57 protein-coding genes, 2 tRNA genes and 1 riboswitch (1 of these 60 only partly in view) are annotated in these 55788 nt (G+C 56.6%); of the genes, 28 read left to right on the forward strand and 31 right to left on the reverse strand.

What is annotated here, in order from left to right; translation table 11 throughout:
• Positions 1 to 438, forward strand: a 438-nt coding sequence (locus ACR0JI_RS12150) for a hypothetical protein (protein ID WP_480494912.1), incomplete at its 5' end; no start/stop codon positions are given.
• Between the two features lie 16 nt (positions 439 to 454).
• Complete coding sequence (locus ACR0JI_RS12155) at positions 455 to 2074, forward strand: GMC family oxidoreductase (protein WP_480494914.1); 1620 nt, start codon at positions 455 to 457, stop codon at positions 2072 to 2074.
• A 5-nt stretch (positions 2075 to 2079) separates the two neighbouring features.
• Here the strand turns inward: ACR0JI_RS12155 and ACR0JI_RS12160 are convergent, their stop codons facing one another.
• A complete protein-coding gene (locus ACR0JI_RS12160) occupies positions 2080 to 2925 on the reverse strand; it encodes an SDR family oxidoreductase (protein WP_480474628.1) in 846 nt (281 codons plus the stop codon).
• A gap of 87 nt (positions 2926 to 3012) precedes the next feature.
• Here ACR0JI_RS12160 and ACR0JI_RS12165 point away from each other — a divergent pair, with 87 nt between their 5' ends.
• Positions 3013 to 3645, forward strand: a complete 633-nt coding sequence (locus ACR0JI_RS12165; protein ID WP_480474626.1) for a class I SAM-dependent DNA methyltransferase — start codon at positions 3013 to 3015, stop codon at positions 3643 to 3645.
• A 22-nt stretch (positions 3646 to 3667) separates the two neighbouring features.
• Here the strand turns inward: ACR0JI_RS12165 and ACR0JI_RS12170 are convergent, their stop codons facing one another.
• Together ACR0JI_RS12170 and ACR0JI_RS12175 are read right to left on the reverse strand one after the other, a co-directional pair.
• Positions 3668 to 4678: a sterol desaturase family protein gene (locus tag ACR0JI_RS12170; protein ID WP_480494916.1), complete on the reverse strand. Its 1011-nt coding sequence runs from the start codon at positions 4676 to 4678 to the stop codon at positions 3668 to 3670.
• Complete coding sequence (locus ACR0JI_RS12175) at positions 4678 to 5433, reverse strand: class II aldolase and adducin N-terminal domain-containing protein (RefSeq protein ID WP_480474622.1); 756 nt, start codon at positions 5431 to 5433, stop codon at positions 4678 to 4680. Before ACR0JI_RS12175 ends, ACR0JI_RS12170 begins: the two co-directional genes overlap by 1 nt.
• A 114-nt stretch (positions 5434 to 5547) precedes the next feature.
• On the opposite strand from ACR0JI_RS12175, the gene ACR0JI_RS12180 reads away from it, so the two are divergent.
• The 5 genes from ACR0JI_RS12180 to ACR0JI_RS12200 all read left to right on the forward strand — a co-directional run bounded on the left by ACR0JI_RS12180 (position 5548) and on the right by ACR0JI_RS12200 (position 10915).
• A complete protein-coding gene (locus ACR0JI_RS12180; RefSeq protein WP_480474620.1) occupies positions 5548 to 6417 on the forward strand; it encodes a LysR family transcriptional regulator in 870 nt (289 codons plus the stop codon).
• A gap of 139 nt (positions 6418 to 6556) precedes the next feature.
• Entirely contained in the window at positions 6557 to 8359 is a 1803-nt protein-coding gene (gene ade / locus ACR0JI_RS12185; protein ID WP_480494918.1) for an adenine deaminase, read from the forward strand.
• On the forward strand, positions 8356 to 9819 hold the full coding sequence (locus ACR0JI_RS12190) for an AMP nucleosidase (protein WP_480474616.1): 1464 nt from the start codon (positions 8356 to 8358) through the stop codon (positions 9817 to 9819). The genes ade and ACR0JI_RS12190 overlap by 4 nt, the downstream gene beginning before the upstream one ends.
• 130 nt (positions 9820 to 9949) lie before the next feature.
• Complete coding sequence (locus tag ACR0JI_RS12195) at positions 9950 to 10237, forward strand: HU family DNA-binding protein (RefSeq protein WP_117871130.1); 288 nt, start codon at positions 9950 to 9952, stop codon at positions 10235 to 10237.
• A 204-nt stretch (positions 10238 to 10441) separates the two neighbouring features.
• On the forward strand, positions 10442 to 10915 hold the full coding sequence (locus tag ACR0JI_RS12200; protein WP_480474614.1) for a GNAT family N-acetyltransferase: 474 nt from the start codon (positions 10442 to 10444) through the stop codon (positions 10913 to 10915).
• An 80-nt stretch (positions 10916 to 10995) separates the two neighbouring features.
• Here the strand turns inward: ACR0JI_RS12200 and ACR0JI_RS12205 are convergent, their stop codons facing one another.
• The gene (locus ACR0JI_RS12205; RefSeq protein WP_480495016.1) at positions 10996 to 12192 is read right to left on the reverse strand and encodes a BCCT family transporter; all 1197 of its coding nucleotides are present in this window, start codon (positions 12190 to 12192) and stop codon (positions 10996 to 10998) included.
• Between the two features lie 182 nt (positions 12193 to 12374).
• Here ACR0JI_RS12205 and ACR0JI_RS12210 point away from each other — a divergent pair, with 182 nt between their 5' ends.
• The 3 genes from ACR0JI_RS12210 (at position 12375) to msrA (ending at position 14343) form a co-directional block, all read left to right on the forward strand.
• Positions 12375 to 13259 (forward strand): DMT family transporter, encoded by an 885-nt coding sequence (locus ACR0JI_RS12210; RefSeq protein ID WP_480474612.1) that lies wholly within the window; start codon positions 12375 to 12377, stop codon positions 13257 to 13259.
• 125 nt (positions 13260 to 13384) lie between these two features.
• Positions 13385 to 13834: a peptide-methionine (R)-S-oxide reductase MsrB gene (gene msrB / locus ACR0JI_RS12215; protein WP_480474611.1), complete on the forward strand. Its 450-nt coding sequence runs from the start codon at positions 13385 to 13387 to the stop codon at positions 13832 to 13834.
• Positions 13831 to 14343, forward strand: a complete 513-nt coding sequence (msrA, locus tag ACR0JI_RS12220; protein WP_480474609.1) for a peptide-methionine (S)-S-oxide reductase MsrA — start codon at positions 13831 to 13833, stop codon at positions 14341 to 14343. Before msrB ends, msrA begins: the two co-directional genes overlap by 4 nt.
• A gap of 39 nt (positions 14344 to 14382) precedes the next feature.
• Here msrA and ACR0JI_RS12225 read toward each other — a convergent pair whose 3' ends face one another.
• The 8 genes from ACR0JI_RS12225 to ACR0JI_RS12260 all read right to left on the reverse strand — a co-directional run bounded on the left by ACR0JI_RS12225 (position 14383) and on the right by ACR0JI_RS12260 (position 26590).
• Entirely contained in the window at positions 14383 to 16386 is a 2004-nt protein-coding gene (locus tag ACR0JI_RS12225; protein ID WP_480494920.1) for a hydantoinase/oxoprolinase family protein, read from the reverse strand.
• 72 nt (positions 16387 to 16458) lie between these two features.
• Complete coding sequence (queG, locus tag ACR0JI_RS12230) at positions 16459 to 17496, reverse strand: tRNA epoxyqueuosine(34) reductase QueG (protein WP_480494922.1); 1038 nt, start codon at positions 17494 to 17496, stop codon at positions 16459 to 16461.
• Between the two features lie 75 nt (positions 17497 to 17571).
• Positions 17572 to 18237, reverse strand: a complete 666-nt coding sequence (fzlA, locus tag ACR0JI_RS12235) for an FtsZ-binding protein FzlA (RefSeq protein WP_480474603.1) — start codon at positions 18235 to 18237, stop codon at positions 17572 to 17574.
• A 58-nt stretch (positions 18238 to 18295) separates the two neighbouring features.
• A complete protein-coding gene (gene mtgA / locus ACR0JI_RS12240; protein WP_480474601.1) occupies positions 18296 to 19030 on the reverse strand; it encodes a monofunctional biosynthetic peptidoglycan transglycosylase in 735 nt (244 codons plus the stop codon).
• A gap of 39 nt (positions 19031 to 19069) precedes the next feature.
• On the reverse strand, positions 19070 to 19984 hold the full coding sequence (locus ACR0JI_RS12245; protein ID WP_480494924.1) for a Hint domain-containing protein: 915 nt from the start codon (positions 19982 to 19984) through the stop codon (positions 19070 to 19072).
• Between the two features lie 181 nt (positions 19985 to 20165).
• Positions 20166 to 24698 carry a glutamate synthase large subunit gene (gene gltB, locus ACR0JI_RS12250; protein WP_480494926.1) on the reverse strand — a complete coding sequence of 1511 codons (4533 nt, stop codon included), beginning with the start codon at positions 24696 to 24698 and terminating at the stop codon, positions 20166 to 20168.
• Entirely contained in the window at positions 24695 to 25132 is a 438-nt protein-coding gene (locus tag ACR0JI_RS12255) for a GFA family protein (protein ID WP_480474595.1), read from the reverse strand. The genes gltB and ACR0JI_RS12255 overlap by 4 nt, the downstream gene beginning before the upstream one ends.
• Before the next feature lie 24 nt (positions 25133 to 25156).
• Positions 25157 to 26590, reverse strand: a complete 1434-nt coding sequence (locus ACR0JI_RS12260; protein WP_480474593.1) for an NAD(P)-dependent oxidoreductase — start codon at positions 26588 to 26590, stop codon at positions 25157 to 25159.
• 231 nt (positions 26591 to 26821) lie between these two features.
• Between ACR0JI_RS12260 and ACR0JI_RS12265 the strand changes: the two genes are divergently transcribed.
• A complete protein-coding gene (locus ACR0JI_RS12265; protein WP_480494928.1) occupies positions 26822 to 27625 on the forward strand; it encodes an undecaprenyl-diphosphate phosphatase in 804 nt (267 codons plus the stop codon).
• On the opposite strand, the gene ACR0JI_RS12270 is transcribed toward ACR0JI_RS12265, so the two are convergent.
• Entirely contained in the window at positions 27626 to 28609 is a 984-nt protein-coding gene (locus ACR0JI_RS12270; RefSeq protein ID WP_480474589.1) for a complex I NDUFA9 subunit family protein, read from the reverse strand.
• Positions 28610 to 28810: 201 nt separating this feature from the next.
• Between ACR0JI_RS12270 and ACR0JI_RS12275 the strand changes: the two genes are divergently transcribed.
• Positions 28811 to 28897 (forward strand) — tRNA-Leu (locus ACR0JI_RS12275).
• 229 nt (positions 28898 to 29126) lie between these two features.
• Here ACR0JI_RS12275 and dxs read toward each other — a convergent pair.
• The 6 genes from dxs to ACR0JI_RS12305 all read right to left on the reverse strand — a co-directional run bounded on the left by dxs (position 29127) and on the right by ACR0JI_RS12305 (position 34382).
• On the reverse strand, positions 29127 to 31055 hold the full coding sequence (gene dxs, locus ACR0JI_RS12280) for a 1-deoxy-D-xylulose-5-phosphate synthase (RefSeq protein ID WP_480494931.1): 1929 nt from the start codon (positions 31053 to 31055) through the stop codon (positions 29127 to 29129).
• A gap of 16 nt (positions 31056 to 31071) precedes the next feature.
• Positions 31072 to 31938, reverse strand: coding sequence for a polyprenyl synthetase family protein (locus tag ACR0JI_RS12285; protein ID WP_480474585.1), 867 nt, complete (start codon positions 31936 to 31938; stop codon positions 31072 to 31074).
• Positions 31939 to 32181, reverse strand: a complete 243-nt coding sequence (locus tag ACR0JI_RS12290) for an exodeoxyribonuclease VII small subunit (protein ID WP_120634800.1) — start codon at positions 32179 to 32181, stop codon at positions 31939 to 31941.
• On the reverse strand, positions 32178 to 33104 hold the full coding sequence (locus tag ACR0JI_RS12295) for a histone deacetylase family protein (protein WP_480474583.1): 927 nt from the start codon (positions 33102 to 33104) through the stop codon (positions 32178 to 32180). The genes ACR0JI_RS12290 and ACR0JI_RS12295 overlap by 4 nt, the downstream gene beginning before the upstream one ends.
• Positions 33105 to 33171: 67 nt before the next feature.
• Positions 33172 to 33873 (reverse strand): response regulator, encoded by a 702-nt coding sequence (locus tag ACR0JI_RS12300; protein ID WP_480474581.1) that lies wholly within the window; start codon positions 33871 to 33873, stop codon positions 33172 to 33174.
• Entirely contained in the window at positions 33870 to 34382 is a 513-nt protein-coding gene (locus ACR0JI_RS12305; protein WP_480474579.1) for a MarR family winged helix-turn-helix transcriptional regulator, read from the reverse strand. Before ACR0JI_RS12305 ends, ACR0JI_RS12300 begins: the two co-directional genes overlap by 4 nt.
• 159 nt (positions 34383 to 34541) lie before the next feature.
• On the opposite strand from ACR0JI_RS12305, the gene ACR0JI_RS12310 reads away from it, so the two are divergent.
• From ACR0JI_RS12310 to ACR0JI_RS12325, 4 genes are all read left to right on the forward strand, one after another.
• Positions 34542 to 35408, forward strand: coding sequence for a branched-chain amino acid aminotransferase (locus ACR0JI_RS12310; RefSeq protein ID WP_480474578.1), 867 nt, complete (start codon positions 34542 to 34544; stop codon positions 35406 to 35408).
• Positions 35409 to 35517: 109 nt separating this feature from the next.
• A complete protein-coding gene (locus tag ACR0JI_RS12315) occupies positions 35518 to 36468 on the forward strand; it encodes an AraC family transcriptional regulator (RefSeq protein ID WP_209598922.1) in 951 nt (316 codons plus the stop codon).
• A gap of 111 nt (positions 36469 to 36579) precedes the next feature.
• The gene (locus tag ACR0JI_RS12320) at positions 36580 to 36945 is read left to right on the forward strand and encodes an SPW repeat domain-containing protein (RefSeq protein ID WP_480474576.1); all 366 of its coding nucleotides are present in this window, start codon (positions 36580 to 36582) and stop codon (positions 36943 to 36945) included.
• Between the two features lie 172 nt (positions 36946 to 37117).
• The gene (locus ACR0JI_RS12325) at positions 37118 to 37324 is read left to right on the forward strand and encodes a hypothetical protein (protein WP_480474574.1); all 207 of its coding nucleotides are present in this window, start codon (positions 37118 to 37120) and stop codon (positions 37322 to 37324) included.
• A gap of 34 nt (positions 37325 to 37358) precedes the next feature.
• Here ACR0JI_RS12325 and cobO read toward each other — a convergent pair whose 3' ends face one another.
• From cobO to ACR0JI_RS12350, 5 genes are all read right to left on the reverse strand, one after another.
• Positions 37359 to 37958: a cob(I)yrinic acid a,c-diamide adenosyltransferase gene (gene cobO, locus ACR0JI_RS12330; RefSeq protein WP_480474573.1), complete on the reverse strand. Its 600-nt coding sequence runs from the start codon at positions 37956 to 37958 to the stop codon at positions 37359 to 37361.
• 56 nt (positions 37959 to 38014) lie between these two features.
• A complete protein-coding gene (locus ACR0JI_RS12335) occupies positions 38015 to 38950 on the reverse strand; it encodes a DMT family transporter (RefSeq protein ID WP_480474571.1) in 936 nt (311 codons plus the stop codon).
• Between the two features lie 45 nt (positions 38951 to 38995).
• Positions 38996 to 39658: an HD domain-containing protein gene (locus ACR0JI_RS12340; RefSeq protein ID WP_480494933.1), complete on the reverse strand. Its 663-nt coding sequence runs from the start codon at positions 39656 to 39658 to the stop codon at positions 38996 to 38998.
• Positions 39642 to 40742 (reverse strand): chorismate synthase, encoded by a 1101-nt coding sequence (gene aroC / locus ACR0JI_RS12345; protein WP_480474567.1) that lies wholly within the window; start codon positions 40740 to 40742, stop codon positions 39642 to 39644. The genes ACR0JI_RS12340 and aroC overlap by 17 nt, the downstream gene beginning before the upstream one ends.
• Before the next feature lie 127 nt (positions 40743 to 40869).
• Entirely contained in the window at positions 40870 to 41310 is a 441-nt protein-coding gene (locus ACR0JI_RS12350) for a 6,7-dimethyl-8-ribityllumazine synthase (RefSeq protein WP_480494934.1), read from the reverse strand.
• A gap of 128 nt (positions 41311 to 41438) precedes the next feature.
• Positions 41439 to 41586: riboswitch (FMN riboswitch) on the reverse strand.
• A gap of 54 nt (positions 41587 to 41640) precedes the next feature.
• On the opposite strand from ACR0JI_RS12350, the gene ACR0JI_RS12355 reads away from it, so the two are divergent.
• The gene (locus ACR0JI_RS12355) at positions 41641 to 42252 is read left to right on the forward strand and encodes an FMN-binding negative transcriptional regulator (protein ID WP_480494936.1); all 612 of its coding nucleotides are present in this window, start codon (positions 41641 to 41643) and stop codon (positions 42250 to 42252) included.
• Between the two features lie 19 nt (positions 42253 to 42271).
• On the opposite strand, the gene ACR0JI_RS12360 is transcribed toward ACR0JI_RS12355, so the two are convergent.
• Positions 42272 to 42718: a c-type cytochrome gene (locus tag ACR0JI_RS12360; protein ID WP_480482769.1), complete on the reverse strand. Its 447-nt coding sequence runs from the start codon at positions 42716 to 42718 to the stop codon at positions 42272 to 42274.
• Between the two features lie 461 nt (positions 42719 to 43179).
• Between ACR0JI_RS12360 and petA the strand changes: the two genes are divergently transcribed.
• From petA to ACR0JI_RS12390, 6 genes are all read left to right on the forward strand, one after another.
• Positions 43180 to 43764, forward strand: coding sequence for a ubiquinol-cytochrome c reductase iron-sulfur subunit (gene petA, locus ACR0JI_RS12365; protein WP_267363183.1), 585 nt, complete (start codon positions 43180 to 43182; stop codon positions 43762 to 43764).
• A 15-nt stretch (positions 43765 to 43779) separates the two neighbouring features.
• Positions 43780 to 45111 (forward strand): cytochrome b, encoded by a 1332-nt coding sequence (petB, locus tag ACR0JI_RS12370; RefSeq protein ID WP_267363184.1) that lies wholly within the window; start codon positions 43780 to 43782, stop codon positions 45109 to 45111.
• 17 nt (positions 45112 to 45128) lie between these two features.
• A complete protein-coding gene (locus ACR0JI_RS12375) occupies positions 45129 to 45920 on the forward strand; it encodes a cytochrome c1 (protein ID WP_480474560.1) in 792 nt (263 codons plus the stop codon).
• 200 nt (positions 45921 to 46120) lie between these two features.
• Positions 46121 to 46372: a PepSY domain-containing protein gene (locus tag ACR0JI_RS12380; protein WP_480474559.1), complete on the forward strand. Its 252-nt coding sequence runs from the start codon at positions 46121 to 46123 to the stop codon at positions 46370 to 46372.
• Between the two features lie 5 nt (positions 46373 to 46377).
• On the forward strand, positions 46378 to 46953 hold the full coding sequence (locus ACR0JI_RS12385) for a cytochrome b/b6 domain-containing protein (RefSeq protein ID WP_480474557.1): 576 nt from the start codon (positions 46378 to 46380) through the stop codon (positions 46951 to 46953).
• Positions 46950 to 47495, forward strand: coding sequence for a helix-turn-helix transcriptional regulator (locus tag ACR0JI_RS12390; protein WP_480474556.1), 546 nt, complete (start codon positions 46950 to 46952; stop codon positions 47493 to 47495). Before ACR0JI_RS12385 ends, ACR0JI_RS12390 begins: the two co-directional genes overlap by 4 nt.
• Here the strand turns inward: ACR0JI_RS12390 and mtaB are convergent.
• Both mtaB and dapF read right to left on the reverse strand, forming a co-directional pair.
• Entirely contained in the window at positions 47477 to 48733 is a 1257-nt protein-coding gene (gene mtaB / locus ACR0JI_RS12395; RefSeq protein ID WP_480474554.1) for a tRNA (N(6)-L-threonylcarbamoyladenosine(37)-C(2))-methylthiotransferase MtaB, read from the reverse strand. The two genes, ACR0JI_RS12390 and mtaB, sit on opposite strands and share 19 nt — an antisense overlap.
• Positions 48730 to 49563 (reverse strand): diaminopimelate epimerase, encoded by an 834-nt coding sequence (dapF, locus tag ACR0JI_RS12400; RefSeq protein WP_480474553.1) that lies wholly within the window; start codon positions 49561 to 49563, stop codon positions 48730 to 48732. Before dapF ends, mtaB begins: the two co-directional genes overlap by 4 nt.
• Positions 49564 to 49783: 220 nt before the next feature.
• Here dapF and ACR0JI_RS12405 point away from each other — a divergent pair.
• The 3 genes from ACR0JI_RS12405 to ACR0JI_RS12415 all read left to right on the forward strand — a co-directional run bounded on the left by ACR0JI_RS12405 (position 49784) and on the right by ACR0JI_RS12415 (position 52260).
• Positions 49784 to 49859, forward strand: a tRNA-Lys gene (locus tag ACR0JI_RS12405).
• A 548-nt stretch (positions 49860 to 50407) separates the two neighbouring features.
• The gene (locus ACR0JI_RS12410; protein ID WP_480494938.1) at positions 50408 to 51208 is read left to right on the forward strand and encodes an FRG domain-containing protein; all 801 of its coding nucleotides are present in this window, start codon (positions 50408 to 50410) and stop codon (positions 51206 to 51208) included.
• On the forward strand, positions 51205 to 52260 hold the full coding sequence (locus tag ACR0JI_RS12415; protein ID WP_480494940.1) for a DUF262 domain-containing protein: 1056 nt from the start codon (positions 51205 to 51207) through the stop codon (positions 52258 to 52260). Before ACR0JI_RS12410 ends, ACR0JI_RS12415 begins: the two co-directional genes overlap by 4 nt.
• Before the next feature lie 246 nt (positions 52261 to 52506).
• On the opposite strand, the gene ACR0JI_RS12420 is transcribed toward ACR0JI_RS12415, so the two are convergent.
• From ACR0JI_RS12420 to ACR0JI_RS12435, 4 genes are all read right to left on the reverse strand, one after another.
• The gene (locus ACR0JI_RS12420) at positions 52507 to 53658 is read right to left on the reverse strand and encodes a hypothetical protein (protein ID WP_480494942.1); all 1152 of its coding nucleotides are present in this window, start codon (positions 53656 to 53658) and stop codon (positions 52507 to 52509) included.
• A gap of 182 nt (positions 53659 to 53840) precedes the next feature.
• The gene (locus tag ACR0JI_RS12425; RefSeq protein WP_480494944.1) at positions 53841 to 54065 is read right to left on the reverse strand and encodes a hypothetical protein; all 225 of its coding nucleotides are present in this window, start codon (positions 54063 to 54065) and stop codon (positions 53841 to 53843) included.
• Positions 54066 to 54198: 133 nt separating this feature from the next.
• On the reverse strand, positions 54199 to 54423 hold the full coding sequence (locus ACR0JI_RS12430; protein ID WP_480494946.1) for a helix-turn-helix transcriptional regulator: 225 nt from the start codon (positions 54421 to 54423) through the stop codon (positions 54199 to 54201).
• 114 nt (positions 54424 to 54537) lie between these two features.
• Complete coding sequence (locus ACR0JI_RS12435; protein ID WP_480494948.1) at positions 54538 to 55230, reverse strand: hypothetical protein; 693 nt, start codon at positions 55228 to 55230, stop codon at positions 54538 to 54540.
• Between the two features lie 285 nt (positions 55231 to 55515).
• On the opposite strand from ACR0JI_RS12435, the gene ACR0JI_RS12440 reads away from it, so the two are divergent.
• A protein-coding gene (locus ACR0JI_RS12440) for a thermonuclease family protein (RefSeq protein ID WP_480494949.1) crosses the window boundary here: on the forward strand, positions 55516 to 55788 show its beginning. It continues 405 nt past the right edge of the window; 273 of the gene's 678 nt are visible here — the first part of the coding sequence; the start codon lies at positions 55516 to 55518; its stop codon lies beyond the right edge, outside the window.

Raw genomic sequence — 55788 nt, forward strand, 5'->3', positions numbered from 1 at the left:
GGTGCGTCTCAACCGTCTTTCCAGTCCGTCAGGCCAACCTCAGCTGCGCCGGTGAAGGGGTATTTACGGATTAGACTCCCCACCCGCAAGCCCCATTTTGAAAAAACTTTGCTTTTCTCACTAAATTCTAAATTAATTATTATAACTCAGATGTTTACAAGTTTATTTCGCGATTTCCGCCAGCCACTTCAGGTGCAGGCTCATCAGAAGAAGTGGGTGAAATCTGCGCTTTGGCTGGAATCGTTGGCCCCGACAGCGAACGACGACATTGATATCCGTCTTGAGTCTTTCGATCGACGCGGGCGTACCGTTTCGCTGAATGTCGAAGAACACTTGGAAACTGACTTCAGGTCACAATTGTTTTTTCACTCTATTGACGCAGTCTCAGGGAAGCCTGGCTCGGATGACGAACAGCGGACCAGCGCATTATGGTTCTGATAGTAGGGAAGCCAGCATGCAGTTCGACTATATCATCGTGGGCGGCGGGTCGGCAGGATCCGTTCTTGCAAACCGCCTCAGCGAGAACCCGGCTTCACGCGTTTGCCTGCTCGAAGCAGGTGGGAACGGAAAGGGCCTGACAGTCAGGGTGCCGGCAGCTGTCGTGGCAACCCTTCCGGGACGCCCCAAGATCAACAACTGGGCTTTTGAAACCATACCGCAACGTGGGTTGAACGGACGCCGGGGGTATCAACCCCGCGGTAAAGCACTGGGTGGTTCGAGCGCGATCAACGCGATGCTTTATGTCAGAGGTCAGCGGCAGGATTATGATGGGTGGGCCGATCTGGGCTGCGACGGCTGGGATTGGGACAGCGTATTGCCGTATTTCAAACGGTCCGAGAACAATGAGCTTGGTGCAGACAGCTGGCATGGTGACAAAGGCCCGTTACAGGTGTCACAGCAAAAAGAACCTCGCCCAATCACCCGCGCGTTCATTGAAGCCGCGCAGCAACTCCAACATCGCCACACTGAAGATTTCAACCGAGGCGATAACGAAGGTGTCGGGGTGTACCAGGTAACGCAGTATCATGACCCTTCAAAGAATGGAGAGCGGTGCTCAGCGGCTGCGGGTTACCTGTTCCCGATTGCCAACCGCCCGAACCTGACGGTCATTACACATGCCTATGCGAAAAGGCTGGTCTTTCAGGGTAAGCGCGCAACTGGCGTTGTTTTCAGGGTCAAAGGCAAAAAGGCAGACACCACCGTTACCGCCACGCGCGAGATTCTCCTGTGCGCGGGAGCATTAAAAACACCTCAACTGCTGCAAGTCTCAGGGATTGGAGCAAGCGCTGATCTTGAAACGCACGGGATCGCTGTTCTGCATGAACTGCCGGGTGTGGGGCAGAATTTGCAGGACCACCTCGACTTTACGCTGACCTACCGAACCAAAGACACGAACAACTTTGGGATCGGCGCGACAGCAGCGGTGCGACTGCTGAAGCACATCCGTCAGTGGCGCAAGACCGGTGTGTCAATGGCGGCCACACCGTTTGCCGAAGGAGCGGCGTTTCTGAAGACCTCACCCGAGTTGAAACGCCCGGATATCCAGCTGCATTTCACCATCGCAATGGTCGATGATCACGCCCGCAAGCTGCATTACGGTTACGGGTACAGCTGTCATATCTGCAAGCTTCGCCCGGAAAGTCGGGGAACTGTTGGCCTGAGCAGCGCGGACCCAATGGCAATGCCTGTCATCGATCCGGGGTTTCTTTCAGATGCACGAGATCTGGACACCATGATCAAAGGCGCGCGAATGACGCGAGACATCCTGCAAGCGCCGGCTTTGGCCAAATATCGGCACAAAGAGATGTTCGGAACGGATACGGCGAAATCCGACGCCGATTGGGAGGGGCATATCCGCGCCCGTGCCGACACGATCTATCACCCGGCTGGCACCTGTAAGATGGGCACCGACGATCTGGCGGTTGTGGATCCTGAACTACGGGTGCGGGGGATCGAGGGGCTGCGCGTGGTTGATGCGTCGGTGATGCCAACGCTGGTATCGGGAAACACAAACGCGCCAACAATAATGATCGCGGAAAAAGCCTCGGATATGATTAAAGCAGCCGCGCAGTAAAGAACCTACCGGTCCTTCATCAGCGCCTCCAACCCCACCCGGTAGTTTGGATAGATCAATTCGACACCCAACTCATCCTTGATCCGGTCGTTTCGGACGCGTTTGTTCTCGTTATAAAAACTGCGCGCCATCGGTGTCAGGTCAGCCTTGTCAAATGAAACCGCCGGGGGCAGAGGAAGCCCCTGCAATTCGGCGGCATACCCGATGACATCCTGTGGCGGGACAGGTTCATCGTCGCATACGTTGTAAACACTGCCCGGATTCGGCCTTGTCATCGAGGCTTGCAGAACCTGCGCAATGTCATCCACGTGGATACGCGAAAACACTTGCCCCGGCTTGATGATGCGCCGCAGCCCACCGCGTGTGAGCTTGGAGAACGGCCCACGACCTGGGCCGTATATCCCTGCCAGACGGAAGATGTGAACAGGCAGGCCCGGCACAGCCGCCCATTGCTCTTCAGCCAGCATGCGCCACTTTCCACGCTTGGCGGTCGGTGTTGGCGGGGTGTCTTCGTCAACCCAGCCGCCCTGATGATCGCCATAAACAGCCGTTGTCGATAAATAGCCCACCCATGTGAACTGACTTGCCCGCTTTCGGATCTCATCGCCCATTGCCGCCAGTACCGGATCGCCCGCCTCGCCCGGTGCCGTCGAGATCAGCAAATGCGTCACCCCATCCAGATTTGGGACCTCACCGGGCCAGATCAGCGGGTCCGCGCCAGAGGCACGTATCGCATCTGCGCCTTCGCCATCTCGTGTGGTGCCAAAAATCTGCCAGCCTTTCGGGGCAAGAATTCGGGAAAGGGCCTGCGCAGAATAGCCGTGGCCAAATGAGAAGAGTGTCTTGGTCATGCCCCGTTGATGGGCTTCAGCGCATCGGGATGCAAGCGCCGCATGGACGCACTTGAATCGAATCTTCTGATGCGCCTTTCTGTGGATATGAGCAAAAAGAAACCAGACCTGCATTCTGCCTACGCACTGAGCTCTCCGGACGAAAACAAACGCCTTTATGCGGAATGGGCCGGGGATTATGACGACAGCTTTGCCGCGCGTGAGGATTATCAGCTTCATATCCATACCGCGCGGGCGTTTGTGGGCGCGGGCGGTCAGGGGCCGGTTCTGGATGTCGGTGCGGGAACGGGCCTGTGCGGCGCGGTGTTGTCTGGGCTTGGCGTTGGGCCGATTGATGCCACGGATATCAGTTCGGAAATGCTGGAACAGGCTATGCGCAAGGATATCTACCGGGACGCGATCGAGGCTGACCTGACCCATGGCATCCCGGTTCCGCCTGACAGCTACTCCGGCATCGTGTCATCTGGCACGTTCACGCATGGCCATCTGGGTCCCGAAGTATTACCCGCCCTGCTTCGCGTCGCACGGTCAGGCGCGACGTTCGCCCTGTCAATAAACGCCCACCATTTCGAAAAGATGGGCTTCAAGGGCAAGCTGCACGAACTGGAACAGGATCAGATTCGCAACCTGACCCTGCCCGAGGTTCGCATCTACGGTGATCTTGCCGCGGGTCCAAACAAGGATGACACGGCCTTCATTGCATTGTTCGAACGGGTTTAGGCCCCGGACAGGTCCAGCCGCGTCAGGTGTACATCTGCTTTTTGTAGGCACGTGTGCGTGTCGTCGCCTCGGCCGAGCCATCGTGATAGGTGCCAAACCACTTGTCGAAAGGAATTTCGGATGTGCCGTAGTTGCACTCGAAATACCGGTGGTGGAGCTGGTGAAAAAAGTCGCCCGCCCGCGCGGCTTCGGTCTCACCGGCCTTTATCTTCTCGAACCCAGAATGGGACAGTATCGGGCTGACCTGCTGGAACGAGCTGTGAAACAACACATGCAGCGGATGGGATGGCACGATCAGGTGGATGAAATACGTCGTGAAATACAGCATGTTTTCATACCAGTGATTCGAAATCCCTGACCACGGCCCGGTATTGACATTGCGGTGATGGACCGCGTGCACATGTTTATAAAGCCTGGGATGATGTTCCAGCCGGTGCACCCAGTAAAAATGCAGGCCGGACCACATGGGAATGAACAGCATCCAAACCACAAACCACACCGGCGCGCTGGCCCAGGTAATCGTCGGAACCCAGCCATTTGCCATCGCCCAAAAGATGACCCACTGGTAAATGGTCGCCACCGTCATGGCGCTGCCCAGCGTCCACCAGATATTATCCCAGACCTGATTGCGGAATGTGAATGTTCCGTTGTCCCGCGTCAGGTCTCTTCGATCGAACTTTTTGTACATCCCCTGCCCTTTGCGCATGTACAGCCACCAGTGCAGGCTTCCTGCTATCAGAGTTTGCGGCACCATGTTCAGCAACCAAATCCTGAACATCCAGCCGGGTGCAAAGCTCTTCATCGTCTCTAATGCAGGGAAAAAGAACGCATAGGCGATGACGGCCAAAGTCATGCACAGGGTCAGGGCGGTGATTTGCAACCACGCTCCGCCGTACCATTTCAGCACGGCGGATGGGCGCGGCGGCCAACTGAACAGCGGATTGAGGCCTACTGGCCCGTCGGGGTGGTAATGCCAGCGTGCGGCTTCGGGGTCCTGCGCGGTATCTCGCATGTCGGTCACTCTGTCTTGCATCAGGTTGCGTAATCCGAGCCTTCTGCATCGAGTATTGCCTTGATCTCTCGCAGATGCGCTTCGGCCTGATCAGGGTAGTCGTCCAGTTCCTGCGCTGTTTTCTCGGCAATCTCATCCGACAGCACCCGCAGGGGCAGACCTGTTTGCAGTGCCCGGATGTATGTTTCGGCAGCGCGCTCGAAATAGTAGAGCCTGTTAAAGGTATCCGCCGGGTCACTGCCCGTAATCAGAACCCCGTGGTTGCCCATGATCATGACCTTCTTTTTCGGATCAGCCAGCATCCCGGCGCACCGCTCTCCTTCGCTTTCAAAAGCCAACCCGCCAAATTCTTCGTCAACAACGTAGCGATTGTAGAAGGTCGCAGTGTTCTGATCGATTGGCGGAAGCGTACTGTCGGCCAGTGAGGCCAGAACAGTTGCAAAGATCGAATGCACATGCATGACGCAGCGCGCGTGTGGGCAATGGCGATGGATCGAGCCGTGCAGGCCCCAGGCCGTGGGATCAGGTGCACCGGGCTGTGACATCACATCCGGATCGTTGGCGTTCAACAGCAACAGATCAGACGCGCGAATACGCGAGAAATGCGCCTGATTGGGGTTCATAAGGAACTGCGTCCCGTCTTTGTTCACAGCAAGGCTGAAATGGTTGGCAACGGCTTCGTGCATATTCAGCCGGGCTGTCCAGCGAAAGGTTGCGGCCATGTCCACACGTTCTGACCAATGATCGATATTGGGGCGAAGGCTAGTGAGGCTCATGTGTGGAGTCCTTTGACAACTGCGAATGACCAAAGCCTGCATTTGGTCCAGCAATTTGACCAACGAAAAAAACGCAACTATCCCATTAGCTGAACTTATGCCGGAGTTATGTCGATGCAAAACAGGCTTCCCCCGCTGGGCTGGCTGCGCACATTCGAAGCCGCAGCCCGCCATCTGTCATTCACCGACGCGGCGCGGGATCTGAACATGACGCAAAGTGCGGTCAGTCAGCAGATCAAATCGCTGGAAGGTCATCTGGGTCAGCCATTGTTCCTGCGACGCCCGAAGGCGCTTGAGCTGACAGAGGCCGGGATCACCTATTTGCCGGTAGTGCGCGAAGCGTTTCGGACGCTGATACGGGGCACTCAGGCGGTTACTGGCGCGCAACAGAACGCGGTACAGGTTCAGTGCAACATCAGTTTCGCCGTGAACTGGCTGGCCCCGCGCCTGCCGTTATTTCGGACTGAACACCCGGATGTTCAGCTGAACATCTTCACCGAACTGTGGGAACCGCGCGAGATGGCCGAAGGCGCAGCGGTCGAAATCAGGTTTTCCCTTCGACCCTCGGATACGACCCGGACAGAAATGCTGCGCTCTGAATATTACTATCCCGTCTGCGCGCCGGGATATCAGGTGTGTCTGCAAGACCTTCAGGAAAAACCCCTGTTCGACTGTTCCAACCTTTTGACCAACTGGGCGACATGGGCGGAAGATCAGGGTCTGAATTGGCAGAATCCTTCTATTACCTACGCGACAACCTATCTGGTTTGTTTGTCAGCCGCGATGGCCGGAGGTGGCCTGTGCCTGGCCCATGACACCATCGCGGGTCACCTGGTCGATCAGGGGCGGCTGATCGCACCATTTGAGCATCGCGCCCCGATGCCCGAGGCGTATTATCTGCTGCTCTCCCCTCAGGCTGAGGATACGCCCGGGGCCGTCACCTTTGCGAACTGGATACGGCGAGAATTCGGGTCCGAAACGTAAACTCGACGGGTTCCTGGGCGCTGTCGGCACCTATGTCAGCTTTCGATGGCCGGGTTGGGCAGATTTGCAGGATTGTGATCCGTCGGCAGTAGTGAAGAACCGGGGTTGCACCCGCGCGCGCATTCGTGAAAGTTGAGCCATGGAAAACACACCCTTCCCAACTTGGCCCGATGTCGCCCCCCGATTGATCGCAGTTGCTGCCGGACGTGAGGCAGCAGATACGGTAATAACGGGTGGGACTTGGGTAAATGTGCACAGCCGCGAACTGCTGCCGAACCATTCTGTTGCAATCGCCGCAGGCCGGATTGCATTTGTCGGTCCAGACGCCTCGCATTGTACCGGACCAGAGACACAGGTTATCGACGCGCAAGGCCGCTATATCCTGCCCGGCTTATGCGACGCGCATATGCACATCGAATCGGGGATGCTGACCCCCGCCGAGTTTGCTCGCGCGGTGATCCCCCATGGCACAACCAGTATGTTCACCGACCCGCACGAGATCGCCAATGTGTTGGGGCTGGACGGTGTGCGCATGATGCATGACGAAGCAATGATGCAGCCGGTCAACATCTTCACTCAGATGCCCTCCTGCGCACCCTCTGCACCGGGGTTAGAGACGACAGGCTATGAAATCACCCCCGAAGACGTCGCCGAGGCGATGAACTGGCCCGGGATCATCGGCTTGGGTGAAATGATGAACTTCCCCGGCGTGATTCACGGCGATCCCAAAATGCTGGCCGAGATTGCGGCCACGCAGCGGGCAGGAAAGATTGTTGGCGGGCATTACGCATCCCCTGATTTAGGGCCTGATTTTGCGGCTTACGTGGCTGGCGGACCTGCCGATGACCACGAAGGCACCTGCGAAGCGGATGCCATCGCACGGGTCAGACAGGGAATGCGTTCGATGATGCGGTTGGGCTCGGCCTGGTATGACGTTGAAAGCCAGATTACCGCAGTAACCGAAAAAGGTCTGGATGCGCGCAATTTCATCCTGTGCACGGATGACTGCCACTCTGCAACGCTGGTCAATGAAGGGCATATGAATCGCGTCGTGCGCCACGCCGTTGCCTGTGGCTGTGACCCGCTTGTGGCCGTGCAGATGGCCACAATCAACACCGCCACGCATTTCGGTCTGGAACGCGAGATCGGATCGGTCACGCCGGGACGACGGGCGGATATCATCCTCAGCTCTGACCTGACCGAATTGCCGGTCGAACTGGTCATAGCGCGCGGGCAGGTTGTCGCGGAAAACGGGGTGATCAAGGTTGATTGCCCCCATCTAAACTGGCCCGACAAAGCACGTCGCACGGTTCATCTGAAGCATGCGCTGACCTCGACCGATTTTGAGATCACGGCGCCGAAGGGCGCAAACAAGGTAAGGGCCAACGTCATTGGCGTGGTAGAAAACCAGGCCCCCACTAAAGCGCTGAAAGCCGAATTGCCGATTATCGGCGGGCTTGTTGAAGGTGAGGGTGACGTATGTCAGATCTCACTGGTCGAACGACACCGGGCGACAGGGGGCGTCACCAATGCCTTTGTCTCGGGGTTTGGATATCAGGGAAAAATGGCCATGGCCTCGACCGTGGCACATGACAGTCACCACATGATCGTCGTCGGCACGGATCGTGAACAGATGGCGCTGGCCGCGAATCGACTGGCCGAGGTGGGTGGCGGCATCACGATCTTCCGGGACGGCCAGGAACTGGCGATGGTCGAACTTCCCATTGCCGGTCTGATGTCCGACAGCCCGGCCGCTGAAGTTGCGGCCAAGGCGGACAGGATGGTTCAGGCCATGCAGGAATGTGGCTGCAATCTGAACAACGCATATATGCAACATTCGCTGCTGGCGTTGGTCGTCATACCGGAACTCAGGATCTCTGATCTCGGGCTGGTTGACGTGCGCACATTCAAAAAAATTGATCTTCTGGAACCCTTGGCATGACGACACTCCTGACACCTGAAGCCCTTTCGCCAGAACAGTTCACCGATCCCGCAGCCGCAGTTGCGCGACTGGAGGAGCTTTACACTCAAGCAACAGAATTTCTGTGCGACAGCTTCTCGAAGGTACTGCAAAATGGAGCACCAACCGCCAGATACAGAGCCTATTACCCCGAGATTCGCATAAAGACGTCGACCTATGCTCAAGTCGACAGCCGCCTGAGTTTTGGGCATGTGGCGGAGCCCGGTGTTCACGCTACAACCGTAACGCGCCCGGATTTATTCCGGTCCTACCTGACTCAACAGATTGCCCTGTTGATCAAGAATCACGACCAACCGGTGACGATTGCAGCGTCGGACACACCTATTCCGGTGCATTTTGCCGTGGCGAATACGTCAGGTCTGGTTGTGCCGCATCAGGGGGCGGCTGCTTTCACCCTGCGCGATGTGTTTGACGTGCCGGATCTGACCACCACGAATGACGACATCGTTAACGGCGTGCACGATCATGAAGACGCCGTCGGGCCCTTGTCATTGTTCACTGCCCAGCGCGTCGATTATTCACTTGCGCGACTGGCACATTACACAGCGACGGATGCCCGGCATTTTCAGAACCACGTTCTGTTCACGAACTATCAGTTCTATGTCTCGGAATTCGAAAACTACGCCCGTGAGCAGTTGGCTGATCCTAGCAGCGGGTATACCAGCTTTGTCTCGACCGGGAATGTTGAGATCACGGAGCCGGACGCAGAAATCAAGCAACCGCTGAAACTGCCGCAAATGCCAACCTATCATCTGAAGCGTGAAGATGGTTCGGGTCTTACTTTGGTGAACATCGGTGTCGGTCCCTCGAATGCGAAAACTGCGACCGACCATATCGCGGTTCTGCGCCCGCACGCGTGGTTGATGGTTGGCCATTGCGCCGGATTGCGTAACACGCAGGCATTGGGCGATTTCGTTCTGGCCCATGCATATCTACGTGATGACAAGGTTCTAGATGATGACCTGCCGGTCTGGGTGCCCATCCCGCCCCTGGCCGAAGTTCAGGTCGCGCTGGAACGCGCCGTGGCCGAGGTGACCGAGCTGGAAGGGTATGAACTGAAGCGGATCATGCGGACGGGAACAGTTGCATCGGTCGACAATCGCAACTGGGAACTGCGCGATCAATCCGGACCGGTTCAGCGCCTCAGCCAGTCGCGGGCCATCGCGCTGGATATGGAAAGCGCCACCATCGCCGCGAACGGCTATCGCTTCCGCGTTCCTTACGGCACATTGTTGTGTGTGTCGGACAAACCTCTGCACGGCGAACTGAAGCTGCCGGGCATGGCGTCGTCCTTTTATACCACCCAGGTCAGCCGTCATTTGATGATCGGGATACGCGCCATGGAGCACCTGCGTGGCATGCCGTTAGAGCGTTTGCACAGCCGGAAATTGCGTTCCTTCGATGAAACTGCCTTCCTCTGACGCAAAAAAGCAACGTTTTCCCCATATTTTTAGGGGTTTCTGCGCTACTATTCGTTGTGTTTGGCCACAATATCCCGTTACAGTTACGCGGTGAGGCCCTATAGATCGGGCACGTTAAGGAGACCAAGAAATGGCAAAACCTATGACAAAGACTCAGCTGGTAGCTGCTCTCGCTGAGGAAATGGGAACCGATAAGAAATCCGCGAACTCTGCGCTTGAGGCCATCACCGGCCTGATCACGCGTGAAGTTTCCGCAGGTGGTGCAGTAACCCTGCCCGGCGTCGGCAAAATCTACTGCCGCGAACGCCCCGAGCGTCAAGTCCGCAACCCGGCAACCGGTGAGACCTTCACCAAAGAAGCCGACAAGGTTGTGAAAATGACCATCGCGAAAGCACTGAAAGACAGCGTGAACGGCTGATCCAAAGCGCTTGGAACCATGTAAAGGGGTGGCGGTTACGCGGCCCCTTTTTTTGTGCCTGAACTTCACATCCTACGGCCCGCGTAACTAAGTCATAAGGCATTAGGTTGTGACTAAAGGCTACAATTCAGCACTGGATGTCCTTGGCACGTTTTTTTCGGACAACCCTTTGATTTCCTGCTCGGCCCGCTAAATCCCAGTTCCATGGAACAGGATATTACCTTCACGCGACTGCCCCTCGTCTCAGCGCCTGAGATACTGGCGCATATGAGAAATCCAATTCTTGCCGAACACATGCCTCTCCTGACGCAGGATTGGGATGAGGAAACAGTCGCCGGTTTCATTCACGCGAAAGAGTCGTGTTGGGCGCGGGACGGCCTTGGTCATTGGGCAATTCTGCACCGCGGACAATATGTGGGATGGGGCGGTTTTCAAAAAGAAGGTGAAGAGTGGGATTTCGGGCTGGTCCTGAAGCCCAGTGCATTTGGACTGGGTGCCAAAATAGCGCGTCAGGCCATCGCATTCGCAAAGCAGGACAATCGTATTCCATTCGTGACATTCTTGCTGCCGCCCTCACGCACGAAACTGCGCGCAATGACTAAACTCGGCGCGTATTTTGTTGGGCAAGTAGACTACTCTGGCCACAGCTTCCTCAAATATCGTCTCGACACGGAATGAGGCGCGAACCGGGCAGCGCCAAAACACGGCTGCGGGCCCCGATGTCGAGGCCCGCTTTTGTTTTGGTAGGTTAGAAACAATCAGTGAATCGTCTCAACCTTGTGGAAGTCCAGATCACGATCTTCCGGCATGGCGTCGATACTCATCACTTCTTTGCGCTTGGTGACAAGGATATAGACCACACAAGCCAGGTAGAGACCGACTACGACGGCTCCGATCCATTGGATTTGCAGCCACTGGCTCTGGAACAGCAGGGTCAGGACAAACAGCAGCGCGACGTTGCCGGCGACATAGGTCGCCTTGCCAAACCGCTCCGCGGTCATGTTCAGGTTGTCCGTATAGAGCCTAATTAGAGAGTCCAGCGAGTTGATCACAAAGGTCACGCCCACGATTACCATCGCGATATTGGTGATCCCTGCGGTGCTGATACTGTTCAGATGATAGTAGTAGAGAACGGTGAACCAGATCCCCAGCGGGATCGACGGGAAGATCAGCAACGCCGCCAGCAACTGCCAAGTCTTCAACCCGCCCACAAAGCGCGAAGTAAACTGGCCAATCATGATTGACCACGCAAACCACCAGAACAGGTAGAAGGCATGGTAGTCAGTCAGCGGCAGGACAAATTTGTGCATATTGGTGAAATAGGCGCCAATGTTACTGCCGGTTTCGACAAACCCGGTCATTCCCATACCAGCGGCCGCCCACATTCCCAAGATTAGCGCCATGAATAGGAAGGTCGAGCCCACCGACAGGATCCGCACATATTTCAGGTCGGTCGACGAGTATGCCGCCGCCAATATGACTACAAACACGATGACGTAGAAGGTGGTAACGACAGATTCGCCATCTCCGACCTCTGGCAGGTAGCCAGGCAGGTAGATCAGGAACAGGCTGGCGGTAAAGGCGCAGGTGCCAATAATGACCACGTTGTTGATCAGTTTGACCAGCGGGATCTCAAAGAAGTTCACGCGCGGTTCGATCACGCAGAAATAGAAGGCTGTCAGGAAGTAAAACGCCCAGATCAGAAAACCCCAGAAACCGAATTCGATCGCCAGTGGATTAGCAAAGGCATATGCCGGATCTTCGGCATACCCACCAAATTCTGTCAACGGGAACATGATCAGGCCAACATCCAGACCGGACGTAAACAGGATCGCGATGAATGTGAAAAGGTGAACAGGTGTCACGCCAACGCAGCGCAGGTTCCACCATTTCACGACGAAGAACGCGACCAGGCCCAACGCCAGTAGGACGCCAAAAGATAGAATGTATTCCAGAAGCACCGACAACCCTCCCTTGATATGTCAGATCCCGGAGCTGATAGCTTTAATTGGTCAGTCAATCAACGAAAACGTAAGGGCGACTTTCTTGTCATCACATATGCGTCTTTTATGACGCGCAGCGCTTGCGACCGATCACAAAATCGGGGACAGTCCGCGCAAAGTGACAGGGGGTCTCCATGGATCTGCGCGCCATAGCCATGGGGCTGACATTTGCCCTGATCTGGTCGTCCGCCTTTACCTCGGCGCGGATCATAGTGGCAGACGCCTCTCCTTTGTTTTCGCTGGCTCTGCGGTTTTTGATCTCAGGGGTTCTGGGGGTTCTGATTGCCCGGGCGATGGGGCAAAGCTGGCACCTGACTCGGAACCAATGGCGGGCGACAATTCTGTTCGGTATCTGCCAAAATGCCCTGTATTTGGGTCTGAATTTTTACGCGATGCAAACGGTCGAGGCTTCGGTTGCGGCGATTATCGCGTCCACAATGCCCTTGCTGGTGGCACTGGCAGGGTGGCTTATTTTTGGCGAGAAACTGCGCCCTCTCGGTATTTTGGGTTTGTTTGCCGGATTCACCGGCGTCGCCCTGATCATGAGCAGCCGGATCAGTTCTGGTGTCGACATGTTCGGCGTCGCGCTATGCGGCATCGGAGCTTTGGCGCTGACCTTTGCCACCCTCGCGGTTCGCGGCGCAACCTCAGGCGGCAATTTCATGATGGTCGTGGGCCTGCAGATGCTTGTAGGTTCCGCCACGTTGTTCGTGGCCGCTCCGATCTTTGAGACCATTTACATCCACCCGACGCTGCCACTGGCATTGGCGTTCACTTACACAACCCTGTTTCCTGGGCTGCTGGCCACGCTGATCTGGTTCCTTCTTCTGGATCGCATCGGCGCGATCCGCGCAGCCACGTTCCACTTTTTGAACCCGGTATTTGGTGTCACGATTGCGGCCATATTATTGGGCGAAAAACTGGGCGCGATGGACGCAATTGGCGTTACCGTCACGACGCTGGGTATTCTTGCGGTTCAGCTGTCACGCCAACCTTCTGGCAAAACGGCTTCGGCCTAAAGCAAGGACCCAAATGTTTGCGTCTGACCGACTGCACGACTGTGAGAGCTGTTTGAAATATCGCTTTGCTTTCTACCCTGCAGCCCCCAGATAATGGCTCAAACGTCAAATCAGCCGGAGGATCCATGACACGCTACACCAAAGACCCCACGGTTATCGCGGCGCTTTCGCCCGAAGAGTTTCATGTCACCCAACGCAACGGCACCGAACGACCGGGGACAGGCAAGTATTTGGGGAACAAGGAACCGGGCATCTACGTGGACATCGTGTCAGGCGAGCCGCTGTTTGCTTCGACCCACAAATACGAATCCGGATGTGGCTGGCCCAGCTTCACCAAGCCGATCCTCCACGAGCATGTGGAGGAGTTTCGCGATACGACGTATGGTATGATCCGGACCGAGGTTCGCTCGAAACACGGCGACAGCCATCTGGGGCATGTCTTCCCCGACGGCCCGCGAGAACATGGTGGCCTGCGGTATTGCATCAACTCGGCCTCGCTCAGGTTCATCCATCGGGATGAGATGGAGGCTGAAGGTTACGCCGAATTCCTGATCCACGTGGAGGAAATCCAATGACTGAACAACGTGCTGTACTGGCCGGAGGCTGCTTTTGGGGTATGCAGGACCTGATCCGCAAGCTGCCGGGCGTCTTGCGAACCCGGGTGGGCTACACCGGAGGCGATGTGCCCAACGCAACCTATCGCAACCATGGCACCCACGCCGAAGGGATCGAGATCTGGTTTGACCCGTCGCAGATCAGTTACCGCGACCTGCTGGAATTTTTCTTCCAGATTCACGACCCGACCACGGTGAACCGGCAAGGCAACGACCGAGGCATGAGCTATCGTTCCGCGATTTACCACGTCGATGAAGCCCAAAGAGCAACTGCGCTGGATACTATCGCAGATGTGAATGCCAGCGGCATGTGGCCGGGAAAAGTCGTAACCGAAGTCGAACCCGTCGGCGATTTCTGGGAGGCCGAACCCGAGCATCAGGATTATCTTGAGCGCATCCCGAACGGATATACCTGCCACTTCCCGCGCCAGGGCTGGGTTCTTCCCAAACGTGCCAGCGCCGCAGAATAATGCACCACCTGCCATGCCCCTCTGTACAAGTCAGAGGGGCTAGCCCGTCGCAACCCGCGGTCGCCCGCTTGCCTCGACCGTGATCATTGCCTCGACAAACACATCATTGGCCTCGACCCGCGCGGTTTTGATGTCGCGATCCACGATCACGCGGATATCTTCTGCACCGGCTTCGCGCACCGCGCCTTCAGCTTCCGACCTCAGAACATTTTCCAGCAAAGCCAACGCGTCTTCTGATGCGGAAAAATCCTTGGGCCCGCCCTTGAGATGTACACGGTACCGCCCTTCGGCAGGGCTTGTCACCGTGCCCGATCGCCGTAAGGTCAACCGTCCCACGACGGCGCCAATCGCATTGGCTACGCCCGCATGTTCCGGCAGGATCATCCGGCAGTGCAGCCGTTCACCAACCGCCGGGTAATAGCTGGGGGCTGATGCCCCAAGCCCCACAACATCAACGTTTAGAGCTGCGGTCAGCGACAACAAACCGCGATGCCGCGCCAATCCGCGCTGTGTCAGGACATGCCGCGCCAACTCCTGTGGCGGCAGCCCGAAACTGTCCGGTTCCTCATCAAAAACAGCCTCTAACAAGATCAAACTGGTCTGTTCCGTCAACTGGTCCACGATCATTTGCGCCAGCGCCTCGGCGGAATTTGCCAACATATCCCCGGACCCGACCCGTTTGCGCGCAACCAGTTCTAGTGCCTTACGGGCGGCTTCAGCATCCCAGGCATCCACCCGCCCCAGTACATGGCTGGCATCCGACGGCGTCACGCCCGAGATCTGAACGATCCCGCGATCCACCAACCGGGTCAATGCGCCGCTCTCCATTCGGGACCTAAGCAAGGAACCAATCGGCAGAACCTGATCTCCCAACCGCTCCAACAGGGCTTCTTCGCGCACATCTATACCGTCGTCACGTATTCCCGGCACGCGTCGGGCAAAGCGCGTATCGTGCTCACCCACCGTCGTGGCCCGCAATTGCTCGTCCAGAACGGCATGAACGATCTCGGGCGCTTCCGAGGCGATCAGGGACACCGGAAGAACGCGGCGCGGCCCCAGAAAAACACCGCCCTGCAACCCCTCGGTCACGACATGCACCTGACTGTCACCTCCAAGGCCATGGGTGCGCATCGCAACTGCCTCGACCATTGTGCGGAACCCGCCCACCTGTGCCCCTGCCGTGTCGATCGCGGGCTTACCGTCACGGATCAACGCCACGTCAGTTGTCGTACCGCCAATATCCGACACCAACGCATTCTCTGCGCCAGTCAACCAGCGCGCGCCGACAATTGACGCGGCAGGTCCGCTCAGGATCGTTTCAATGGGGCGTTCACGCGCCTGTTCAGCACTCATCAACGCCCCATCACCGCGAACAACCATCATCGGGGCCATAATCCCCAACTCGCGCAGCCGGTCCTGCGCCCGCCCGATCAAACGGTCGATCATCCCGATCAGCCGCGCGTTCAACACTGCCGTCACTGCGCGTTTCGGTCCATTCAGCTTTGCCGACAAGTGATGCGAACATGTTACCGGAGCCCCGGTTCTTTCCGAAACGATTCGCGCGGCTTCAAGTTCATGCGCGGGATTACGGGTGGCAAACTGAGCGGCTATGGCAAAGCCTGAAATCCCCTTGTGAGTGTCTAAAAACTGCTCCAGCGCGGCAACATCCAATGGTGCAGCTTCGCTGCCAGAATGGGAATGCCCACCAGACATAACCAGGGCCGGGTCCCCTTTTAACGCGTCCTTCAAACCGTGCTTTTCAAGGTCGCTGTCTTTGAACCCGATATAGATCAATGCAACGCGCCCGCCCTGCCCTTCGACCAAGGCATTTGTCGCCAATGTAGTGGACAAAGAGGCCATTGAAATCTGATCCGGCGCAACTTTTGCCTGCTCCAAAACGGCAGAAATCGCCTTGCCTACACCAATTGCCAGATCCGCACGTGTGGTCAGGGACTTGGCCGAGGCTATTACCTCTTTTTCATCCCGGATCAGTACCGCATCGGTATAGGTTCCACCCGTATCCACCCCCAAAGCCAACGCCATCGGGTTCTCCTTACTGTTCGCTGCAGATTGGTGTAGCGATTGGGGTCGACACGTCCAGCCTGTTTGCGGCAATTATGAAAGTTGTTCCACCGCCCAGCGCGCTGCGTCGGCCACGGTTTCATCTGGGTCATCTGTCAAACTTTGGGCCGCGGCCCTCAGTTTCGACTGCCCCGAGTTTCCAATGGCATAAAGCACGTTGCGCACAAACCGGTCGCGCCCGATCCGTTTGATGGGTGAGCCCGAGAATTTCACTCGGAACGAAGTATCATCAAGCGCCACCAGCTCTTCCAGCGCAGGCGCCGCCAGATCTTCGCGCGCTGCATAGCGCAGGTCGCTTGCGGCAACCGCAAACTTGTTCCACGGGCAAGCCGCAAGGCAATCGTCACAGCCGTAGATTCGATTGCCCAGCTTTCTGCGAAGCTCAGGCTTCACAGGGCCTTTATGCTCGATGGTCAGATAGGAAATGCACCGCCGTGCGTCCAACTGATACGGGCCCGGAAAGGCGTCCGTGGGGCAGCTGTCCAAACAGGCCCGACAAGACCCGCAGCGATCAATCTCAGCGGGATCCGCGGGTATATCCAAAGTTGAAAAAACAGACCCTATAAAGGCCCAATTACCCCACTCCCTGCTGACCAGATTCGTGTGTTTCCCCTGCCAGCCCAACCCGGCGGCCTGCCCCAAGGCTTTCTCCGGCACGGGTGCAGTGTCAACAAACACCTTAACCTCGCCGCCCGCCTCGCCAATCAGCCACCGCGCCAGGCGCTTCAGTCGCTTTTTGACCAGATCATGATAGTCTTTGTTCTGCGCATAGACAGAAATCGCCCCGTGGCCGCGTTGCTTCAAGACGTCTGTAGGATCATGTTCCGGCGTGTAACTCTCGGCCAGCATGATCACTGATCGCGCCTCAGGCCAGAGGGCCTCAGGATCACCGCGCCAATGCGTCCGCTCGGCCATCCATCCCATCTGCCCATGATACCCTGCGTCCAGGAACGCTGCCAAACGCTCGGGAACTTTTGGAACATCCCAGGGGCGGCAGACACGGCACGCAACAAACCCCTCTTCAAGGGCCTGCTGTACCAGCTTTTCCTTCAAATCTGATCCGCTCTTCATCTGGCCAAAAATATCCTCGGGGGGAATCGCGCAGATGCGCGATGGGGGGGCAGACAGCCCCCCTGGCACACCCTATCAGAAATCCAGATCCGCGTAATGGGGCGGCGGCCGGAAACCCGGCACCTGATCCGCCAGAATAGAGCGAAAAGCAGGGCGCGATTTGATTTTTGCATACCAGTCCTTGACCACCTGACTGCGGTTCCAATCCACATCCGAGATATAGTCCAGCGACGACAGGTGCGCCGCTGCCGCGAAATCAGCCAGTGTCATCTGGTCACCGGCCAACCACCGGCGGTGATCCAACAGCCATGCCATATAATCCAGATGGTACTTGATCGCTTTGGCACCCTGTTTGACGTTCTTGCTGTCAGGATAGCCCTGACCCGTCACTTTTTTGTTCACCCGTTCGTACAGCAGCTTCGACGTCACCTCATGATGGAATTTGTCGTCAAACCAACCGACAAGGCGCCGTACTTCGTATCGGGCTTCGGGGCTTTTTGGCATTAATGATGGTTCGGGGCGGGTTTCCTCAATATATTCGCAGATCGCCGCGCTTTCCGACATCATTTGTCCGTCCAGACGCAATACTGGTACTTTACCCGCAGGGTTTCGGCGCAAAAAGTCGGGATCCTGCTCCCAGTATCGCTCTTCGACAAGCTCAACCTCGATCTTCTTTTCCGCCAAAGACAGCCGAACCTTGCGGCAATACGGAGAGAGGGGAACATGAAACAAACGCGCCATGGGCTTCCAATCGAACCAGTGAGTACCCGACAGATTTAGCCTTGGCAGGCGACGGGTTTCAATCCTCGAAACAATCTGCGCGACCATCTGCGCGGATGGTGGCCGCCCCATCCAGAATAGATGCCGCCCGTCTGCGCGTACGCGCCGTCGGATCTGTGACTGACCTGTTGCGCGGTGACGGCAGAATGGCGGCAATCCGCGCTGCCTGAACTGGGGTCAGTTTCGATGCGCTGGTGTTGAAATACTGTTGCGCGGCAGCCTCGACCCCAAAAACGCCATTCCCGGTTTCGGCAACGTTTAGATAGACCTCAAGGATGCGCCGCTTGCTCCAGAAAATCTCGACCACAGGTGTGATCGAAGTTTCCAGCGCCTTGCGTATCCAACTGCGCCCCTGCCAAAGGAATACGTTCTTTACCACTTGCTGTGTAATGGTCGAGGCACCGCGATTTCCGCCATCCTCAAGCGCATCTCGAATGGCCTCTACATCAAATCCCCAATGCAGGCAGAAATTCGCATCCTCTGCTGCCACAACCGATCGCGCCATGATCGGGGCCATGTCCTCGATCGGTACCCATTCACGCTCAACCTTTCCCAATCGGCGCCATTCTGACCAGATCGTATGGGTTACAGGTGGGTTCACAACCGAATACAACAGGATTATCGCAAGCAAAGCTCCTGCAATTGCCGCAACCGCACGAGTCAGCCAACGGCGTATCTGACGCACCGTTGGTGATTTCCTGCTGGATGCCTTGTTTTTCTTACCGCTTGATTTGCGGGCTGCTTTCTTCGCCATACTTCAGCTATACGACGCGCGATCCGGGTTTGAAACGGCCTAAATTGCGAAGGCGCGCGCTTCGCGCGGGTGAACAACCGGGCGTGCGGTTTCTACCGACATCGGATCATGACCTGCCAGTTCAGGGAACAGATGCAGGACCTCGCTCTGCGTTTCGCGGTCCGAGGCCGACAACGCATGCCCCGGATAATAGCTTTCGCTTTTGGCACCATTGGCGATGACGATCTCGTGCTGCTTGAACAAAAGGTGGAAATACTCTACCTCACCGCCTTCCAGCCGGGTCACCGTTTTTCCATTGACCAGAGCATGTGCCGGAATCAGCGCTTCAGCGTGCCCGGACAGATACGAGGCTCGCCAGTCTTCAATCAGCATCCTATGCTGAGGCGAAACAAGCAGCGGACGATCCAGGTCGAACACTCCGGCCTCAAACCGGATCGGGGCCAGCTTTCCTTCGGCGGCTACCACTGTACGCCCAACCCAGATCAAAGGCTGGGGGCCATGATCCACGGTCGTGACCAGATCGCCGACTTCAAGATCTTCTACCGCACGTTCGCCTTCCGGGGTCGCTATCATGGTGCCCGGCGTGAAACAGGGCGGACCCAGATTGCCGACATTCAGCGGCCCCTGTGTGTTGACGAAGGTGGCTGAAACAAATGTTCCCGGCTGCAGGACCTGGCCGTCTGTCGGTGTGAAAACCCGAGATCCGTCAGCCAGATAAAACGTGGTGCCGGTATAGGTTACGTTCCCGACGCCCGCCACGTTGATGGTAACAGTGTCCCCTGGCCAGGAATTCGTGACGTCCTGACCGTTGACGGTATCGCCACTTGGCGCATCGATTTCGTTGTCATCATCTGCATCGATCAAAGTGAAACTGCTAACAGCGACTGCCGTTCCCGCAGGTGGCGGGTTTGCTGGATCGAAAGTATAAAACTGATCCTGATACGGTGTTGGCATCCGGTTGCCCCTGTCTGCTTATCATCTGGTGCCTAGATTGGCCCATGATTATCGCCTGAGTGTGAAGAAAGATTGGCGATTTTCGGATAAACGGGCAAGATCTGCACTGAAACGTCGTTAATATACGAACCCCGCGTGGTGCAAATGACACGCGGGGTTTCGCGAGGTAAAAAGTTTCGGCTTATTCCGCCGGAACTGCTTTGACTTCAACACTCAGTGGGTGGCTAAGTTTGTTCAGCATTTCCTTCGGGCAAACCTGCAGGAAGTTGCCTTTTTCCACATCCCAATGCTGAAGAATATCAGCAGCCTTGCGGCTTTGTGATTCAGAAGCGTGACGCATGATAAGCGTTTTTAACTGCTCTTCCCAGTGGTCCACAGTGACCGGGCAAGTGACTAGCGTTTCCCTGTTCATCAGCGCCTCTGCCTTGCCTTCGGGATCATACAGATAGGCCATTCCGCCTGTCATGCCCGCACCAAAGTTGGCTCCGATCGTTCCAAGGATAACAGCGACACCGCCGGTCATGTATTCACACCCGTTGGAACCGCACCCCTCGACAACAACCTTGGCGCCAGAGTTCCGCACCGCGAACCGTTCACCGGCGCGACCGGCGGCAAACAGATACCCATCAGTGGCCCCATAGAGAACCGTATTGCCAATGATCGTATTGTCATCTGCTTTCAGCGGGCTGACCTGCGGTGGGCGCACGACGATCATACCCCCGGACAGGCCCTTACCGACATAGTCATTGGCATCGCCCGACACTTCCAGCTTCAGACCCGGGGCCGCAAAAGCTCCCAGCGATTGCCCGGCAGAGCCTTGCAACTTCACATGCAGATGGTCGTCCTGAAAGGTGTTCCGCATCCCGAAATTCTGCACAATATGGCTGGACACACGGGTTCCAACGGTCCGGTGCGTGTTCTGCACGGCATAAGACAGCTGCATCTTTTCACCATCCTTCAGGAACCGGGCCGCATCACGAACGATTTCGGCGTCCAGCGTATCCGGCACCGCGTTGCGCTCTTTGTCGCGGTTGTAGACGATGTTATGTGCCCCATCGACAGTGATCAGCAGCGGATTGAGGTCCAGATCGTCCAGATTCGCCGATCCCCGGCTGACCTGAGCCAACAGGTCGGCTCGGCCGATGATCTCGTCAACCGAGCGCGCACCGAGGCTGGCCAGCAACTCTCGCACTTCCTGGGCATAGAAAGTGATCAGGTTCACCACCTTGTCCGCATTGCCGGTGAACTTGGCGCGCAGGGATTCATCCTGCGTACACACGCCCACCGGACAGGTGTTCGACTGACACTGACGCACCATGATACAGCCCATGGCGATCAGCGCGGCGGTACCGATGCCGTATTCCTCGGCCCCCATCATCGCGGCCATGACAATGTCGCGCCCGGTACGCAGACCACCGTCGGTCCGCAGGGTGACGCGATCCCGCAGGTTGTTCATCGCCAGAACCTGATGCGCCTCGGTCAGACCCATCTCCCACGGCAAACCGGCATATTTGATCGAGGTCGCAGGCGACGCGCCTGTACCGCCATTGTGACCCGAAATAAGGATAATATCCGCTTTCGCTTTGGCTACACCGGCAGCAATCGTGCCAACGCCCGAGGACGCTACCAGCTTGACCGTCACCTTGCAGCGCGGGTTGATCTGCTTCAGATCGTAGATCAGCTGCGCCAGATCCTCGATCGAATAGATATCGTGGTGCGGCGGCGGCGAGATCAGCGTCACGCCCTTGGTCGAATGGCGCAGGCGCGCGATCAGGTCGGTGACCTTCATACCTGGCAACTGACCACCTTCGCCGGGTTTTGCACCCTGAGCGACCTTGATCTCAAGCTCTTCACACTGGTTGAGGTATTCCGCAGTCACGCCAAACCGGCCCGAAGCCACCTGTTTGATCTTGGCCGAAGGGTTGTCGCCATTGGGTTCAGGCACGAAATGTGCCGGATCTTCGCCACCTTCGCCACTGTCGGATTTCGCACCGATCCGGTTCATCGCCACGTTCAGTGTTTTATGCGCTTCGGGCGACAATGCACCCAGCGACATACCTGGCGTGACAAAGCGTTTGCGGATCGAGGTGATCGATTCCACCTCTTCGATCGGCACCGGCTTGCCCAACGGTTTGAAATCCATCAGATCGCGCAGATGAATTGGCGGGTTCGACTGCATCTTGGCCGAATACTGCTTCCACAGCTCATACGAAGCCTTGTTGCAGGCCATCTGCATCATGTGCATCGAGGTCGCTTCCCACGCGTGGGTCTCACCTGACTTACGCGCCTTGTAGAAACCACCGATGGGCAGTACATCCAGACCGCTGTTCCAACCCTTGGCATGGATTTCTTCGGCCTTGGCCTGAATACCTTTGATACCGATACCGGAAATCCGGCTCGTCATACCGGGGAAATACTCGGCCACCATGGCACGGCTGAGGCCAACGGCCTCAAAGTTCAGACCACCGCGATAGGACGAAATGACCGAGATGCCCATCTTGGCCATGATCTTCAACAGACCCTGATCGATCGCCTCGCGATAGCGCGCGACGTTTTCTGTCAGGGTTCCGTCCAGCAAACCGCGGTCGATGCGGTCGGCCAAAGAATCTTCGGCCAGGTAGGCGTTCACCACAGTCGCGCCACATCCGATCAGAACGGCAAAGTAATGCGGATCCACACATTCGGCCGAACGAACGTTCAACGAACAGAAGGTCCGCAAACCCTGACGCGTCAAATGGGAATGCACAGCGCTGGTCGCGAGAATCATTGGTATCGCAATCCGATCCTCGCCCGACCGCATATCAGACAGGACAATATGCCCGGCACCAGATCGCACCGCCTCTTCGGATTCGGCTCTGATACGGGCCAAAGCTGCGCTCAATGCGCCTTGACCAGCCTCGAAGCTACAGTCGATTTCCGCCAGCGGCGCATCAAAGTTCTCAACCAGTTTGTCCCATTGCGCGTTGCCGACAAAGGGGCTTTCCAGAACCACGATCTCGGTCTGGCTGCTGTCTTCGTCCAGCACGTTCTTGAGGTTGGCAAACCGGGTTTTCAGCGACATCACGCGGTATTCACGCAGACTGTCGATCGGTGGGTTGGTCACCTGGCTGAAGTTCTGACGGAAAAAATGGCTCAGCGGGCGGTATTGTTTTGACAAAACGGCCGAGGGCGTATCATCCCCCATGGATGCCAAGGCTTCCTTGCCATCCTCCGCCATCGGAGCAAGGATTTGTTCCAACTCTTCTACCGAGTATCCCGCAGCAATCTGGCGCTTGCGCAACTCGCCACCCGCAAAGATCGGAGCTTCGGTCACACCCGCAAGCGTTTCGTCCAAGTCGTTTATCTTGCCAACCCATTCGCCGAATGGAAGCGCGCTGGCCAGTTTGTTCTTGATTTGGGTGTCGCGGTACAGCTTGCCTTTTTTCATGTCGACCGCCAGCATCTGACCCGGCCCCAATGCGCCTTTTTCGGTCACGGTGGCTTCGTTGATCGGCACCATTCCTGCCTCCGACCCTGCGATGACAAGGCCATCGCCAGTCACGACGTACCGCATGGGGCGCAGCCCGTTCCGGTCCAGACCAGCGCAAACCCAGCGTCCATCGGTCATCGCCAGCGCGGCCGGACCATCCCATGGCTCCATCACCGAGTTGCAGTAGGAATACATGTCGCACCACGCTTGCGGCAGCTCGACCGCCTGCTTGGACCAGCTTTCCGGAACCAGCATGGTTTTCGCCATCGGGGCCGACCGCCCCGCACGCACCAACACCTCGAAAACCGAGTCTAATGCGGCGGAATCTGACGAACCACCAGCGATGATCGGCTTGATGTCTTCGGCATAGTCACCAAAAGTTCCGCTAGCCATCCGGATTTCATGGCTTTTCATCCAGTTGACGTTGCCCTTGAGGGTGTTGATCTCGCCGTTATGGGCCAGCATGCGGAATGGTTGTGCCAGCCACCATTGCGGGAAGGTGTTCGTGGAATACCGCTGGTGGTAAATCGCAAACGCCGATTCAAAGCGGTCATCCATCAGATCGGGATAGAATACAGCGACCTGTTCAGCCAGCATCATGCCCTTGTAGATGATCGACCGGCAGGACAGCGACGCAAGATAAAGGCCCGAAATGCCCGACGCCAAGGCCGCTTTTTCGATGCGACGACGGATGACATAGAGTTCGCGCTCAAAAGTTTCTTCGTCCACACCCTTGGAGTTCGAGATCAGGATCTGCTCAATCTCGGGTCGGGTTGCATTGGCCTTTTCCCCCAGGCAAGTCACATCGACAGGCACGTGTCGCCAGCCATAGATGTAATAGCCCATACGCAGAACTTCGCTTTCGACGATAGTCCGGCACCGCTCCTGTGCGCCAAAATCGGTGCGGGGCAGGAAGACCTGACCAACTGCAATCAGTTCATTCAGCTTTGGTTCGTGGCCCGTGCGGCGGATCTGATCATAGAAGAAGGGAACTGGAATCTGCACGTGGATGCCCGCGCCGTCGCCGGTCTTGCCATCCGCGTCCACGGCTCCGCGATGCCAGATTGCTTTCAGGGCATCAATCCCGGCATCCACCACCTTGCGAGACCGTTTGCCATCCACGGACACAACAAGGCCCACACCACACGAAGAATGCTCTTCTGCCTCGGAGTAGAGACCATTTTCGGCCATCCACTTGCGTTTTGCTTCTTCTGCCCGCACCCAATCGGCATCATATTTGGTCATTGGCTGTCTCCTTCGTCAGAGAGGGAATACATGGCTTCGACCTCGGCTTTGGTCATTTGCCGACGTTCGCCTGCGAACGCGTATCCCTCGGGCTTTTTGTCGATATAAAGTTCAAGTTTCAGCGGGTTGCCTGTTGCATTTTCAAACAGGCCAGCCGCCATTTGTGTCTGTCCGTGCATCTCACCCGGTAGCGTGATCCGGTACCAGAGCGAGGATCCGCATTCGTCGCAAAAGGCACGTTCTGCCCAGTCGGACGAGGTAAATGTCTTGACCGGGCCTAGCGCGGCATAGCCTTCTTTCGCCTGAAACGTCACCAGCATCGAACTGGTCCACCGACGGCATTGGTCACAGTGACACGCCCCCAGCGCATCCCGCGCCGGTGTAGCTGTTACAGTGACCGCACCACACATGCATTGGCCTTGAAGTTCCGACATTTCGAACCCTCCTGAAAGCTGGGGTTATTCCGCTGCGACGGCAGTCTTGGCATTAAACCGGTCGATGATCGCGTCGGCGCAGTCGCGCCCGTCACGGATCGCCCATACAACCAGCGAAGCACCGCGCACGATGTCGCCAATTGCGTACACACCTTCCATTTCGGTTTCCCCGGTCTGGAATGCTGCCCGGACCGTTCCCCATCGGGTGACGGGCAAGTCGGGCTGCCCGAACAGCGTTGGCAGGTCTTCGGGCTCAAACCCCAATGCCTTGATCACCAGATCGGCGTCCTCGACATAATCCGCGCCTTCGATCACTTCGGGGGCCTGGCGACCGGATGCATCGGGTTGCCCCAGGCGCATTTTCTGCACCATCACGCCGGAAACCTTGTCGTCGCCCGTGAACCCCTTGGGTGCACTGAGCCATTCGAATACCACGCCTTCTTCCTCGGCATTCTGTGTCTCGCGCTGCGAACCCGGCATGTTAGCCCGGTCACGACGGTACAGGCATTTGACTGACGTCGCGCCCTGGCGGATCGATGTGCGCACACAATCCATCGCGGTGTCACCACCACCGATCACGACAACCTTCTTGCCCTCGGCATTCAGCCGTCCGTTGTCGAAATCCTCAACAGCATCACCAAAGCTTTTTCGGTTTGATGCGGTCAGGAAATCGATTGCCTTCTCGATCCCGGCAAGACCACTGCCCGGCATGGACAGATCCCGCGACTTGTAAACGCCCGTCGCGATGATGACCGCGTCATGCTTGGCGTGAATTTCCGCGAATTTGGCAGCGTCCACGTCGCAGTTCAAAACGAACTCGACACCGCCGTCAGCCAACAGGTCGTTGCGCCGCTGGACGACTTCTTTTTCAAGCTTGAAGCCCGGAATGCCATACATCAGCAACCCACCCGCACGGTCGTAGCGGTCATAAACCGTGACCTGAATACCGGCCCGACGCAGCATGTCTGCCGCGGCAAGACCGCCCGGCCCACCACCGATGATGCCGACGCTTTCACGGCGCTCTGCCGCAGGGACCACTGGCTTGACCCAGCCTTTTTCCCACGCCGTGTCGGTAATGTACTTTTCGATCGTTCCGATGGTAACTGTTCCATGACCGGATTGTTCGATCACGCAATTTCCTTCGCACAAACGGTCCTGCGGGCAGATGCGGCCGCAAATCTCGGGGAAGGTGTTTGTCGCCTGGCTGGTTTCGTAAGCTTCTTCCAATCGTCCGGTTGCAGTCAGCCGCAACCAGTCGGGAATGTTGTTATGCACCGGGCAGTGCGATTGGCAGTAAGGCACACCGCATTGACTGCAACGGCTGGCCTGTTCTGCTGCTTTCTCGGCAGCGAATTCTGCATAGATCTCGTTAAAGTCTTCTCTGCGGTCATTGGCGGCACGCTTTTCCGGCATGACGCGGTCGATCTGCACAAATTTCAGCATCGGTTGCTTGGCCACGGGTCAGACTCCATGAATTGGCTTGGTTCGATTTCTTTATGCGATGCGCAAACGGATGAAAAGTCATATATGCTGACCTAATATGAGAATTTTTCGCTCTCCCGCTCGAAATCGGCAAATAATGGAGGGAACTTTAGGTACGATCCGGACCTATATGAAGGCTTTCCTTTTCCCCACTGCCCTTATAGCCATACACAACAAGAAAATCGTGGCGACAGCACGGCAGGGCAGATGAGTCTCTTCCACCTGATTCTCGTGGCAATCATTCAGGGAATAACTGAGTTTTTGCCCATTTCGTCTTCGGGTCACCTGATCCTGCTGCCGAATTTGTCAGGCCTTCAGGATCAGGGTCAAGCCATAGACATCGCGGTGCACGTTGGAACCCTCGGAGCGGTCGTTCTGTATTTCTGGACGGATGTGAAGCAGGCCCTTGCCGGGTTGCCGCGCGCCTTGACCGGCCGGACAGATACGCCGCAGGCCCGTTTGGCTCTGGGCCTCATCATTGCAACAATTCCAACCGTGATTGCAGGTCTGATCCTGCATCTGACCGGGTTAAGCGAGGCCATGCGTTCGATCGCTGTAATCGGATGGACAATGCTGGGCTTTGGCCTGCTGCTTTATTGGATTGACCAGAAAGGCCCCCAGACGAAAGGGGCGTCTGATTGGGGTGTGCGCGATGCTTTCATCATGGGGCTGTGGCAGGTTCTTGCGCTGATCCCCGGAACATCGCGATCCGGGATCACCATTACAGGAGCACGTCAACTGGGCTATACCCGAGCAGACGGCGCACGGATTGCCATGCTTATGTCAATCCCAACCATTCTGGCCTCAGGCACACTGCTGACACTGGATGTGATACGCGACGCTGATGCGCAACTGGCACGGGACGGGGCCATTGCCGCGGCATTTGCTTTTGTCTCGGCACTTCTGGCGCTTAGCCTTATGATGCGACTGCTGCGCAGTGTCAGCTTCACGCCCTATGTGATCTACCGCGTCATACTGGGCGCGGCATTGTTGTTCATGGCCTACAGCTGATCAGATACGCAGGTTTTTCGCCGAGTTCTGAATGTCGTCATACTGCCCCGATGGGCGGAATTTCCAAAGATATTCCGGCAGCACCGATTCCAGAGTGGTCGGCGCAATGCCAAGATCCGCAAAGGACTTGGCCCCGTCAGATACCACGTTGTCATGACGCAGATTCCTGACCTGGTCGCGGGTCAGAATGTTGTTCGGGAACAGCTGGAAGCTGACGAATTTCGCAATATCCAGCACGCCCGCCATAATCCGGGCAGCAAAGAACGGCAGACCGACAATGATGCGCCGCCGGTGGATCACTTCAAGCATCTGTTGCATCAGGGCGCGGAAGGTTTTCACTTCCGGCCCGCCAAGCTCGTACACGCCCGGCTCAGCCTGCCCCAGAATACCTTTGACCGCTGCCTGGGCCACGTCGTCCACGTAGACGGGTTGGAATTTGGTCTCAGCACCAACCACCGGCAGGAACGGACCCATGCGAGTCATCCCGGCAAATCGGTTAAAGAACTGATCCTCGGTACCGAAGATCACAGATGGGCGAAGGATCACCGCATCCGGCATGTGCTTCAGCACACCCGCCTCGCCCAGCGCTTTGGTCCGGGCATAATCGCTGGCCGCGTTTGCATCTGCACCAATAGCCGAGATATGCACCATTCGACCAATGCCCTGCTGTGCGGCCAAGCGCGCAATACGCTCGACCCCTTCGGTCTGAACGGCATCAAACGCGTTCTTGCCCAGTTCATTAAGCACACCCACACAGTTCACCACGACATCGGCGCTCTGCATTGCCAGCGCGACCGAGGCGTCATCGCGGATATTGCACAGCACAGGCTCAACCTGTCCCACGGCGCCGTAGGGTTTCACGAACATGGCTTCGTTCGGGCGTCGTACAGCCACCCGCACACGCCACCCCTCTCTCGCCATGCGCCGCGCGATGTAGCGACCGACAAATCCCGATCCGCCATAAATCGTCACCAGTTTCGACATGAGAGGGCTCCTGCTGAGAAATTGCGCCCTAGAACTAACGCCCGCAGGCCAGCCAAACAAGGCACTAATTCGCCGCGCCGGTCATGAAATATTCAGGCCAAAACTTCAGTTCGAAAACCGAACTTAAAAAACTTTCAAAATTCATTCAGAATCCGGTTGACGCCCCCCGCCAGTCAGCTTAAACGCCGCTCCACGACACCTGCCCAGGTGGCGGAATTGGTAGACGCGCTAGCTTCAGGTGCTAGTGTCCGTATGGACGTGGAGGTTCGAGTCCTCTCCTGGGCACCATTTCTTCCCAAAGAAAATATGGAAGCAGCCGCCTAATGAGCTGGTGATGTCTGAATCGGTGTCTTATCGCTTCAAATCATCTTTGAAACAGCGGCGATTCTGTCATGACAAGATAAACCGCAATAAAGGGTCCTCGTGTCGCTATGTATACCCGCTTGGTTCTGGGTCGCCTATCGCCTCCTGCTTTTGGTAAGCGGCAAAACCAAAGAAGGGTAAGGCAGCACCGGTATTACGCGCGCTTTTCACTGATCGAGGTTACGCCCAGAACATCCAGCACCCTGGCTTCGATCTGCTCGGCATTCATACCCGCAACGGCATACATGTCCGCGGGGCCGGCCTGATCGATGAAGATGTCAGGCAAGACCATCGAGCGGTATTTCAAGCCCCGATCAAAAACACCCTCATCCGCCAGAAGCTGTGCCACATGGCTGCCAAACCCGCCAACAGCGCCTTCTTCGATGGTGATCAACGCCTCATGATCTGCAGCCAGGTCCAGGATCAGATCGCGATCCAGCGGCTTGGCAAAGCGGGCGTCGGCGATGGTTGGGCTAATGCCTTTGGCGGTCAGAGACTCGGCTGCTTTCTGAACTTCAGCCAGCCGCGTGCCAAAAGACAAAAGTGCGACGCGCGCGCCTTTCCGGATCATGCGGCCTTTGCCGATCTCCAGTACCTCACCGCGTTCGGGCAAGTCCACTCCGACACCTTCGCCGCGCGGATAGCGGAAGGCAATCGGCCCTTCATCATGCGCGACAGCGGTTGCCACCATGTGCATCAATTCCGCCTCATCCGCGGCGGCCATGACGACCATGCCCGGCAGATTGGCCAAATAGGCAATATCGAACGACCCGGCATGGGTGGCACCGTCAGCCCCCACCAAACCTGCGCGGTCAATGGCAAACCGAACGGGCAAGCGCTGGATTGCAACGTCATGCACAACCTGGTCGTACCCCCGCTGCAGAAAGGTCGAATACATGGCGCAGAATGGCTTCATCCCCCCTGCCGCCAGCGCAGCCGAGAAGGTCACGCCGTGCTGCTCGGCAATCGCCACATCGAAACAGCGCGACGGGTACCGTTCGGCAAACAGGCCCAATCCGGTACCATCTGGCATCGCGGCAGTCACCGCAACGATCTTATCATCGCGCGCGGCCGCATCCACCAGCGCCTTGCCAAAGACAGACGTGTAAGAAGGCGCGTTTGAAGGGGCCTTTTTCTGCTCGCCCGTAACCACATCGAATTTGGCTGTCGCGTGGCCTTTGTCGCGGGCCTGTTCGGCTGGTGCGTACCCTTTGCCCTTCTTGGTCAAGACGTGGATCAGGATCGGCCCGGTTGCCCGCGCCTTGACGGTGCGCAGAACCGGCAACAGCTGATCCAGGTCATGCCCATCAATAGGCCCGAGATAGGAAAACCCGAGCTCTTCGAACAGGGTTCCGCCCACGGCCATGCCTTTCAGCATTTCCTTGGCGCGTTTGGCCCCTTCGCGGAACGGTTCTGGCAAAAGTGAAACAGCGCCCTTTGCGGCGGCTTTCAGATCGTGGAATGGTGCCTCGGCGTAGATTCGGGACAGATAGCTGGACAGGGCACCAACAGGGGGGGCGATGCTCATCTCATTGTCATTCAGAATGACGATCAGGCGTTTCTTCAGGTGACCTGCGTTATTCATCGCCTCAAAGGCCATGCCTGCGGACATCGATCCATCACCGATCACGGCAATGGCGTCGCCCAACCCTTCAGGGGTTACACCGCCCAGATCACGCGCCACGGCAAAACCCAGTGCAGCACTGATCGAGGTGCTGGAATGCGCGGCGCCAAACGGGTCATAGGGGCTTTCGCTGCGCTTGGTGAAACCGCTCAGGCCGTCTTTCATACGCAACGTGCGAATGCGGTCGCGCCGTTCGGTCAGGATTTTATGCGGATAGCACTGATGGCCAACATCCCAGATAATCTTATCGCGCGGCGTGTCGAAAACTGCGTGCAGCGCGGTCGTCAGTTCCACAACGCCCAGACCCGCGCCCAGATGCCCCCCGGTGACAGAAACCGCCGAAATCGTCTCGGCCCGCAATTCCTGCGCAACCTGATGCAGTTGCGCGTCCGAGAACCGCTTGAGATCAGCGGGGCGGTTCACAAGGTCCAGCAGGGGCGTTTTGGGGCGGTCAGACATTTGGCGCGTTCCTGGCTTAGCTGTCCCGGGCAATAACGAAGCGAGCGGCTTCCTTCAAGGTTTCTGCCGTCGGGCCATACCCGTCCAGTGCGGCACAGGCCTGATCAACAAGTTCACTGGCGCGGGTTCTGGCAGCATCCAAACCCAGAAGCGATACGAAAGTAGCCTTTCCCGCATCCGCATCTTTCTGAAGACGTTTGCCTGCCTTTGTCGCATCACCTTCAACATCAAGGATGTCGTCTGCAATCTGAAAAGCAAGACCAAGGGCCCGGGCATATTGGCGCAAGGGCTCTGGATCCGCTTTCGCCAGACGCGCACCCGCACAGGCGGACCATTCGATTAAAGCGCCCGTTTTGCCGCCCTGAAGCCGTGTTATCGCATTCAGCGTCAGAGGCTCAGAAGCGGTTTCCGCCGCGATATCAAGCGCCTGCCCCAAAACCATACCTTGCGCACCGCTTGCCCCGGCCAGTGTCAGTGCCAGATCAGCGCGAACGTCTCCACCTCCAACCTCGGGCCGGGTGCACAGCTCAAAGGCCAGTGTCTGCAGCGCGTCCCCGGCAAGTACAGCCGTGCCTTCGCCCCATTTCACGTGAACCGTGGGACGTCCGCGCCGCAGGTCGTCGTCATCCATGCAGGGCAGATCGTCGTGAACCAGAGAATAGGCGTGCAGGGCCTCGATCGCGGTCGCGGGCCAGATCGCGCGGGACTCGTCGATTTGGTGCAGACGCGCACTTTCCAGAACCAGAAACCCGCGCAGCCGTTTACCGCCCCGGGTGGCGTAGGCCATTGCCCGTGTCACATCCAGATCGTCCAGCGCGCCCATTATCAGGTCAAAATGATCCTGAAGGCGCGCCGCGTCCTGCGCCAGTCTTTCCTGAAACATTTACTGACCTTCGACAGGTGTTGTCCCGGTCGGTTGGCCATTCGCGTCCAGAGTGATCGCGGCCACTTTTTCCTCGGCCCGCTTCAACTCGTCCTCGCAACGCTTTTTCAAAGCGGCCCCGCGTTCATACAGCGCAATCGACTGATCCAGCGCCACATCGCCGCGTTCAAGCTGGCCAACCACGGCCTCAAGCTCTTTCATGGCCTGCTCGAATGTCATCTGTTCAACTGGGGTATCGGTCATCGTGCTGCCTTCATCAGTTCTTCCACATGGGCGCGTGCCGCCTCGGCCAGTGCGTTCAGATCATACCCGCCCTCCAGAGTCGAGACGATACGGCCCTGACACACCTCATCGGCTATCCCGCACAGCTCTGCCGTGATCCAAGCAAAATCGCCGGTCGACCAGTTCAGGTTGGCCAGAGGGTCGTCCTGATGCGCATCGAACCCGGCCGAGATGATGATCAGTTCCGGCCGGAACGCCCGCAAGCGTGGAAAGGCCTGCGTTTCATAGGCGGATCGCATCTCAGCCCCGCCGGTGCCCGGGGCAAGCGGGATGTTCAGAACGTTATCGTAAGCGCCTGTCTCGTCCGGGCGGCCCGATCCTGGCCATAACGGCATCTGCTGGCTCGTGATTACCAGGGCCCGATCTTCATCCCACAGCAGGTCCTGCGTGCCGTTGCCATGATGAACGTCGAAATCGACCACTGCGACCCGCTTCAGCCCGTGGTAATCCAGCGCATGTTTCGCAGCCAGCGCCGCATTGCCAAACAGGCAGAACCCCATAGCTTTCTCGGCTTCGGCGTGGTGCCCCGGTGGGCGAATGGCACAAAAGGCGTTCGGCGCCTCACCGCCCAAAACCAGATCAACGGCCCGTACCGCCGCACCAGCCGCACGATAGGCCGCATCCACGGAACCCGGTGACATGAAGGTGTCCCCGTCGATTTGCGCAAACCCGTCAGTAGGGCGTGACGATCTGATGTCTCGGATATGGCTTTCGGGATGAACACGCAGCAAATCATCGTCTGCCGCCAGTGGAGCGGTCACGCGCTTCAGGTCAAGTCCTTCAAGCGCGTGCAGGATATGCTCCAGCCGCGCCACCTGTTCCGGATGACCTTGCGGTGTGACATGTCCAAGGCAATCGGCATGTGTCAAAAGGGCGGTTTTCATCGGGATCCCATCTTCATCTGGCTAAAATATCCTCGCCGAAGGCTTAAATCGCCGCACAGCGGCTCATTCAATCGGGCGCCAGCATATAGCCCGCGCCCCGGACTGTCTGCAGATACCGGGGCTGTTTCGGGTCCTGTTCGATCTTCCGGCGCAGGCGGGTGATCTGCACGTCCACCGCACGTTCCTGTGCCTGTCCTTTATCCCGGCCCAGATCTTCCACCAGTTTTGCGCGGCTGATTGGCTCACCAGGTTGGGCCGAAAAGATTTTCATCAGCTGGCTTTCGGTCGCGGTCAGGCGGACTGGCCTTTCGCCCTGCCACATTTCACCGCGTTCAATGTCATACCGGATGGGGCCGAGATGCAGGATCTTCGCCGCTGTTTCCTCGGCCGGGGTTTCCGGCATCCGGCGCAGAATCGCATTGATCCGCAGTAGCAGCTCTTTCGGCTCGAAAGGTTTGGCGAGATAATCATCCGCCCCGGCTTCAAGCCCTGCAATCCGATGCTCGGTCTCGCCCTTGGCGGTTAGTAACAGGATCGGCGTCGTATGAGTGTCACGCAGCGACCTGGTCAGACTGACGCCATCTTCGCCCGGCATCATCACATCCATGACGATCATGTCGAAATCCAACCCCGACAAAACCCGCCGCGCATGGGCCGCATCCCGTGCCGCCGTCACCAGAAACCCGTTTCGCATCAGGAATTTCTTGAGTAGATCGCGAATGCGTTCGTCATCATCAACAATCAGCAAATGTGCATCTATTTCGCTCATGATGTCGTATCCCGCAATTTCGTATAGGCATGACGCATATCAGCATCCATCATTGCTTCAAGCACTTTGCGAAACCCGGCCACGGCCTCCGGACCGGCATCTTTGAAGGCCGCGCGCATTCTTGTTCGTTGCGCATCTGACAACGTGGCCTCCAACGTTTCGCCCTTTTCCGTCAGAAATAGATGCCGTTCGCGTTTGTCCACGGTTCCGACCCGGCTTTCCACCAGACCATCCTCGATCAACGTCCGAAGGACCCTGTTCAGAGACTGTTTTGTAACCCCGAGGATCGCCAGCAAGTTGTTCACCGTGGTGCCCGGAGCGCGATTGATAAAATGGATCGCGCGGTGATGGGCGCGGCCATAGGCCATTTCGGACAGGATACGATCGGGATCCGCGGTAAAGCCGCGATAGGCGAAGAACATGGCCTCGATCCCCTGCCGCAATTGTTCATCCGTCAAAAACAACAGGCTTTCGCCCCCATATCGCGGGGCCGGGCGGATTTCGGACATATCATTCCTCATTCGTTACTCGGGTTCGACTTTATGTCAGCGTTATTGACATTCCAAGGGCAGAGCGGTATCGAATCGCAGTTTTTGCGCAACATTGTGTCCGCATCGGACCTAAGTAGCGCAACAATCGGAAATTCAACCCGGTTCAGGAGGTTTCGCATGGCAGGGTATGATGATCGTGACGGTGTCATCTGGATGGATGGCAAGCTGGTGCCCTGGCGCGATGCCAATGTGCATATTCTGACCCACGCGATGCACTATGCCTCATCCGTGTTCGAGGGGGAACGCGCTTATAGCGGCAAGATCTTCAAAAGCCGCGAACATTCCGAACGTCTTATCGCCAGCGCCGAGGCACTGGACATGCCGATGCCTTATTCTGTCGATCAGATTGAAGCAGCCAAGGAAGAGACCCTGAAAGCCAGTGGCCTTCAGGATGCCTATGTCCGCGCATTGGTCTGGCGCGGGTCTGGCGAAGACATGGGCGTGGCGTCGGCCCGCAACCCGGTACGGATGGCCGTCGCGGTCTGGCCTTGGGGTGCCTACTATGGCGACGCCAAGATGCAGGGCGCAAAACTGGACATCGCCGAATGGAAACGCCCCAGCCCGGAAACCATCCCGGTTCACGCCAAGGCTGCGGGCCTTTACATGATCTGCACCATTTCCAAGCACAAGGCCGAAGCCAAGGGATGCTCGGACGCGCTGTTCATGGACTGGCGTGGTTACGTGGCCGAAGCAACAGGTGCCAACGTGTTCTTCGTCAAGGATGGAGAGGTTCACACCCCGCTGGCGGATTGCTTCCTGAACGGCATTACCCGACAAACCGTCATTCAGATGCTGAAGGATAAAGGCATCACTGTGCATGAGCGGCGCATCAAGCCCGAAGAAATGGCTGATTTCGAACAGTGCTGGCTGACCGGAACCGCGGCCGAGGTCACTCCGGTCGGGCAAATCGGCGATTACACTTTCGAAGTCGGCGACCTGACCCGCGAAATCGCAGAAGATTACGAAAAGCTGGTCCGCTCGTAATAACTTGCAAAACCCCGCTTCGGCGGGGTTTTTGTTGCAGATTGTGCAAATTGTCGTGCAAAGCGTTCCGTGATCTGGACGATCGGATCAGTTCCCGTATCTTCAACACATGTTGGATCTACTTAGCGATATTCTCACCCGCCTGTCCCTGCGAGGCACGTTCTACTTCCGCACCTCGTTCACACCACCATTTGGTATTCAGGTGCCGGAATTCGAAAACGTCGCGCGGTTTCATTTTGTTCAACGGGGTGAGCTCAAGGTCCATGTCTCATCCACCGGGGAAACGTTGCGGTTGCGGCAGGGAGACCTGATCCTGATCCCTCATGGGGCGCCACATGCGTTGTTGTGTGCCGAGGTCAGGCCACTGGATGCGCTTCCTCTGGAACAGGTTCTTGAGATTGCCGGCTACAAGGGCGATGGCGTTCTTGTTTATGGCGGTGCAGACGAGGACCGGGACACACAACTGATCTGCGGTCATTTTTCATTCACCGGCCCAGCAGGACGAAAAGGCACCGGGCATATGCTGATCGACCGCCTGCCGCCCTACATCCTGATCGAGAATTATGGCGAAGAGGCCGGATCGTGGATGGAATCGACCCTGCGCATGATCGGATCCGAAGTGTCCGGGGCCCGTATTGGCGGCGATCTGATTGCCCTGAAGCTGTCCGAAGTTCTGTTTGCGCAGGCGATCCGAACCTACCTGGAACGGCAAAGCCCTCAGGACACCGCCCTTGCGGGCTTTGCGGATACACGCATCTCACGCGCATTGACGGCGTTCCACCAAGCGCCAGCGCAAGACTGGAGTGTTGCGACACTGGCGCGTGAATCCGGCATGTCGCGCACGGCCTTTTCTCAGTTGTTTGCCCAGAAGATGGGCACGACGCCGATGCAATACCTCACCGACTGGCGCATGCAGATTGCGTGCCATGGCCTTACAGAGGCACGATGGAACGTCGCAGATGCAGCAGCCGAAGTTGGATATGCCTCTGAGGCCGCGTTTTCCCGCGTTTTCAAGAAGCAGGTCGGCTTGTCACCAGCCGCATATAGGTCCATGCACTAAAACGCCGAATATTCTGTACGATCTGCAAGATTTTTGAAACGATCAAGAATTCAGCGTTCGGGTCAGGCTTTCTATCTTTCTTTCATCACTGATTGAAAAGAGGAAAATCTTATGTCCCTGCGTTTCGTTACCCGCACTGTCCACGCGTATCTGGACTACCCGGTTGCCATTGCCCTGATGACACTGCCATTCCTGCTGGGATTGGGTCAGTCCAACCCGCTGGCGCTGTGGCTTTCGGTTGTCACTGGCGTCGCCGCCTTTGTCCTGACGGTTCTGACCGACCATCATTTGGGAATTTGGCGCGTTCTACCCTACAAATTTCACTTGGCCGTGGACCTTATTGTCGGCATCACCTTTCTGTTTGCACCTAGTGTACTGGGGTTTTCAGGATTGGATGCGGCGTTCTACTGGCTGAACGGTGCGGCCGTGGTTCTCGTCATCTCGCTCAGCGCGCCCGAGCAGGAAGTCGCTGCCTGAGCGCTGTGCCTCTGCATTGGCAACTTTGTCCAAATACTGCCAAAAAAGCTGAGCTGCCTGTTTTAGAAATCGGCGGCTCAGAGCAGAGAAGTGTATCGACCGGTCGGGTGAATTTACTTGAAAAAGCTGACTGAATTCATCAGATTTATCCCAGTGCGGGGTGAGGTCACAGATGACAGACACGCTTGACGAAATCATGGCCCGACATGATGCGCTAGTTGCGTGCGGGTGCAACTGTTGCGAAGGCGACTATTGTGCCTATGCTGATCGCCAGAACCGGGACACCGCAACCGCAGAAGAAGCCCGGGCACAAGGCACCGTCCGTCAACGCAAGTCGTTGCGATATATCTTTGAAACTGTGCTAAGCGGCAGAGGATAACTGCGCAGCAATACGGGCTGCGCTATTGCAAGGTTCAGAAATCCACCCCGCGCTGGGCCTTGATTCCCGCCTGGAACGGATGCTTTTCTTCGGTCATCTCGGTGACCAGATCTGCATAATCACGCAGCGCCTGCGGTGCGTCGCGGCCTGTCAGGAACACACTCGTCTTGTCCGAACGCGCGTTCAGCCCGTCTATCACCTGCTCGACCGAGAGATATTCATAGCGAAGCGCGATGTTGATCTCGTCCAGAACCACCAGATCGTATTCGCCACTTGCCATAAGGGCGCAAGCCTTGTCGAAGGCGGCATTGGCAGCTGCAATGTCGCGCTCGCGGTCTTGTGTATCCCAGGTAAACCCCTCGCCCATCGTGTGCCAGGTGACCAGATCACGTTCTTCGAAGAAACGGCGCTCGCCGGTTTTCCACTTGCCCTTGATGAACTGCACCACGGCGACCTTCTGACCCCAACCAAGCGCGCGGATAACAACGCCAAAGGCCGCAGATGACTTGCCTTTGCCCTTGCCGGTATTGATCAGAACAAGGCCGCGTTCGGGGTCGACGGCCTCGGACACTTTCTTGCGGTGCTGGGCCTGCACCTTTTGCATCTTTTCCTTGTGATCCTGCGCGTCGCTCATTGGGGAACCTCATTGATTGTCCGGCCCAACCTAGGGAAAGAATGCAAAAGGTAAAGTCACGCTTTGGGGTCTGTGACAGAACGCGCCTTGCCACGCTCAAGCCCCAGCTGGTGTTCGCGCCAGATCACAACAACATTGCCTGCGATCACCAATGCGGCCCCGATCAGGATCGCAACGGTAGGCAATTCATCAAACACGAAATAACCTATCACAATCGCAAAGAGCATTGTTGCATAGTCATAAGGTGCCAGCATCGATGCCTGTCCAAAGCGATACGAGGACGTGACCAAAATCTGCGCAACTCCGCCAATTAACCCCATGGTGATCAGTATTAGAGCCTGAGTCAGAGTTGGCATTGTCCATCCCCAGATCGCCGTCAGGGCCGAAAGCAACGTCGCGGTCAGCGAGAAATAGAACACGATTGCAGCAGGGTGATCGACCTTGACCAGTTGGCGGATGTGGATCTGCACAAAGGCCCGGGCAAAAGTCGCGCCCAGTACGCACAGAGCTCCGATAGTTGCAGCCGTTTCCATCTGAGTGCTGCCAAGCCTGGGCCAGATCATGATCATCACGCCCAGCAGCCCAAGTGCCACGGCACCGATGCGAATCATGCGGATGCGCTCGCCCAGCATCACTGCGGCCAAAATCAGGGTGAAAATCGGGGTGGCATAACCGATTGCGGTAACTTCGGGCAGAGGCAACAGGCTAAGGCCAGTGAATGTCAACCCCATGGCGCTGGTCCCCAGAACACCGCGCCAGAAATGACCCATGGGTTTCTTGACGACAAAGCCTTGCGCCAGCTCTCGGCGCGCGATCAGCCACAGAATGATGACCGGAATAGCAAATAGGGACCGGAAGAACACCAATTGGCCCGGTGGGAATTCGTCAGATAAGGCTTTGACTAAGGCTGACATCGACGTGAACAGGAACAGCGCGCCAAGCTTCAGCGCCACAGCCAGCAAAGGTCGATGCGATGTTAAGGGTTTTGTCATCGGCGCGACCCTGCGCCTTTGTAGAAAAAAGATCAACGGGGTGGATCAGGTGATGGTCCACGAGTTCGGTATCGATGCGCCGATTTCCGCTGCAAAAGCCTCAAGGAACTGAAACATCCGGCCTGCCCTTGCTTGCGCGATCTGCTTGCCTGCATCCGTCAGCATGTCGTCCGGCAGGGTCAACAGCTTAACCTTCCAGTGATCAATCGAATACCGCAGATCGTCCAGCGGGCGCGCCTCTGCGAATGGATCAGCCGGATCATAGAGAACACGCCCCAAAGCACCCGATACAGAAAATGTGCGCGCAATCCCGATGGCACCCAAGGCATCAAGGCGATCCGCATCGCGCAGAATCCGGGCCTCCAGCGTTTCAGGTGGGATGTTGGCCGAGAAGCTATGGGCCGCTATCGCATGTTGTGCGGCCTGAACCTGATCGTCGGAAAAGCCCAGTTTTGTCAGAATAGGCCCTGATTCAGCCGCTGACTGACGTGAGGCAAACTGTCGGTTCGGGTCATTCTTGGGTAGGTTGACCAGATCATGAAGATAACAGGCTGCCAACAGGACGGGGATGTCCGCCCGAGCGTCTGCAATGGCCTGAGCATTGGTCCAAACACGATCCAGATGGGCCAGGTCATGGGCCGGATCAGTTTCCATGCGTTGCGCGACAACGGCACGCAAACGCGCGCGCAGATCAGCCGATCCGTCCACGGTTTTCTCCGATCTGACCACGGTGCAGCAGTAGGTGGTCCAGGATGACACAAGCCATCATCGCCTCACCGACAGGGACAGCGCGGATGCCAACACAGGGATCATGACGACCCTTTGTGATGATCTCGGTCTCTTCACCGGATTTTGTAATGGTCTTGCGGGTGGTCAGGATCGAAGAGGTCGGCTTGACCGCAAAGCGCACGACAATGTCCTGCCCGGTCGAGATGCCGCCCAGAATCCCGCCTGCGTGGTTTGAACTGTATTGCGGGCCATCCTGACCCATGAAGATTTCGTCGGCATTGGCTTCACCAGTCAGTTCGGCGGCAGCCATGCCTTCGCCGATCTCGACGCCTTTGACAGCGTTGATCGACATCATCGCGGCCGCAAGATCAGTGTCCAACTTGGCGTATATCGGCGCCCCAAGCCCTGCCGGGACACCGCGTGCCACAACCTCGACCACGGCACCGACCGAGTTGCCGGATTTGCGCAGATCATCCAGATAGATGGCCCAATCCCCGGCCGCCTGTTCATCAGGCGTCCAGAACGGGTTCTGTTCAATCTGCGCCCAGTCGAATTTGGAGCGGTCGATCTTGTGCGGACCGATCTGGGTCATGTAGCCGGTGATCTGCACATTGGGCGCAATCTGTTTGATGGCCTCGCGCGCCAGTCCACCCGCGGCCACACGCGACGCGGTTTCCCGGGCTGAACTGCGCCCACCCCCGCGATAATCGCGGATGCCGTATTTCTGCCAGTAGGTGATATCGGCATGGCCCGGACGGAACTTGTCCATGATGTCGCCGTAGTCTTTCGAGCGCTGATCGGTGTTTTCGATCATCAGTTGCACGGGCGTGCCTGTAGTTTGGCCTTCGAACACGCCAGAAAGGATCTTGACCTGATCCGGTTCGCGCCGCTGCGTTGTGAACTTGTTTTGCCCCGGTTTGCGCTTGTCCAGCCAGTGCTGGATCATCGCCTCGTCAATCGCAACGCCCGGCGGGCAACCGTCGACAGTGGCGCCCAAGGCGGGCCCATGGCTTTCACCCCAGGTGGTGACGCGGAAAAGATGGCCAAAGCTGTTCATCGACATGGGGCGTGCTCCTTTGCGGATCGTGATTAGCGGGCAAGGCCCCCGGCCTCAAGCGGATTTGGCCGTTGACGGTTTGAACGCCGCCCGTCGGGCGGCGCATTTTTGAGTATTTTCGAAAAGATGAAGATCAGGCGGCCTGCGCGACTTTCGCACGGGTTTCCGAGATCATCAGCGCGGCCTGAGCCGCTTCGCGCCCTTTTTGTACGAAATGGTCGCGGTAGATCGCATTGTGATGATCAGTTTCCTGATATTGGTGCGGGGTCAGTGAGACCGAAAGGACAGGAACCCCTGTATCAAGCCCGGCGCGCATCAGACCATCGACCACGGCCTGCGCAACGAAGTCGTGCCTGTAGATGCCGCCATCAACGACAAAGGCAGCGCAGGCGACGGCGGCATAGCGCCCGGTCCGGGCCAGATCACGGGCCAGCAGGGGCATCTCGAACGCGCCGGGAACGTCATAGACATCGACTTGTTCCGAGGGGACGAGTTCGAGGAAGCCGTCGAGCGCGCGGTCAACAATATCGGAATGCCAGTTGGCTTTGACAAAAGCATAGCGGGTGTGTGTCATCATGATCTCCTTTCAGTTTGGTGGCCTGCCGGCAGTCGCGAGAACCAGATCCCATTTCGCTGCCAGCCCGGCATGACACGTCACCCAAGGCGATCACGAGCAGGCGCGCCGGTTCACCGGCGCGGCTTGCACGTTCTCTTTCATCCGGACTGTAACCGTCGGCTCTGGCCTCTCACCAGATCTGCTGACACCCCGAAAGCCGGGGCCGCTCGCGGGCTTGCGGGCCGTGGCCCGCATACCGCCGGTGGGGAATTCCGCCCCGCCCTGAGAACGAGGCGGACCTTGCCAAGAACTGTCCGACGCTGCAAGAGAATTGACAGGAGGACATTCATGCACCCTAACCCCGCTTTTCGCGCCGAGGATCGAGCCCGGCATGTTGAATTCGCCCGCGACCGGGCGTTCGGCGTTCTGGCACTCTCTGCCGAAGAGGCCCCGCTATTAAGCCACGTCCCGTTTCTGCTGTCCGAAGACGGTTCACTGGCTGACCTGCATCTGGTGCGCTCGAACCCTATCGTGCGTGCGCTGCACGAACCGCAGCGCGCAAAGATCGCGGTGCAGGGGCCGGATGCTTATATTTCGCCGGATTGGTACGGTGTCGAAGATCAGGTTCCGACTTGGAATTATGTCGCCGTGCACCTGATCGGAAAACTTGAGCTGCGCCCGCAGGACGAGTTACGTGACGTGCTTGACCGCCAATCGGCGTTCTACGAAAAGCGGCTGCTGCCCAAGGCCCCATGGGTCACGGGAAAAATGTCCTCTGACGCGCTGAACAAGATGATGCGCATGATCGTACCGTGCCGCATGCGTGTTGAAGATATTCAGGGCACCTGGAAGCTTGGTCAGAACAAACCTGAAGGTGCGCGAAATGCCGCCGCTGATCAGGTGTCCTCTGGCTTTGGCAGTGAAATCGCCCGGCTGGCCGCCTTGATGCACAAGGCTTAACCAGCATCAGGCGCCGGGTTTACTGGGGGCTGAAGGTCGCCAGATAAGCGGCAATATCGTCTGCACCGGTCTTGAGTTTGACGCTCATGTTCGGACGGGCAGTTTCGTCATCCAGAAATTCCTTGATGAAGCCGATCGGATCCTGCGCATAAGCAACGATGTTTTCCTCGGTCCAGACCAGACCCGCTTCGCCGGCACGGATCATGTCATCCGTGAACATGCCGATCGGCAGGCGCTCGCTGCCATAGCGATAATCGTTTTCGGACCCGGCCACGCGACCGACGACGCCATACAGATTCGGGCCGGTGATTCCACCTTTGACCAGAACTTCACCATCCTTGATGATCGCATGACACGAAGAACAACGGTTATATATCGCCTCACCTTTCGCGGGGTCGCCCGCGGCAAGGGTCTGAGAGGGCAGGGCCATTGTGCACAAGGCAGCGGCCAGAATGATCTTTGACATTGGGGTCTCCTTGCAGGAGTTCGCACGCCTTTTGCGCTGTCCTTTATTCGCGCGGAAAGTGCAACAGGTGAGGCGCGTGCAATTTGTAATTTAAATCATCTATTTAGCGAGTATGTTTTTGCTGAAAACAATCTCCGTTTCGAAGTCTTGATTATGGACCTTTTGGGCGCAAATCAGCGGCACCCAGGACAGGCTTCAAATACCCAACCCGGGTGGCGGAAGGCGGGGTGCGAAAGCGAATCAATGACGCATGAATCGAAGTTGCCGACAAAGTCGCACGCGAGATTCACCAAAAAACACTCTCCGCAGCTGCTGGAAACGACACATGCGGCGTATTGCGCGTTTATGAACGCTGGACGAACACTATTCTCCCCGATAGTAAGCGCGGTTAAGACACCGCATTCGTGCGGTGCGCGAGCTATTTGCCCGTCCGCGGGCGCCAGACAATCGGAGATAACCTCGTGTCCCACGCAGAAGACCACGAAGGCACCCGCAGAGATTTCCTGTACTACGTCGCTGGCGGCGCAGGTGTCGTTGCAACGGGTGCAGCCGTATGGCCCCTGATCAACCAAATGAACCCATCGGCAGACGTTCAGGCGCTGTCCTCGATCCGTGTGGATGTGAGCGGTGTTGAGCCGGGTACGCAGCTGACCGTCAAATGGTTGGGAAAACCCGTCTTTGTCCGTCACCGCACCGGTGCCGAGATTCAGGAAGCTCAGAAACAGGACGCCGAAGGTGTTGATGCGCTGCCCGATCCGCTGGCCCGCAACTTTAACCTGAGCGCCGATGCCCCTGCGACCGACGCAAACCGTGTGATGCCGTCGCCGGAAGGCGAAGCGCCGGGTGCATGGGTCGTCCAGATGGGTGTTTGCACCCACCTCGGCTGTGTGCCTCTGGGTGATGCAGGCGACTTCGGTGGCTGGTTCTGCCCTTGCCACGGTTCACACTACGACCTTGCCGGTCGTATCCGCAAAGGCCCCGCGCCTGAGAACCTGCCCATTCCGCCCGCAGAGTGGGTGGACAACGGCACAATCAAACTCGGCTAAGGGAGACCCAAACTTATGTCCGGAATTCCCCACGATCATTACGAGCCGAAGACAAACGGCGAGAAATGGCTGAACAGCCGCCTGCCGATTGTTGGCCTGCTGTATGACACCCTCATGATCCCGACCCCCAAGAACCTGAACTGGTGGTGGATCTGGGGCATCGTTCTGGCGTTCTGCCTGGCGCTGCAAATTGTCACCGGTATCATTCTGGTGATGCACTATACGCCGCATGTCGACATGGCATTTGCCAGCATCGAACACATCATGCGCAACGTAAATGGCGGTTACTTCATCCGCTACCTGCACATGAATGGCGCATCGCTGTTCTTTGTTGCGGTCTACATCCACATCTTCCGCGGCTTGTTCTATGGCTCATACAAAGCCCCGCGCGAGATCACGTGGATCGTCGGCATGCTGATCTACCTGATGATGATGGGCACGGCCTTCATGGGCTATGTTCTGCCATGGGGTCAGATGTCCTTCTGGGGTGCGACTGTGATCACCGGTCTGTTTGGTGCCATTCCGTTTGTGGGTGACGCGATCCAGACCTGGCTGCTGGGCGGACCCGCGGTGGATAACGCCACGCTGAACCGCTTCTTCTCGCTGCATTACCTGCTGCCGTTCATCATCGCGGCTTTGGTCGTGGTACACATCTGGGCCTTCCACACCACGGGCAACAACAACCCCACAGGTGTTGAAGTGCGTCGCGGCTCGAAGGACGAGGCGAAGAAAGACACGCTGCCGTTCTGGCCGTATTTCGTGATCAAGGACCTGTTCGCGCTGGCCGTGATCCTGGTCGTGTTCTGGGCCGTTGTCGGTTTCATGCCGAACTATCTGGGCCACCCGGACAACTATATCGAAGCCAACCCGCTGGCGACACCCGCACATATCGTGCCTGAATGGTACTTCCTGCCGTTCTACGCGATCCTGCGTGCCTTTACCGGTGAAGTCTGGGTTGTTCAGTTCGCCAGCTTCATCACCGGTGGTATCGTTGACGCCAAGTTCTTCGGTGTTCTGGCGATGTTTGGTGCGATCCTGGCCATGGCGCTGGCGCCCTGGCTGGACACGTCGAGCGTGCGTTCGGGCAAGTACCGTCCGATGTTGAAATGGTGGTTCTACCTGCTGATCATCGACTTCTTCGCCCTGATGTGGCTGGGTGCGATGCCTGCGGAAGAACCCTATGCGACCTTCTCGCTGATCGCATCGGCCTACTGGTTCGCCTATTTCTTCGTGATCCTGCCGATCCTTGGTGTGATCGAGAAACCTCTGGCCCAGCCCGAGACCATCGAAGAAGACTTCAACGCGCATTATGGCAAGGCTGACGCCGACGCCACGCCGGCCGAGTAAGAAGAGGGACCGGAAACATGTTCAAGAAACTTGCAATCGGCGCCGCGTTTGCTCTGGCCCTGACCCCTGCTGCTTCCATTGCAGCAGGTGGTGGTGAGCAGCATATCGAAGATTTCGCCTTCTCGTTCGAAGGCCCGTTCGGCACCTGGGATCAGCATCAGCTGCAACGCGGCCTGCAGATCTATACCGAGGTCTGCGCGGCTTGCCACGGTCTGCAATATGTGCCGCTGCGCGATCTGAAAGCGCTGGGTTACTCGGAAGAAGAAGTCATCGCATACGCGGCTGGCAACTTCGAAGTCTTCGACCCCGAGCTGGACGATTTCCGTCCGGCGATTCCCACCGACCACTTCCCGGCCAATACCGGCGTCGGCGCACCTGACCTGAGCCTGATGGCCAAGGCCCGTGCCGGATTCCATGGGCCTTATGGCCTGGGCATCAACCAGCTGGTCAAAGGCATGGGTGGACCGGAATACATCGCGTCTTTGCTGCATGGCTACACCGGCCACGAAAAAGAAGAGGCGGGTGCGGTGCTCTATGAAAACACTGCCTTCCCCGGCGGCTGGATTTCGATGGCGCCTCCGCTGGCTGATGAGCAGGTCGAGTTCGCAGACGGGCACTCGAACACGGTCGAGCATATGGCCGAGGACGTTGCCGCATTCCTGATGTGGGCAGCCGAGCCAAAGCTGACAGACCGCAAGAACGCAGGCTTTGTCGGTGTGATCTTCCTGACCGTTCTGTCGGTGCTGCTGTACCTGGTCAACAAGCGTCTATGGGCGCCGCACAAGGGCAAACTCCGCAAGGAAGATTGATCCGATCCGTCCTACCGGATTTTACTAAATCAGCCCCCCGCGCCGTCAGGTTGCGGGGGTTTTCTTTTGCCAAGCCGCCATCAGCGCGAGCTTATTTGGTCGAAATAAGCGCCGGGTCAATGGATTGGACAGCTTCACAGGCGCACATCAGCCACAACGGCTGATCAATTGCCGTTTGTCTGAAACACGGAGTCACGACAATGAAACTTCCTATTCTTTTTGCCTCAATTCTATTTGCAACGCCGGTATTGGCGCTGGATCTTGCACCCAATGCGGAACTTGGAAAATCCGAGGCCGAAATTCGGCAAACGCTGACGGGCATGGGATTCGATGTCCGCAAAATCGAGGCGGAAGACGGCAAGATCGAAGCCTATGTCGTCAAGGATGGTAAACTGGCCGAGGTTTACGTCGACCCCGCAAGCGGCAAAGTCGTCAAGATTGAGGATCAGTAACCAGAATGTCCGAAACAGAATTGATGCATCGTGGGCGCACAGGCGCCCACGAAGTTCAGGTCTGGGATCCTTTGGTCCGGCTGGTTCACTGGGTCGTAGCCTTGTGCGTTCTGATCAATGCGGCGATATCCAATCCCGAGGGCGCGTTCCACGAATATGTGGGCTATGTCGTGCTGGCTTTGGTCTTGTTGCGGTTGCTTTGGGGGTTAACGGGTCCGGCTTTTGCCAGGTTTGCAGCCTTCCCTTTCAGCCCCCGTTCGGCACTCAACCACCTGCGCGACATGGGGCGGGGTGACCAAAGCGTGCACCTTTCACACAACCCTCTGGGGGCCCTTATGGTCTATAACCTCTGGGCGACACTGCTGGCTTTGTGTGTGACAGGGTTCATGATGGGGACGGTTCGGTTCTTTGGCATCGAATGGGTCGAAGATCTGCACGAACTGGCCTTCAACTGGCTGATGCTGTCTGTTCTGCTGCATGTTGCCGGGGTTGTCATTGATCAGCGGCGAACAGGTGTCGCTTTGGCAAAAGCTATGATAACAGGGCGGAAGAATATACCTGAGGACTGGTCAACCAAATGATCAAATGGATCAGCAGCCATTGGCGGCCCGGCGATGCAGACGCTCACCGGGCTGTACTTATGTCGATAATGATCGTTGTTCAGGTACTTTGCGTGGTGTTTTACCTTGGCGACGTTGCTCTGGATTTGAAGGAAGGCGAGGGGCCTTCTCATGTAAGTCTTGAGGCTTTTGTCGCATTTGTTCTGCTTGCCGGAGTTGTTTTTTTCATGATTGAACTTCGACGCCTGCTGGCAAGGGTGGAACAGACCAAGCTTGGCCTACAGGCCGCGCAGGGTGAAATGAGCGTCGTCATCAACACGTTCTTCGACCGTTGGGGACTTACCACCGCCGAGCGTGACGTGGGTCTATTGGTTCTGAAAGGGCTGGATAACGAAAACATCGCGCGCATCCGGGGGCGGGCCGTAGGAACCGTGCGCGCGCAGACCACCTCGATCTATGCCAAAGCCGGGGTTGACGGGCGTGCGCAGCTGATAAGCGTATTCATGGAAGAATTGCTTGTCGCAGATGGCGAGGCTGCGGACCTTCAGACAACCAAACTGTGATCATTCGCCCCAATGGCTCGGGCGGTTACGATCTGACCTTCGGGCTGAGGTGCATTGAACGTAACTTCGGTGAATTGTTCCGTCCGCCCCATATGCGGGTTCTCCATCAGGATTAGGTGGGTTTTGCCGATCTGTTCTGACAGGTGTTTCCTGACCTGAACGTCCCCAGCCGCACGCAGACGGGCGGCGCGATCCTTGATTACATTTCCGTTCACCTGTTGCGGGATGCGAGCCGCTGGAGTGCCTTCGCGTTTCGAATATGGGAAAACATGCAGCCAGGTCAGATCGCAATCGGTAACCAGTTTCAGCGAGTTCTCGAAATGCGCTTCGGTCTCGGTCGGGAAACCTGCGATGATGTCGGCACCAAAGGTCATGTCGGGGCGCAGTTTCCGGGCCTCTTCAGTAAATCGAATGGCATCGTCGCGCAGGTGGCGGCGTTTCATGCGCTTCAGGATCAGATCGTCGCCATGCTGAAGCGACAGGTGCAGATGCGGCATCAGGCGTTGTTCGGTTGCGATGGCCTGCATCAGATTCTCGTCCACTTCGATCGAGTCGATCGAACTGATCCTCAGGCGAGCCAAGTCCGGCACCAGTTTTAGAATACGCATCACCAGATCGCCCGGTTTCGGCTGCGCAGGCAGATCGGCCCCCCATGAGGTCAGGTCAACACCGGTTAGCACCACCTCATGATAGCCCCGATCCACCAGCCGCTTGATCTGATCCACCACAACACCGGCAGGCACGCTGCGCGAATTGCCCCGGCCATAGGGAATGATGCAGAAGGTGCAGCGATGGTCACACCCGTTCTGGACCTGCACATAAGCGCGTGAGCGTGTGCCGAACCCGTCGATCAGGTGCCCGGCCGTTTCGGTGACAGACATGATGTCATCGACCTGAACGGCCTCGGTCTCGCCGATAAAGTCGGCGGCCATGCCTTTCCAGGTTTCTGGCCGCATCTTTTCCGTGTTGCCGATCACCGCATCGACCTCGGCCATCTGCGCGAAGGTGTCGGGTTCTGTCTGGGCAGCGCACCCGGTAACAATCAGCCGGGCGTTCGGATTTTCACGTCGAAGTTTCCGGATCTCCTGCCGTGCCTTGCGCACAGCCTCAGCCGTGACGGCACAGGTGTTTATCACCACGGCATCCGTCAGTCCGGCTTGTTGCGACAGCTCTTTCATCGCCTCGGTTTCATAGGCGTTCAGGCGGCAACCCAATGTAGCGAATTTGGGCGGGTTCATCCCAGTGTCCCTAGAAACTCGGGCGACAACGTGCCCGAGAAGACGTGGCAGGTTGGCCCGGTCATCCAGACGCCATCCTCGCGCCAGTCAACCCAAAGGGTTCCGCCATCAAGATCAATCTGCACCTTTCGCCCCGCCAACCCTCGCCGCGCCGCAGCCACAGCAGTTGCACAGGATGACGACCCTGATGCAAGGGTGATGCCCACGCCACGTTCCCACACCCGCATGCGGATATGATCCGGCCCCACGACCTGAGCCACCTGCACATTGGTGCGCTCGGGAAACAAAGGATGGTGTTCATAGCGGGCGCCGAACTCGGCCAGCGGAATCGCCGCGGCGTTTTCAACAAAGAACGTGCAGTGCGGATTACCCATACCTGTCGCTGTCGGGGCGCCCTCGATTGGCAGTTCCAGCGTGTCCATCTCTTCAGCCAACGGAATTTCGTGCCATTCCAACTGAGGAAGACCCATATTGACCGAGGTCAGCCCATCACCTGCGTCCTGCGCAACAAGCGTTCCACGTTCGGTTGTCAACGACAGTTGGGTTTTGCCCGTCTCATCCATCAACATTCGCGCGATGCATCTTGTGGCGTTGCCACACGCCGCCGAAGTTGATCCATCCGAATTGTAGAACACCAGATGCGCGTCAGCCGCACCGTTTTCGATTACGGCCAGCTGATCGAATCCCACACCAAAATGCCGATGTCCGATTCCTCGGGCCAGTGCCGGGGTAATCAGAGCATCCTGCGCACGCGCATCAACAATGACGAAGTCATTGCCCAACCCGTGCATCTTAACAAATGGCAAACTGATATCGCGTTTCTGTTGCATGGCGGCGATATAACGTCGGTCGGAACATGAATCCACCCTGTCGCGTAGAATCGTGAAAAAAGGGGTTGACCCCCCTGCGCCACCTGCCTAATTAGGCCGCCTATCGGGTCGCTGGAAACACAGGTTGTTTCAGCGAAACGAGGCGCAAAATAAGGGCTTGAACCCGGTTGGGAAATTGCCGTAAAGAGCGCCACGGATCGAGAAGATCCAACAAAAGAGTGGGCCGTTAGCTCAGTTGGTAGAGCAACTGACTTTTAATCAGTGGGTCGCAGGTTCGAATCCTGCACGGCTCACCACTTTTTTCAGTAAAAACAGATATTTGCGCGAGGTCGTGCAGAGCGATCTTCGTGACGTGCGGCTTGCCGGAAGCAATACGGAAGCAGTGTGACAAAGGATTAAGTGTGCTTATTGGATCACAAAGGTATATCGCGGCGGCAGCTCTCGGACACGGGTTTGCAGTCTCTCTGACAAACTCAAGCGGAACATGAGCAGGCCACTTCGCTGCCATTCGCTGCAAGTGCAGCACTAGACCTCAGCACCGGCGGCAATGCGCTGTGAGCGGACTTTGCAATTTCTAACAGCCGGTCCATTGCGGACTTTGATCAAGGCGAGCGTCGCTGCGATTAGCTTCCTCGGAGCGGGCTTTCCTGAGCAGCGCCTCATTTTGAACGGCCAGAAGGCTGCAACGCGGACAAAGCGAAAGGTTATGGAGTTTGCTTTGGCGCATTCAGGTTCATTTTCAAACATCGTTTTCTTTGCGTTGTACAACGCGTGGTTGTCGTAGATACTTTGGGCAAAGTTATTAAGCCGGGTGATTTCTTGGCTACAGTCAATTGAGGTGTCGATGCCAGCGCTTGAAAAGCACACATGCAATAATTTTGCAGAATTCATGGGAGTTATTGAAACTTTTCAAGAGGCCCACAAAACTTCTTGGTATCGAGGTGTTGGCAACGCATCCTATGGCTTGTTGCCTTCTATCTTTCGCCACCCCAAGAAGAAGAGCATCGAGCAGATCCAAGAGTTGGAGAACGAGCTGGCGTCAGTCTTTGAGCAGCGCTCCCCTCCGTTTGTTGCCCAGACATTTGACGGAGAGTGGGAACAAATGTTCTTCATGCAACATTACGGAATTCCAACCCGGCTGTTAGACTGGACTGAAAGCCCCTTCATAGCACTGTATTTCGCTCTTTCTTCATGTGAGAGAACGGCTGCGGGGAAAGCGAAGAACGATGCTGCATTCTGGATGCTGGACCCGGCAGCTTGGAACCGCGGAGCACTTCAAGATATCTCCTATGACGGGGGCATCCTTAACCCCAACCGCGAGCAAGTAAAAAGCTACAGCCCAAAAGTTGATCTTGCTGAGCGAAAAAACTTGCCTGTGATGATTTACGGTACGCACAATAGCCCAAGAATTGTAGCGCAAAGAGGTATGTTTTCACTTTTTGGGAAAAGTGTGGAGCCAATGGAAAAAAGCTACAGGGGCGGCGGGTTCGATGCTGGTGCGCTTCAACAAGTTATCATCCCGAAAGCACAACGAGATAGCATCGCAACCTCTCTCTTTCGCAAGGGAGTATCTGACTCAACAATCTACCCGGACCTTCATGGTCTTTCTCTGGAATTGAAGCGTTCGTTTGGATTTACCCAATGAAAAATTTTAAGATATCGCCGCACAGCCCCAAAACCCTGATCTGGTGGTTCAATCGAAAGGATGAGATCCATTTTGACCCTCCTTATCAACGCCGAGGTCGGTTGTGGTCTGATCAGGACAAAGCCTATTTGATTGACTCAATCATCAATGGGTTTGATGTTCCGAAGTTGTATCTTGCGGACTTTCAATTCGGCCAATCTGAACTGAATGAGGCTAAGCTCCCTTATGCAATTATTGATGGGAAGCAGAGACTAGAAGCAGTTTTTGATTTTTTTGAGAATAAGCTCGTTCTCAACGAGGGTTTCAAGTTCAGAAAGGACCCTTCACTGGAGCTAGGCGGCATGAGCTTAAGGGACCTGCGGAGGGCTCATCCCCGTGTAGCAGAGGAATTTGAGAACGCTTCTCTCGATATCATGAGTGTCGTCGCTGAAGAGGAGGCGGTTATTAATGAAATTTTTGTTCGTTTGAACAAATCTAAGCCACTTACCGGTGCGGAGGTACGAAACGCCGTTGATGGCCCCGTTTCCGATTTGATCCGCGTTATTACTTTGCATGAATTCTTTGTTGAAAATATTCGGTTCTCTGTGAAGCGAGCTGCAGACTTGAATGCTGCGGCTAAGTTGCTGTTATTTGAATACCAAGAAAAGCCTGCGGCCACGAAAAAGAGCGACCTGGATGGCTTTGCAAAGCAGAATATCGACCGGGAGAAGCTGGAGTTGGCAGGAAGGCGTGTTCTGGATACCCTATCTTCTATGAGCCAAGTATTTATTCCGCGCGATCCATTGCTATCATCGGCCGGGATTATTCCAGTATATTATTGGTTCATCCGACAGATCAACACGGTTGAATTGTGGCCAATTCGTCCGTTCCTGCTTTACTTTGAAGAAGAACGAAAAAAGAACAGGGACAATCAAAAAGTCGAAGGTGCTGAAGCTCTTCAGAGGAACCTCGCGCGGTTTGATACGCTGAACAGAAGCACAAACGATCTTCAAAGTCACATTGGCAGGGTCGATATAATGACACAATCTTATGAGGATTGGTTGCGACGCTAAGGTCACTGTTGGTTCAATCAGCTATTGCTAACATGCTACTTGTTGCAACTTTCGCCGTTTCTACCGACGTGCCGAGGACGCGCAGAGGATTTCTGAATTGTGTACTGAGTACCGGAATCTAATGCCTGCATTGGGCTGTAAGCGGCCGACTGCAACCGCAGTTACCAAATCACTCAGCAATTACCGGTAAGGGCTCAAACTGCCCTAACGGACACGCCGCGATAAAGGCGGGTGCTCGTCAGTGGTTTAGGCAATAAACCGATATCTGTTCTTGGCTTCATGCAGCTTGTTTGCTGCGCGCTCAGGATCAGCCTGTACATTCTCTGCGAGCCTGCCTCCAACACTTTCCATGAAATCACTCAACTCACTTTCCTGGGTATCTTCCAGCGCGGCCAGCGTGATCCCAAGGCCCGCAATCTGTGTCATTATCAGACGTATCTGCTCGTTTCGGTGTACGTGCTTAATGTTGGTCGCGTCGATGTGGCTGCGCATTTCCTGCAAGTCACCCTCCGACGATCCAGAAACCAAGTCCCAAATTTCATGATTGGGCCACCGGGCGCGATTGCTGTCATCAAGATCAGGCTCACAGTAGCGTATCTTCTGCAAGGCCTCGGAAATGACATCACCGAACATAGCGTCAAACTGAGGCCATGTCCTGATCTGCCAGCGATCTTTGAGCAAATCCTTCCCGGCGCGCACCTCAACACGCCACACGCGGCTCTGAGACAAATCAGAAGGGTTCAGAGGGGACAAGCCATCCCGCTCAAGGTTGGTGTTCCAGATGTCCCACCAGATCGGCTTTTTCTTGTCAATCACTTCGCGACGCTTGTCATAGATGATGACCTGTCGTCCCGGCATTTTACCAACCGTGACAGATGTGAACTGACCAGATTTACCGTTGCTGCGCATATCATCTTGAGCAGTGAGATAGTCCGCGCGGTTCGTGTGACTGTGGATGACGAAGTTTTCCGGAACCAGTTCGAATTCCGGTGCGAGGATATCAACGCAGAAATCCGCGCGACCGATACTAACTTGGTGCGACTCAAAGCGGATTCCAAGCCTTGTTAGTGTCTTGTCAATGTAGGATCGCGCATATCCGAGTCCTTGGGTTGCAAGAAGCGTTGACCCTACAGAAACCCGAATGCCCCAAGGGTCGCGTGCATTTGGTTTCTTGAAGGACCAATGTACATCCAAAGGCCCACCTTTGAGGATAAAGCGATACCCGTTGCCACCATGAGGCAACAAGTCAAAATCTGCGCCGCCGTAGCTGAAAGGAACAGGGTGCCGCTCTTCTTCGGCCCTTTCCCGTTCGGCGTTCAGCAGGTCGAACAACTCCTGAGAGATATTCGCTTGAATCGAAAGTGCGATAGTGTCGAATCCACGATGAACAACTTGCATTAGTGGGGTCTCCTTGGGTTCCGGTATTTCCAGAGGGGGGTGCTACAATCACCCCCCTCTTTCGGCGAATGCCGCGCGATTTGGTTGAGGTTTGAAAAAGGGGCGGGCGCTAAAGCGCCCTTCGATAGTGCCTCCGGCGGGGCAGCTATTGTTTTGGGGCCGGGCTGGACGCCCGGCGGATATCATTGGATGGCTGCTGCCTGCTTGCGTGAAATCCAATTCTCCGCACGTTCCGCGCATTTGGCGACGTTCAGAAGGTCATTGTGAGAGTAGGCGGTAGTGGTGCGCCAGTCACCTTCCCCGTTCTTGTAGGACCGCGAGATATCGACGGAAAAGAACCCGTCATTGTCCCAGATCGTCGCGGTAATGAGCCCGATTTTGAATTTGAAGGCTGGTTGCTGTGTCATGGTGAACTCCTTGTTTGAACCATTTGGCAGGTACAGATAGGGCGCGGGGTGGCGTCACCCCGCGCCCCTGAGAGCCATCCGGCCCCAAAATCCCGCTCAGCGCTGCCAACTCTGAACGGGCAAAACCCGTGTGTTAGGAAGGTGCTGCGCTCGTATTGGCGACCCGTTTGTCAGCAATCCATTTCTGCAGGTCGCGACGTGTGTAGCGAATAGAGCGACCAGACACTTTTATGAAAAACGGTCCGCCGCCGCGCACACGCCAGTTTTGCAGTGCACGCACGGAATAGCACAGGTAATCCGCTGCCACTTTTTCGTCGATTAGCTGGTCAAGGTAGTCTGGGTTAGTTTGTGTCTGCATCTTCGCCTCACTGTTCCGAAATGTGTTGAAAGCAAGATGCAGCGTTTTCGGATCAATGTGTAACAACACTAAGGACTTATTTTTAACCCTTAGTGTTGGGTCCAGAGAAGTCTTTCAAATTAATCTCAATATACGAATGCCTAGCGCCGCCGATGTATCGTAGCTACCCGGATCGATCTCATCCAAGAGAGTCTTGGTCATATTAAAGAACTTACCGTTGTACCCGTCCTCTGAGGTTTCGTCTCGATAGCAGCTCGAGACTGCTGGTTGTCCAGTTTCGGCTTCGAAAAGTTCGACCAAATCAATCAAAAGCTGGTCAAGTGATGGTTTGCGGCTACCTCTTTTTTCGCTCTTGCTTTCGACCAGAAAATTCAGCTCCATATGGCAAGCTTCAATAATGTTACGGGTCAATGATTGCATTTGATCTAAGCTATCATCGTGGCTCGGTACCGGCTGCTCGAGATCGAAAAAATCGAAACCTTCCCATCTTTCGTCCAGAGTTTGCGCGTCTAAAACGGTTTCCAAAGATTGCCTGACCTCTGGATGCAACGCGTCCACTGCGATTAGAAAGCCCTGCGCTTTGCTAAGAAGTGTCGAAAACTGTTTTCGTCGTTCTTTGCGCATCACTGTCTTGGCTACTGCAAGATACCGGCGATATCGCGTCAGGATGTGAACAAGCCGGTCTCGGAAAATTTCTTCATCCCTAAGTGGGCCTATCAGGTTTCGCAGCCTTTCTACCAACTCACTGGATAGATTGTCGTTTACTTCTTCCCGCAAAGTCAGACCGCACTTTATGTCTTGCTGCACAATCTCCGCTCCGTATATAGCCATCCGCTCAAAGCGTTTCGTATACGTAGAAATGTCACTTGGGAATGCTGACTGTATATACATAGGCAGGACTATTTTCCTATGTATATAAGTATGTAGGGAACAGCGCCTTTTTATCACTTAATCAAGTACAGTTTGTGCGGCGTAGCTGTACTCGCGGGTGGCATGTTAGACGGGTAACTCCCGTAGTTGGAGCAAGCGCCGCCTTAGTTTTGGCCAAATCAAAAACAACAAGTATCAGAATGGGTATTGGGAGCAGCTTGATTGAATTTACTGAACGTGAATTTTTCACTCTCAGACGAGGAAACAATCGCACTTGGACTAGTGGCGCTTCTAGCGCTTTTGTCCCTCGTGGCGTTGGGAAGATTTGCAGGACGAAGAATTCAACGAAAACGACAGATACGGGACGCCCGTAACATTATCATGTTCGGCCATCCCCACCATCGTCGCCTGCGCAGGCTAAGACTGCCGAAGATTCACCCATTGGTTTGGTTGATAGTGGCTGGCGTTGCCGCAAATGCGTATATCGTGCTTGAA

It is taken from the genome of Ruegeria sp. N10, from assembly GCF_056531545.1.

What these genes read in the sequence shown, in the direction of transcription:
- ACR0JI_RS12155 (WP_480494914.1), top strand. Translation starts at nt 455, where the DNA reads ATGCAGTTCGACTATATCATCGTGGGCGGCGGGTCGGCAGGATCCGTT.
- ACR0JI_RS12160 (WP_480474628.1), bottom strand. Translation starts at nt 2,925, where the DNA reads ATGACCAAGACACTCTTCTCATTTGGCCACGGCTATTCTGCGCAGGCC.
- ACR0JI_RS12165 (WP_480474626.1), top strand. Translation starts at nt 3,013, where the DNA reads ATGAGCAAAAAGAAACCAGACCTGCATTCTGCCTACGCACTGAGCTCT.
- ACR0JI_RS12170 (WP_480494916.1), bottom strand. Translation starts at nt 4,678, where the DNA reads ATGCAAGACAGAGTGACCGACATGCGAGATACCGCGCAGGACCCCGAA.
- ACR0JI_RS12175 (WP_480474622.1), bottom strand. Translation starts at nt 5,433, where the DNA reads ATGAGCCTCACTAGCCTTCGCCCCAATATCGATCATTGGTCAGAACGT.
- ACR0JI_RS12180 (WP_480474620.1), top strand. Translation starts at nt 5,548, where the DNA reads ATGCAAAACAGGCTTCCCCCGCTGGGCTGGCTGCGCACATTCGAAGCC.
- ade (WP_480494918.1), top strand. Translation starts at nt 6,557, where the DNA reads ATGGAAAACACACCCTTCCCAACTTGGCCCGATGTCGCCCCCCGATTG.
- ACR0JI_RS12190 (WP_480474616.1), top strand. Translation starts at nt 8,356, where the DNA reads ATGACGACACTCCTGACACCTGAAGCCCTTTCGCCAGAACAGTTCACC.
- ACR0JI_RS12195 (WP_117871130.1), top strand. Translation starts at nt 9,950, where the DNA reads ATGGCAAAACCTATGACAAAGACTCAGCTGGTAGCTGCTCTCGCTGAG.
- ACR0JI_RS12200 (WP_480474614.1), top strand. Translation starts at nt 10,442, where the DNA reads ATGGAACAGGATATTACCTTCACGCGACTGCCCCTCGTCTCAGCGCCT.
- ACR0JI_RS12210 (WP_480474612.1), top strand. Translation starts at nt 12,375, where the DNA reads ATGGATCTGCGCGCCATAGCCATGGGGCTGACATTTGCCCTGATCTGG.
- msrB (WP_480474611.1), top strand. Translation starts at nt 13,385, where the DNA reads ATGACACGCTACACCAAAGACCCCACGGTTATCGCGGCGCTTTCGCCC.
- msrA (WP_480474609.1), top strand. Translation starts at nt 13,831, where the DNA reads ATGACTGAACAACGTGCTGTACTGGCCGGAGGCTGCTTTTGGGGTATG.
- ACR0JI_RS12225 (WP_480494920.1), bottom strand. Translation starts at nt 16,386, where the DNA reads ATGGCGTTGGCTTTGGGGGTGGATACGGGTGGAACCTATACCGATGCG.
- queG (WP_480494922.1), bottom strand. Translation starts at nt 17,496, where the DNA reads ATGAAGAGCGGATCAGATTTGAAGGAAAAGCTGGTACAGCAGGCCCTT.
- fzlA (WP_480474603.1), bottom strand. Translation starts at nt 18,237, where the DNA reads ATGGCGCGTTTGTTTCATGTTCCCCTCTCTCCGTATTGCCGCAAGGTT.
- mtgA (WP_480474601.1), bottom strand. Translation starts at nt 19,030, where the DNA reads ATGGCGAAGAAAGCAGCCCGCAAATCAAGCGGTAAGAAAAACAAGGCA.
- ACR0JI_RS12245 (WP_480494924.1), bottom strand. Translation starts at nt 19,984, where the DNA reads ATGCCAACACCGTATCAGGATCAGTTTTATACTTTCGATCCAGCAAAC.
- gltB (WP_480494926.1), bottom strand. Translation starts at nt 24,698, where the DNA reads ATGACCAAATATGATGCCGATTGGGTGCGGGCAGAAGAAGCAAAACGC.
- ACR0JI_RS12255 (WP_480474595.1), bottom strand. Translation starts at nt 25,132, where the DNA reads ATGTCGGAACTTCAAGGCCAATGCATGTGTGGTGCGGTCACTGTAACA.
- ACR0JI_RS12265 (WP_480494928.1), top strand. Translation starts at nt 26,822, where the DNA reads ATGAGTCTCTTCCACCTGATTCTCGTGGCAATCATTCAGGGAATAACT.
- ACR0JI_RS12270 (WP_480474589.1), bottom strand. Translation starts at nt 28,609, where the DNA reads ATGTCGAAACTGGTGACGATTTATGGCGGATCGGGATTTGTCGGTCGC.
- dxs (WP_480494931.1), bottom strand. Translation starts at nt 31,055, where the DNA reads ATGTCTGACCGCCCCAAAACGCCCCTGCTGGACCTTGTGAACCGCCCC.
- ACR0JI_RS12285 (WP_480474585.1), bottom strand. Translation starts at nt 31,938, where the DNA reads ATGTTTCAGGAAAGACTGGCGCAGGACGCGGCGCGCCTTCAGGATCAT.
- ACR0JI_RS12290 (WP_120634800.1), bottom strand. Translation starts at nt 32,181, where the DNA reads ATGACCGATACCCCAGTTGAACAGATGACATTCGAGCAGGCCATGAAA.
- ACR0JI_RS12295 (WP_480474583.1), bottom strand. Translation starts at nt 33,104, where the DNA reads ATGAAAACCGCCCTTTTGACACATGCCGATTGCCTTGGACATGTCACA.
- ACR0JI_RS12300 (WP_480474581.1), bottom strand. Translation starts at nt 33,873, where the DNA reads ATGAGCGAAATAGATGCACATTTGCTGATTGTTGATGATGACGAACGC.
- ACR0JI_RS12305 (WP_480474579.1), bottom strand. Translation starts at nt 34,382, where the DNA reads ATGTCCGAAATCCGCCCGGCCCCGCGATATGGGGGCGAAAGCCTGTTG.
- ACR0JI_RS12310 (WP_480474578.1), top strand. Translation starts at nt 34,542, where the DNA reads ATGGCAGGGTATGATGATCGTGACGGTGTCATCTGGATGGATGGCAAG.
- ACR0JI_RS12315 (WP_209598922.1), top strand. Translation starts at nt 35,518, where the DNA reads ATGTTGGATCTACTTAGCGATATTCTCACCCGCCTGTCCCTGCGAGGC.
- ACR0JI_RS12320 (WP_480474576.1), top strand. Translation starts at nt 36,580, where the DNA reads ATGTCCCTGCGTTTCGTTACCCGCACTGTCCACGCGTATCTGGACTAC.
- ACR0JI_RS12325 (WP_480474574.1), top strand. Translation starts at nt 37,118, where the DNA reads ATGACAGACACGCTTGACGAAATCATGGCCCGACATGATGCGCTAGTT.
- cobO (WP_480474573.1), bottom strand. Translation starts at nt 37,958, where the DNA reads ATGAGCGACGCGCAGGATCACAAGGAAAAGATGCAAAAGGTGCAGGCC.
- ACR0JI_RS12335 (WP_480474571.1), bottom strand. Translation starts at nt 38,950, where the DNA reads ATGACAAAACCCTTAACATCGCATCGACCTTTGCTGGCTGTGGCGCTG.
- aroC (WP_480474567.1), bottom strand. Translation starts at nt 40,742, where the DNA reads ATGTCGATGAACAGCTTTGGCCATCTTTTCCGCGTCACCACCTGGGGT.
- ACR0JI_RS12350 (WP_480494934.1), bottom strand. Translation starts at nt 41,310, where the DNA reads ATGACACACACCCGCTATGCTTTTGTCAAAGCCAACTGGCATTCCGAT.
- ACR0JI_RS12355 (WP_480494936.1), top strand. Translation starts at nt 41,641, where the DNA reads ATGCACCCTAACCCCGCTTTTCGCGCCGAGGATCGAGCCCGGCATGTT.
- ACR0JI_RS12360 (WP_480482769.1), bottom strand. Translation starts at nt 42,718, where the DNA reads ATGTCAAAGATCATTCTGGCCGCTGCCTTGTGCACAATGGCCCTGCCC.
- petB (WP_267363184.1), top strand. Translation starts at nt 43,780, where the DNA reads ATGTCCGGAATTCCCCACGATCATTACGAGCCGAAGACAAACGGCGAG.
- ACR0JI_RS12375 (WP_480474560.1), top strand. Translation starts at nt 45,129, where the DNA reads ATGTTCAAGAAACTTGCAATCGGCGCCGCGTTTGCTCTGGCCCTGACC.
- ACR0JI_RS12380 (WP_480474559.1), top strand. Translation starts at nt 46,121, where the DNA reads ATGAAACTTCCTATTCTTTTTGCCTCAATTCTATTTGCAACGCCGGTA.
- ACR0JI_RS12385 (WP_480474557.1), top strand. Translation starts at nt 46,378, where the DNA reads ATGTCCGAAACAGAATTGATGCATCGTGGGCGCACAGGCGCCCACGAA.
- ACR0JI_RS12390 (WP_480474556.1), top strand. Translation starts at nt 46,950, where the DNA reads ATGATCAAATGGATCAGCAGCCATTGGCGGCCCGGCGATGCAGACGCT.
- mtaB (WP_480474554.1), bottom strand. Translation starts at nt 48,733, where the DNA reads ATGAACCCGCCCAAATTCGCTACATTGGGTTGCCGCCTGAACGCCTAT.
- dapF (WP_480474553.1), bottom strand. Translation starts at nt 49,563, where the DNA reads ATGCAACAGAAACGCGATATCAGTTTGCCATTTGTTAAGATGCACGGG.
- ACR0JI_RS12410 (WP_480494938.1), top strand. Translation starts at nt 50,408, where the DNA reads ATGCCAGCGCTTGAAAAGCACACATGCAATAATTTTGCAGAATTCATG.
- ACR0JI_RS12415 (WP_480494940.1), top strand. Translation starts at nt 51,205, where the DNA reads ATGAAAAATTTTAAGATATCGCCGCACAGCCCCAAAACCCTGATCTGG.
- ACR0JI_RS12420 (WP_480494942.1), bottom strand. Translation starts at nt 53,658, where the DNA reads ATGCAAGTTGTTCATCGTGGATTCGACACTATCGCACTTTCGATTCAA.
- ACR0JI_RS12425 (WP_480494944.1), bottom strand. Translation starts at nt 54,065, where the DNA reads ATGACACAGCAACCAGCCTTCAAATTCAAAATCGGGCTCATTACCGCG.
- ACR0JI_RS12430 (WP_480494946.1), bottom strand. Translation starts at nt 54,423, where the DNA reads ATGCAGACACAAACTAACCCAGACTACCTTGACCAGCTAATCGACGAA.